The organism is Desulfovibrio sp. ZJ200, from assembly GCF_011039095.1.
In the GTDB taxonomy this organism is placed as follows: Bacteria; Desulfobacterota; Desulfovibrionia; order Desulfovibrionales; family Desulfovibrionaceae; genus Desulfovibrio.
This window is the reverse complement of the sequence record NZ_JAAKEH010000001.1, coordinates 114,489-163,868: the sequence shown is the minus strand read 5'-3', so window position 1 is coordinate 163,868 and position 49,380 is coordinate 114,489. Positions and strand designations below refer to the sequence as shown.

Below are 49,380 nucleotides of genomic sequence, written 5' to 3'. Positions count from 1 at the left end.
TGGTATGCCAGTTGCCGAATTCTTTTGGGAGACGCCGCCACTTGCAGCCATTTTCCGCGACATAGAGGATAGCATTGAGAACCTGGCGATTATCCAGGGAAACATTTCCCCGCTGTCGGGGGAAGCAGTCGGCAATGCGTTCATATTGTTCTTTGGTTATGTTCATGGGGGCGAGTATACCCCATGAATATAATTCGTCAAATAGCGTGAACAGGCCCTAGGCGCTTGACCGAAGCCTGAAAAGCGCCAGAAAAAAAGGTTTGAGAATTTGGGGCCGGTTTGCGGCCCTTTTTTCATGCAACTTGAGAAATGAAAAAGCCCTGACATGTGTCAAAACGAACACAAAAAGCAGGGCTTTTTTACGCCATCACTCCGGCGGTCTGAAAGGGATAATTTTCGCCTTAGCTTTTCGGCTAGGCGTTACTTGCCTTTGTGGCAACGACAGATTCGTTGCCTCCCCCGCTTACCGCTCTAAGTCGTTCTTCCAAGCGGGCTATTTGGGCTTTCAATTCGCCATTTTCCTTGCTCAAGGCTTGTCGCTCTTGTCGTTCCTGGGACAGTTGCCGTTCTAGAATGGCACAGCCATGGCAATTATTGGATGTCTCCGATTGTTGCTCGGTATCCTGCTGCTCCATCCTCGCATTTCCAGAATAAAGAAAATCAATAGAAATTCCTGTCTTATCTGAAACCAAGAAAAACCAGTGTGGCGGGATTTTTTTCTTGGCCTTCGCGCCAGACATGGAGCCTTGGGTTATACCCAGGTAACCGGCTAAAGCTGTATCGGTATCAGCTCCAACAGCTTTTTTCATTCGTTCTAGCTGTTCATCGAAGGGTTGCATAGATTTTTCCTTTTTATGCAACCGACAACGCAACCCACAAAACAAGGGAAATACCCTGTATTTTATGGGACTTATCTTGCAAAAAGAAAAAATCTTTATGCAACTGCTAAAAGCATTGGCTGAAACAGTCTTTGCCTTTAGTTTGGATTTGCGAGCGGTTGAAGTTTCAAGCCTGACAATGCCGACTTTAGCCGCTCCACCTGCTGGAATCAACGTTCACGGCAAGCCTGACTTTGGACACAAGCGGAGGGCACAAATGCGATACCAAGATTTTCTACAGGTCGCGGGAATCAGAGAGAGTAGTCTTTCTGAATCTGATTATCTCCATCTGATTGAACCTGCCATGCAAGACCGGCGCGATCTCTTTCCTACGGATGAGGCGGCCATAGCCTATTACCACAATTTTGGGTTGGATGGATTCTCCGACGACTTCTTTTCCACGCTGGACAACCTCATAGACTGCCTTGACCAGGCCAAGCGGATGACCGGCGTCACCCGGCAGGAATTTCTGAAGCTCGTGGAACTGGCCGTGGACCAAATGTAGAGGCAATCCACTATGTCCCAGCTATCCCTCCTCGGCACCTCTTTTCAACTCACCGGCGTCATGGCGGCCATTCGGGCCGCCATGCGTAACGCGGCGGGCGCGGAGGAAAGCGAGGGACGAAAGATACTTGTTGACCGCCTCAATGATTTGGCGGCGCAGTCCGGCATCCGGCTCACCTCCGGCAATTCTCCCGTTATCAGCAAGGCCACGCTGGACAAGTGGCTTTCCCCTTCCGACTTGAGCCACCCACCGTCAATTCTTGCCTTGCTGGTATTTTGCTCCGTCACAGACTGCGCGGAACCCTTGCGCGTTGCCGCACGGGCTTTGGGTTTTGACCTGATGACGCGGGAAGATCGGATGCTCCGGGATTACGCCCAGGCCATCCTTGACGAAAAAGCGGCGCGGCAGCGCAAGAACAAGCTGGAGAAAGAACTATGAACCGAGCAGCCTGCGGGATTCAGCGCTTCGCGTGCCGGTATATCATCAGATCCATCCTGGATTCTCACGGCGTCAGCATGGCGGAATTGGGGCGGCGGATTGGCGTTACGTCTGAATCAGTTTCCGCAACTGTGAAGGGTAAAAGACATTCCCCAAAGGTATTGGACGCACTCAAGGAGATGGGCGTTCCGGCAGCATATCTGTTTGACCCAAGGCTCAATCGTTGAGGGGGCAAGATATGGTCGTCAAGGAAGCATATACATCTAATACCCTGGCCCCAATGATGGGAATGACAAGACAGGGCATAGACTGGAAAGCAAAAGTCGAAAACTGGCAATCACGTCCTCGCTCCGGACGCGGTGGCGGCAAAGAATGGCTTGCCTCCTCCATGCCGGAAAGTACGCGCCTTGCCATACAGGTAGCCGAGGAAAAGGCCGCTCTGGCTGAATCCGACCCTGCAACAACCCTTCCTGCTCTTTCCGCCACCACGCAAGCCGCCATCATGGATGATTCCCGGCGCAACAAGGCTCTGGCCCGCGCGGACCTTGTGCGCCAGTACCTCTCGTGGCTGCGGCGCTTCGGCTACGGCAAGAAACAGCGGCAGGACTTCATCGCGGCTTACATGGGCGGGGCGTGGCCAAAGCTCCTTGAGGAAGTCGGCAAGGTAAGCTGGCAGACCCTTGAACGCTGGAAAGTGGCGCAGGAGCGGGCGGGCAGCGTCCTTGCCCTGACGGACAAGCGCGGAGTGGCGCACCGGGGCCGGACGTTGCTTACGGAGCGTCACCGCACGGTCATTCTGGGGCATATCCTCAACCCGAACGCTCCCGCCATCAGCCAGTGCGTCAATGAAGTGCAAAAGAAGTTTCAGGCGGAGGGCATCTATATCCCGTCCGAGCCGACAATCCGGCGCTTCGTGAAATCCTATATGCAGACCTGCTTTGATGCATGGACGCTGTTCCGCGAAGGCAAAAAAGCCTGGAACGACAAGTGCGCCATCTCTCTCTTGCGGGACTGGAACCTTGTTTCCGTGGGCGACATTGTTATTGCCGACGGCCATACGCTCAACTTTGAATCCACCAATCCGGCCACGGGCAAGCCCAAGCGGATGACCATCCTGCTTTTCTATGACGGGGCCAGCAACTGCCCGCTTGGCTGGGAAATCATGCCCACCGAGAACACGGCCAGCATTTCCGCCGCCTTCCGGCGAACCTGCATCATGCTGGGGAAGTTCCCCCGCGTTGTGTACATCGACAATGGCCGCGCCTTCCGCGCCCGTTTTTTTGAGGGCTGCCCGGACTTTGAACAGGCGGGCATCTTCGGCCTGTATGAAAGCCTTGGCTGCAAGGTGATCCATGCCTGGCCCTACCACGGTCAGAGCAAGCCCATAGAACGATTCTTCGGGACGATGCACGGGCTTGAAGTATGGATGCCAAGCTATACGGGCTTTGACATTGCCCACAAGCCCGCCCGCATGAAGCGCGGAGAAGAACTCCACCGGCAGCTTTATGAAAAGATGGGCGGACGCCCCCTCACGCTGGAAGAAACGCATTACCAGGTGGCCCGCTGGTTCGCGGAATACGCGGAGCGCCCGCAGTTCCGCACCCACCTTCACGGGCGCAAGCCCGGAGAAGTGTTCATGGCGGGGCGCGGCGACGGCCTCTCGGAAGCTGACATGAACAAGCTGACCGAACTGATGATGCAGAAGAAGATCAGCGTCATCACAAAGGACGGCATCAGGCTCAACGGGCGGCTTTACTGGCATGAAGGGATTTCCCGCCGCCGCCATGAAGTGCTGGTTCGTTATGATGAACATCTGACGCCTGACCATGTGCTTGTTTATGACATGGACGGGAACTTCATCTGCAAGGCGCTGGACAGGGAGCATCATCACATAGCCAGCGGACTGCACCCGGCGGCGGACTATCTGGGAACGTCGGAGCAGCAGGCCGCGTTCAAGGCCGCTCTTGAACTCAAGGGCCGGCAAAAGAACCAGAGCGAAGCCCTCATGCGCGGGATGCTCACGGCAACGGTCATGCCGGAGGTTCGCGCCCATGTCGCCGCCATCCAGAACGCAACGCCGCCGGAAGCCCCGAAGCGGGCGAAAGTCATCCCCCTGACAACTCCCACAGCGGAGGAAAAGGCCGCGTTTGAGGCTGCAAAGGCGCAGGCCAGGGCCGATATGGACGCCGCGCCCGGCTACACGCCGTCCGACCTCAAACGCTGGAAGGATTCACAAGAACGCTACGCCTATCTGTTCAAGGTCAAGTTTGAGCAGGGCGCGGAGCTTGTCCCGGCGGATGCCGCATGGATGGAAGCCTACGAGCAGACACCGGAATATGAGCGTTACGGCAAAGCCCGCTATGAGGGCCTGAAAGCTGTCTATGCCCGGCAATCCGCCCGGATGGCATAACAATATGGAGGAATCACAATGCGGGAAACGATCATTGAAACCGAGGCCATGAGCCGCTTTGACGCGGCGGTGGACGAAGTGACCGGCGCGGACCGGGGGCTTTCCGGCTTTGTGCTTGCCTACGGGCAGGCCGGGCGCGGCAAGAGCGTGGCGGCGGATCGCTATCACTTCCAGCGCGGCGGCGCGTATGTCCGCGTCTGGCAGAACTGGAGCCAGACCAGCTTCTTGCAGCGCCTGCTCTTTGAAGTCCGGGGGAAAAATACGGACATGCCCCGGCACACGGGCAACCGCTGCAAGGAACTGATTGTCCAGGCGCTCGAAGGCAATACCAAGCCGCTGTTCATCGACGAGGCCGACCGTCTGAAAATCGACCGCATAGAAGATTTGCGGGACATTCACGAAATGACCGGCGCGCCTGTCGTCCTTATCGGAGAGGAAGGCATTTTCGGCCTGCTTTCGGAGCGGCGCAGGATATGGAGCCGCGTTGTCCATGAAATTGAGTTCGGCCCCATCAGTCCGGCGGAAGTGGCCCTCTATGCCATGCAGGCCGCCGGGCTGGACGTGCCCCTGGAACTGGCCGGGGAAATTGCCCAGACCACGGAAGGCGACTTCCGGCTTGTCCGCAATATGTGCCTGATTCTGGAAAAGACGGCCAAGGCGCAAGGCTCCTTCAGCGTGGATCGGCAGATGCTGGATACAGCCCGTTCCACCCGCAACTGGCGGCGCAAGTAGGGGGCGGCATGGATACCCGCAAGGAAGTCAGCAAGGAAGCGGTGCGCGCGGCGCTGCAAGCTCTGGGCAAAGGCGGCAAGGAAATCAGCTACCAGCTTGTCTATGAGGCGCTGGGGCTGAAAAGCGAAGCGGAGCAGGCCGTTGTCCGCAGCCGTATTTCCGACATGACACGGCATGGAGAAGTCAAGCGGACGCGCCCCGGCTGTTTCACCTACGATTTCAAGCATCGCCCCCGCGAGGCGAAAAGCTATGAAGCTCTGTGGCGCTTTGTCCGCAAGGCCAAACCGGGCTGGTCCGTATCGGAATGCGCCATGATGACGCGCGTCTCCTACACGCAGGCGCTCCGCTACTGCAACTGGCTGGAGGAAGAAGGCTTCATTGAACGGATGGGCCGGGATGATCGAAACGCTGTTACCTGGCGGGCCACCGTGAAGGCGGACCAGAACCCGGAAACGCCATATCCCCCCATTCGGGCAACAGACCCCTTTGCAAAAGAACGCACGGCAGCGGCGACAATTACCCGCCTGATGCTCTGCGCCGACCCCTACGCCCCTCATACGGCAAGGGGCATTGTGGAGGCGGCCCGCGTCCTGCTGACCCGCTTTGAAAAGCAGGACAACCCCGTCACGGAACTTAGAACAGATTACCTTTGACTTTTTATGAAAGTCAAAGGTGGCATTCAGGCGAAAAACGCGGTTTTCGCCTGAATGTACGCCGCGTTGCGGCGGCTGCCGCTTTCGCGCCAGCAGAGCATTTTCAAAGAGAAAATGCTCTAAGAACGCATAACAGGGAGGAAAGGCCATGTTGAGTGAGGAACTGAAAAGCATCAGTGCGGCCCTGGAACCGCTGCTCGGAAGAGTGAGGGCAGATGACGCCCAGCTTGTCCGCATCTGCCGCCGCAATCTGGCCGCTGCGGCTGAACAGGCGGAACACCTGGAAGCAATCATGGATTGCAATGTGGACGCCGCCATGCGGCTCACAGACAGGCCGCCCCTGGCCCGCGAAATGGGAGGTTACTGATGTCCAGAATCAAGCCTGACCCGCATGTGGTGGAAGACCGCGCCCAGGCCGAGTGCGCCCTGGCGGAGATTGCCGCCCTGGATCGCAAGCTGGACGGCATCTCCGCAGCCATGCAGGAGAGCATCGACACAGCCAAGGCCAGGGCGAGCCAGGAGGCCAACCCCCTGATGGCCCGCCGCAAGGAACTTGCGGACGCTGTGGCGGTATTCGCCAAGCTCAACCGCCAGACGCTGTTTGCCAAGGCGAAAAGCGTTGACCTTGGTTTCGGAACCATCGGCTTCCGGGCCAGCACGCGGATTGTCCAGATTCGCGGCGTGACGGCGGAAATGACCCTGGAACGGCTGCATCAGTACAACCTGGCGGACGGCATCCGCACGAAGGAGGAAATCAACAAGGACGCGGCCCTCGGCTGGCCGGATGAACGGCTGGAACTGGTGGGTATGCGGCGGCAGCAGGTGGACGCTTTCTTTATTGAAATCAAAAAAGACCCACTCCCGCAGGAGGGGGCGGCGTAGCCATGAGGCTGACCAAAAAGGAAAAGGAACTGCTGGGCAGGCAGTATGCGGAAGGACTGTTCTGGGGACACGTCGAAAGCCCGGCGGATATTCCTGCCCTGAAAAAGCGCCGCGACTGGCAGGAGGCTCCGGAATTTGAGCGGCGTAACATCATATCGGAACTGGCGACTATGGCGCGGGACGAACTGTTGAAAGCCGGACACAACAGGGAAACCGTCCTCCGTTTTGTGGGCCAATATATCCGGCACTGGTAGCGGGCATGACAAAGAAGGAATTGATTGACGGCATCATGGAATCCATGCCCAAGGGCGGGCGTGGCGTGGCGAACCGGCTGCATGTGGAAAGTACGCTGGAAGCAACCTGTAATGTGATGGCAGCCGAACTTCTGGGCGGCGGCGAAGTGAGCCTGCCGGGCATCGGCAAACTCAAGACCGTGGCAACCAAAGCCCGCACGGGGCGCAATCCCAGGACGGGCGAACCGCTGGAAATTCCGGCAGGCAAAAAGGTGACTTTTTCACCGTTCAGAGACTTTAAAGAGGCATTGAAACCATAAAGCGAAACCGCCCGCCCACTCCAAGGGCGGCGCGGTCGCCCGGCGGTGGTGCGCAGGGCCTGACGAGCAGCCGAAAAAGAATTATGAGCGCCTATTATAACGAGATTGACCCTTTCGCCGCATCATGGAGGACGCACTGTACTGGTGGCGGATACAGGCCGTTACACGCCTGGCCCAGCCCATTCCGGCTCCGGGCCATTTGCGTTTCTGGACTTTTGATCTGGTGTAAAGGGGGGGCAGCCATGAAAGAAAACCGCACCATGCGGCTTGGCCTGTATCGCAAGATAGAGGTGGCCAGGAAGCAGCTGCCGGAAATGGATGAAGAGGCTTTTCGGAGTCTGCTCCGCTCCGAGTTTGGCGTGGAGAGCCGAAAAGACATGACGGTGCCCCAGCTTTCCCGTCTGGTGCATCACTTCGCACGGCTTGGAGTGGAATACAAGGCTCCCGCGAAAAGCCGCAACAGGCGGGTCACGGCAAACGCCAGGCCGGATTTTATTGAAGTGACCGACTCCATGCCCTATGCGCGGGAAAAGCGGCAGATTCTGGCGATATGGCGCAAGCTGGGCTATTCCATGACCAGCCTTGATACCAGGGTGAAACGGGCATTCGGAGCGCACTGTTTCCTCTGGCTGCATGACGGCGAAAAAATCGGCATCCTGCTTTCCGATTTGCAGCGCCGGGAAAAAAGCTTTGAAAAGCGTCAGATCAGGATGGCGGAGCGTGCCGACTGAAAACCTGAAAGCCGATATCCTGAAGCAGTACGCCTCAGTCCATGCCTTTTGCAAGGCGCATCCGGAGCTGTCGCGCTCTTCGGTCTATCTGGCGCTTTCCGGCAAATACCCCGGCAATTCAGGCAATCAGGCGGCAAGAATCCGTGCTGCCCTGGCCAGCCCACAGGAGATCCCGCCGCAGGCGCTGCCGCAGGTTTCAGCGAGAACGCTTGTCGACACCTTGCAGGAGATTCGCTGCGCCCATTGCCGCCGCCTTGACCGGCGCGAATGCATGGCCTGCCGCGACCAGACAGGACGCGAAGGTGACGAGCTCTTTTTCAGATTATTTGGCAGGATGGCAGACGCGGGGAGTTTGTGACGCGAATAAACGGCTCTGGAGGTGTGCTATGTCCAGAACCAGGATCATGGACATCGTGACTCTGGTCAAAAACGGCTGGCGTCCGTACAATGCGAAACCAGACCAGAAGATTTATGAGGCCCTCGGCTGCGGGCTTGCCCTGAACGGACGTAAGGACAAGCCGTTCTGGTTTGTGCGCGATGATGTTTTCTGCTGCGTGGGGTGCGCCGCGCACTGCACGTTGAAGCGGCCCGCAGGCTTTCCGTTGCCGCTCCCCATCCGCTATCCCCAACTGCCGCCGGAACAGGGGTACTATCTGACGCCGCTTGAAATGCTGGAACGCCATGACCTGTTGAATGCCAAGCAGGCGGCCTATTGCCTCAACGTCAGCGAGCGAACCATCTACAATCTGATCGCCGAAGGAAAGCTGGTGCGCCTGCGGGAAAACCCCGTGCGCGTCCGCGCATCCGAAGTGAAAGCCCTCCGCGAGGACTTTGACGAGTAAAAGTTCTCTGCATACCGCGCCACGTGTCCATGAACCGCAGGCCCATTTCTGATACCCCGGAAATGGGCCTTTTCGCGTCTGGCCCAAACTCCCCGATGGCCGCCGGGATTGGCCCGGCGGCCAGAATTTCAAAAGGAGCGCACCGTGAAGAAGCTGATTTGCAATCCCCGTTTTCTGCTCTCCCTGTTCATGATTTTCGGCCTCTGCCTGCTTCTGGGCATCATCGTTTTTTCGCCGGCGCAAGGGCCGGTCATCGGCTACAAGCTGGCGCTGGTTGTCCTTGCGGCCATTGTCGGCATGGCCTTCGACTACCTCGCCTTTCCCTATGCCTTACCCTCCGGCTATCTGGACAGGGACTGGCGCAAGAACCCGGATGCCACCGGCCCGGACGGCAAGCCGGATTACCCCGTGGCCGAGGGCTGTATCCTGCCGTTTTGCGCGTCCCTTACGCGGCGGGCCGTTATCATCTTTGGCTTTGTTATCGCCGTGGCCGTGGGGCTGTAGCGATGAAAGCGCGTCTTTTTCCGCCATACGGCGTCAGGCTGCGCGTTTTGCCGGGGTCATGGACGCCTGTGTCCACTCCCCCGGCAAAACGCTTACCTTCCTTGTCTGGCGCAAAAATCCGGGCTTTCATCCTGTTGGCCGCGCTTCTTGCCGTTGGCATCGGCGGAGCCGCCCACGCCGCCGAAATCACCATTCCCCGCGCGGCCGCGCAGCACAAGGCAACCCTCACGCGGGCGGCCCGCGCCTATTGGGGGCTTGACGCGCCGGTGTCTGTTTTCGCGGCGCAGGTACATACGGAAAGCTGGTGGAAAAACAACACGGTTTCCCATGCCGGAGCGCAGGGCCTTGCCCAGTTCATGCCCGCGACCGCGCGCTGGTTGCCCGGCGTTATGCCGGAAACGGGCAAGCCCGCGCCCTTCAACCCGGCGTGGAGCCTGCGGGCGCTCTGCGCTTATGACAAGTGGCTCCGGGACAGGGTGCATGGCGCTACCGACTTTGAGGAGATGGCCTTTACCCTCTCCGCCTATAATGGCGGCCTTGGCTGGGTGAATCGGGACAAGGCCAGGGCAAAAAAGCTCGGCGTGGACGACTGGCGCTGGTTTGACCATGTGGAGAACGTCAACGCCGGGCGCTCCGTGGCCGCGTTCCGGGAAAATCGGCAATATCCGCGCCGCATCCTCAAGGAACGCCAGCAGGCATACGTCAAGGCCGGCTGGGGGCCGGGAATTGAGCCATGAACAAGATCCTCGCAATTTTTGCCATCGGCTTTGCGTTGGCGGCTGCGATCCAGTATTTCGCGGCGCAGACGCTGGAACGTTCCCTTGCTGCCGAAGAGGCGGCCCATGCCGTCACGCGGCAGGAACGCGACGACTGGAAGGCGCGGGCACAGGCGGCGACAACGCGGGCGGAAGCCCTGGCGGACAATGCCCGGCGCTGCCTTGAGCGGGAAGCCCAGGCGCAGGCGGACGCCGCCGAGCGGGCGGCCATCATGGACGCGGCCAGGCCAAGGCCCCGGACGGAAACGGAAAAGGCAAGGGTGGTAGACGATGAAACGCGCCATCGCGCTGTGCGGCGTCTTAATCGGCCACTTTAGACGCCGCGCCGGATCGGGCTGTCGCTTGCGTCTGTTTCGGATGACGCCCACCCTCTGGGATGGGCTGGCGCGGTTTTCGCTATGCTCCCGCTGCGCGGCCAGCATCATCCTGATGCTGTGCCTCTGCGGCTGCGGAGCGAGGCGGGCCGCCCCGCCCGTTCTCAACTTGCCTGACTGTCCCGCCCCCGCCGCTCCGGCGCTGCCGTTGCTGAATGCGGCGGAGCCGCTGGAAAGTCCGGCCAACATGGCGGCGCTGATGGAACGTGACGACAGAATGAGAGCGTACATTGACGGCCTGTCTGCGGCGCTCTCCTGCTGGCAGGTAAAGGGAGGAACCAGAGATGGGAGCAACTGAACTGGGCACGGCGCTGGCTGCGGCGCAACCGATGCTGGAAAGTCTGGTGGCGCTTGGCGTTCCGGGCGTTATCTGCATCATTCTGGCGCTGCCCACGCTTGCCATTGTCACGGCGTTTCTGGCGGCTTTCGCCCTGAACAACCGCCATGCCCGGCGCATGGAATCCATGCTGGAAGCCTACCGCCAGGACACCCAGAAGATTCTTGACGACATCGGGGCCAAGCACGGGGAAGTCGTGATTTTTTATCAGAAGAATGTCGCCCTGGTGAAAAGCTATGAGCGCGTGGCCGAAAGCATCGTGCAAATCGCGCAGGGAATGCAGACCATCATAGTGAACAACACCAGGGCCGTTGAACATCTTTCCACCATCATTGAGGCCAGGGGGAATTGAGCATGAGCAGGGCGGAGAACCTGGGGCAGCGCGAGGAACTGCGTATCAGGCGAAAATCCATTGAAGCGGAAATCACAAGTCATTGTGAATCCATCCGGCACAGTCTGCCGCTGACTGCGGAACCCGTGGAGATTGACGCGGAATACATCATGCGCCTGTCCATCCGGCTCAACGAATTGAAGCAGGAACTCAAGGGCGTGGTGCGCAAGATTGAAATCCTGGAACGGGATTTGGGCATCTGATGGGCCGCGAATACCCCACGGACACGCTCTGGCGGGCGCAGGAACTCTATTGCGTTGACCGCTTGAGTTATGCGGCGGTGGCCGAGGCAACCGGCGTTTCGCCCACCACGCTCAAGGCGTGGGGGCAACTCTATAACTGGTCCCGCAAGCGGGCGGAAATCGCGCAGGCGGAGAGCGAGATCCGCGTCAATCTGGTCAAGGGCCGTCAGAAGGCGCTGGAGCAGCTTTTGACGGCGGCGGACGCCAAGGAGGCCGCGCCCATGGCCTTTGCCGTGTCCTCTCTGGAATCCCTGGCCCTCAAGCGGCAGGAGCTGGCCGCCGCCGGCAAGATACCGAGCGCCGCGCCCGTAACGCGCCGCAAGATCGGCAACCGCGCCGAGGCCATTGCCGCCCTGCGCGAAGCCGTGGAACGCAAGCTGGGGCTTGCTCTTGCCGACCCGGATAAAATCTCCACGGCCACGGTGCAGGACGTGAAACGCTGCCTTGAGCTGGTGGCGGAGCTGGAAGCGTCCCTGCCCAAAGAAAACGAGACCGAGGAGAGCAGGCGGCGCGGTCTGTCGCAGAACATGGCCGAGAGCATCTACAAGGCCCTTGGCGTGGCGGAGGAAGCATGAAGCCGGCCGAAGTGCTTTTGCCCTACCAGCAACGCTGGGTGGGCGACAGGAGCCGGGTGCGCGTCTGGGAAAAAAGCCGCCGCATCGGCGCAAGCTACTGCGAGGCGCTCCAGTCCGCGATGGAGGCGGCCAAAAGCCGCGAGGCAGGCGGCCAGGACACCTTTTATCTTTCCTACAACAAGGAGATGACCCAGACCTTCATCCGTGACTGCGCCTTCTGGGCCAAGGTGTTTAACATGGTGGCGGACGATGCGGAAGAAGTTGTGCTGCGGGATGAAGACCGCGACATCACCGTCTACCGCATCCGCTTTGCCTCCGGCTTCAACGTCTGGGGGCTGCCTTCCGAACCCCGCTCCCTGCGTTCCAAGCAGGGCCGCGTCATCCTGGACGAAGCCGCCTTTGTCGATGATCTGCCGGAGCTGATGAAGGCCGCCTTCGCGCTTCTGATGTGGGGCGGCTCGGTGTCCATTCTCTCCACCCACAATGGCGAGGACAATGCGTTCAACGAGCTGATCAAGGATATCCGGGCCGGAAACAAAACGTACAGCCTGCATCGCACCACGCTGGATGATGCCATCGCGGACGGTCTTTTCAAGACCATCTGCAAAAACGGCAGGCCGCCAAAGCCCTGGTCAGCGGAAGCGGAGGCCGCATGGCGGGCCGGCATCATTGCCGACTACGGCGACGGCGCGGACGAGGAGCTTTTCTGCATTCCCAACCGTTCCAGCGGCGCGTATCTCACGGCCGGCATGATTGAAGCGTGCATGGATGACGCGCCGGTCATCACCTGGGCAGAGCCTGCGGCGGACTTTGTGGACTGGCCCTTGCCCATTGCCGAAACCTGGACACGCGGCTGGATTGAGGAAAACCTCGCGCCCCTGCTGGCGGATCTGCCACGCGAGCAAAGCCATTTCTGCGGCGTGGACTTTGGGCGCTCCGGCGACTTGTCCGTGTTCTGGCCGGCCACCGAGCAGCGGGATTTGCGCCTCACGCCGCCCTTTGTTCTGGAATTGCGCAACTGCCCGCACAGGACGCAGCAGCAAATCCTTTTTGCGATTCTGGACAAACTGCCGCGCTTTTCCGGCGTGTCGCTGGATGCTCGCGGCAATGGCTCCGCCCTGGCCGAAGCCTGCCGCCAGCAGTACGGGCCGGGGCTGGTGCGGGAAGTCATGATCTCCGAAGCCTGGTACCGCGAAACCATGCCGCTCCTGAAAGCGGGCATTGAGGACAGGACTCTCATGCTCCCCAAAGACTCCGGCATTCTTTCCGATTTTCGCTCCCTGCGCGTGGTCAAGGGCGTGGCCCGCGTGCCTGAACAGCGCACCAGAGACAAGACGGGCGGCAGACACGGCGACTCCGCCATCGCCTGCGCCATGATGCTGGACGCCCGGAAGGAACTGGGCAGCGTGGAGCCGTGGGAATATGTGGGGATACCGATGGAGGGGATGGATTTCTCAGGCTGGTAAAAATTCCGCATAGTTCGCCCACAATCCCTGCAACGCCTCCGTGTCCCTGTCATACTGCCAGAAAACGGAGGCTTTTTCTATGGCCGATGGTCTCTTCATGCCGGACGGCTCTTTCAGGCCGTTTTCGGCGGCGGAACTTTCAACCGAGCTGGCCACCCGCCAGAACGCGGGCGTGTATTACGCCGAGCTGGAAGGCTGGCTCTCCACGCTCCCGGACCCTGATCCAGTGCTGCGCAAGCGGGGCGACGAGGCCACTGTCCTGCGCGATCTTTCCGCCGATGACCAGGTGGCCACGGCCATGCTTTCCCGCAAAAACCGCGTCCTCAACTGCCCGCATTTCAACCTGCGGGCTGGCGCTGTGGAAGGCGAGGAGCCAACCCCGGAGGCGGAGGCGCTTTTCCGGCGCTTCCGGCAGGATTTGGAGCGCACAAACCAGAGATCGATCATCAGCGCCATGCTGGACGCGCCGTTCTATGGCTATACGCCGCTGGAGCTTGTCTGGCGCTTTTCCGGCGACTGGTGGCACATCGTGGACATCATCGCCCGGCCCTTTCACTGGTTCCGCTTTGACAGCAAAAACCAGCCCGTGTTTGTGGGGGAATATGGCCTCTTCTGTGCCGAGCCGCAGCCGCTCCCGCCCGGCAAATTCGTTTTTGTCGCGCATCACGCCACCTACGACAACCCCTACGGCTTGCGCCTCCTTTCCCGCTGTCTCTGGCCGGTGAGCTTCAAGCGCGGCGGCCTGACGTTCTATGCCCGTTTCGTGGAGCGGCATGGGATGCCCTGGGTTGTGGGAACGGCTCCTGCGCAAGCATCAGATCAGGACAAGCTCAAGATCGCCCGCGACCTTGCCCGCATGGTGCAGGACGCTGTGGCGGTTATCCCTCACGGGGCGGACGTCAAGCTGGAGAGCGCGGGCCAGACGCAGGGTGAAATCCACGAGAAATTTCTGGCCCGGCAGGACAAGGCCATCAGCAAAATCCTCATGGGCCAGACCCTGACGGTGGAGATGGAGGGAAAAAACAGCCAGGCGGCCGCCCAGACGCACCAGGACGTAGCCGAAGGGCTGGCCGATGCCGACAAGGCAATGGTCTGCGACGCCTGGAATGAAATCGCGTGGCTCTATGCCCAGGTCAACGCTGCGCCGGGTGTGCTTGCGCCGCTGGCCGCGTATGAGGAGCCGGATGACCTCAACATGCAGGCTGATCTGGACAAAAAGCTGACAGAAATCGGGGCCGAATTCACCGAGGAGCATTTCACGGAGGTCTATGGCCTGAAGCCCGGCGAATTTCAGGTGCGCGGGCAGACGTCTCCACAGCCGGGGGAAGAAGCCACGGCGGACTTTACCGCGCCAAACCGCCAGCCTCATCTCGCCGAAAAAGCGCAACAAACCTTGGATGCCGCCATTGTCAAAATGCTGCCCAAGGCTCTGCGGGCCAGCAACGCCTTTGTTGGCGAGGTGGAGGCCGCCATCCATCAAGCCAAAAGCTATGACGACCTGCAGGACAGGCTTGTGGAACTGCTGGCGCCGGCCATGACTCCCCGCACACTGGAGAATTTTCTGGCGTGCGCCATGACAGCCGCCGCCGGGCATGGCGCTGCGGCCATAGAAGCGGAAATCGAAGACGATGGCCAAGAAAAAGCCTGACTTCACGCTGGATGATCCTGAAATCATCGCCGAGCCTGTCCAGCCTGACGCGGCCATCAAGTTCTGGCAGGAACGGGCCAAGCTGACATGGGATCAGGCCAAGGGCCTGGCAGACGGCGCGAAGGCGCGGGCGTTTTATGTGACGGGTCTGTATCAGCAGGATTTGGTCAAGCTGGTCAGTGACGGCATCGAGGCCGCGCTGGCCAATGGCGAAACCCTGCCGCAATTCAGGGAGCGCATTCTGGCGGCGATTCAGACCCAGGGCTGGCACGGCCACAGGGTTGAAAACATCTTCCGCACCAACATGCAGAGCGCCTACGCCGCAGGCCGCTACAAGAAGATGCAGGCCGTCAAAAACTCGCGTCCCTACTGGCAGTATATGGCGGTCATGGACAAGCGGGTGCGTCCATCGCATGCAATTCTGCACGGCAAGGTCTACCCGGCTGAGCATGAGTTTTGGGATTCCCACTATCCTCCAAACGGCTTCAGATGCCGCTGCGGTGTGGTCACGCTCTCGGAACGGCAGGTCAAAAAACAGGGGCTGACCGTGGAAAAGGAGATGCCCAAGGCCGACATGTGGACTGATCCGAAGACCAAGATGGAGTATTTCGTCAATTTTCCAGGAGCCGACAGCGGCTTCAGGAACAACCCGTTCAAGGAATGGGCAAAAAACGGCGGTGTGGCGGATTTGCCCGGACTCAAGGATTTTCCCCCGCCAAAGAAAGCGCCTGTCACACAAAAATTGTTGCAGGCCGAAATTTCCGCGCTGGATGAGCAAATCAAAACCACGACAGACAAGGCCGTCAAGGAAGCCTTGGAAGCCAAAAAGGCAGAACAGCAGGCGCTCCTTGAGAAAAAGGCCACCACGGCGCTCAAGAACAAGCTGAATGCGGAAAGCAAAAAGCTCCATGTGAAGCTCAATGCCTTCCCCATCAAGACCTACAGCGGCATCTGGCAGAGCGATATCACCACAGCCGAATGGTCAAAGAAGGCCGCCAGCATCCAGGCCAAAAAGGACTACTACCTTTTCAAACTGGCCACAGGCGGCCTGACCCCGCAGGATGTGACCAAATTTCAGGGTTTTCTCAAAGACCTGGACGAATTCTCCGAGAAGGGCCAGGAATACTACAATCTGCAACAGAGCCTGAAAAACAATCAGGCGTCCTTGTTATCGCTTAAAAAAGGTGGTAAGGTAACTGCCAAAACTGGCAAGACCGCTGACGATCCATACTCACAGGAGCGCAAGGATGCAGCGATTTGGGCCAAAACGCGGAAAGAAGCTGACGCTGTCTTACGACAGAAATGCGGCGAGGTATGGCAGAAGGCCAAGACCGTTGAAAGGAATGCGGCTTACAAATATACTTCAGGATCAGGTTCTTTTAACCGGCCATTACGCGGGCATGACAAAGACTGGGGTAATTTTAAGGGTGTCGGCAAGGTAAACCTGAATAATGAGGGATCAGGAGATGCAATCAAGCATTTGACGAATCTGATAAACAGGTCTAGCTATGATAGGGATATATGGGTGCAGCGCGGTGTCAAGCCTTCTGGAGCGGCGGCATTTCTGGGGATTTCAGAGAAACAGCTGAAGGGCATGTCGCAGGATAAATTATTCGACCTGCTCAAAAAAGACGCGGTTACTGACACGGCGTTTGTTTCTTGCGGAAGTTGCAAGGGAACGGGCTTCCCAGGGGTTATCTTCAATATTTATTGCCCGAAAGGGACAAAAATGCTGTATGCCGAGCCGTTCAGCGCCTACGGATACGGCGCGAAAAAGAACTGGGACGGCATAAGCGGACAGTCTTCTTTCGGCGGAGAACTTGAAACAATTATCCAGCGTGGCACAAAATTCAGAGTCACAAAGGTTGAAAAAAGCTCCAAGGGCATTTTTATAGACATGGAAGTCGTGGAGCAAATTGAGGTTTAGAAAGTGGAAACAGCAAGACCGCGATGGGAAAACGAAGCCTGGACAGCCGTCCATCCAAACCCTGTGGCCTGCCGCACCTGCATGTTCAGGGCAACAGCAGGCGAAGGTTATGTCCTGGACAGGGCGAACACTGATACATGCACGATTTATGAAGATCCCGACCATAAGCCGGACGACGTATACTGGCATGGCGCTGATTGCGAAAATTATGAGCCGGCTGATGACAAGCCTCAATCGCTGCTTTTGGGTGTGGCCGTGGCAGATGCCCTTGGCGTGCCAGTGGAATTCAAGAAACGCGGAACATTCCATGTAACCACAATGCAGGGCTATGGAACCTACAACCAACCGCCTGGAACATGGTCAGACGATACGTCCATGACGCTGGCGTTGGCTGATAACATGGGACCGACAAAAATCTATATAGAAGATCTCGCAAAAAGCTTCATAGCTTGGCGCGATGAGGCGGCCTACACCCCTCATGGCGAAACTTTTGATATCGGCAACGCCACTAACCGCGCCATTGAGCGCATGAAAAAAGGCGTGGAGCCAGCCAAAGCCGGCGGCAAAGAGGAAAAAGACAACGGCAACGGCAGCCTGATGAGAGTTGCGCCGCTCGTCTTTTATTTTTTTGGAAAGGACGCGCAGGAGCGGTATCGGATAACGAAAACTGTCTCCTCCCTTACTCACGCCCATTCCTGGTCTGTGACCGCCTGCTTTATTTATCTGGAAATGCTCAATCTCCTGCAAAAAGGACGCGGCAAGAAGGCGGCCTATGCGGAACTGAAACAGGATTTCGCGCACTACACGTTCCTGGACAAGGACGCCCTGGCTCAATTTGATCGTATTCTAAAAGGAGACATCGCCGCATTGTCTGAAAGCGAAATCAGAAGCACGGGCTTTGTGGTGGATACTCTGGAGGCCGCTTTCTGGTCATTTCTGACCACCAAAAACTATAAAGACGCCGTCCTGCGGGCCGTAAACCTTGGCGAGGATACGGATACCACTGGAGCGGTCACCGGCGCTCTGGCCGCCCTTCATTATGGCCTTAAATCCATCCCGCAGGAGTGGCTGGACACGCTGGTGAAGCGTGAGGAAATCCGCGACATCGCCATCAGGATGCCGAGGTGGGATTTGTTGCCCAGCGTTTAAAATACCCCGCACTGAACGCCTGCTGTCCAGGCAAAGCCCCTGTTTCTGGTTCATAGTAGCCGGAAACAGGGGCTTTTCATTTGGAGGAAACTTTCATGAATACCAACACTGAATTGAACACAACGGAAAGCGCGCAGCATCAGCGCCGGGAATTCACAGCGGATTTCCCCGTCATCCTTGAAGATGTCGCAAAGACGCTCAGGGAGGCCGGATGCGGCCCGGTTGAAATCCGGCTTGCGCTTCTGGCTATGTGCGGGGTTCCTGTTCACCCCGTGAGTCAGGTTTCCCTCCGAACTTTCGGATAATTTCCGTCAGTTCCGCAAGGCAGTTCGGGATATCGGCTGTTGTCGCATTGCCGGAATGAATGTGGTCTGCCACGAGTTGGTATGCAAGCAGAAAAGCAGAATCATACCGGGACAAATCAAGAGAAACTTTTTCAGACATGTTCGTCTCCTGTGAATCCCGAACTGGCCGGGGCTGAAAGTGAATGGACAGGCAACAGCTATCACAGGAGGCGAAATGCCTCAAAGCGCGAAATATGGATGAATCAAACTGGATAGAGATCGCCCGTACCGGAACGTTCACCGACAGTCAGGGCCGCCCGCAGACCTTCACGGATGCTGATCTTGCGGCCATTGCCAGCGCCTACAACCCGCAACAGCGCGATTGTCCGCTTGTCTTTGGCCACCCCAAAACGGACGCGGCCCCGGCTTTCGGCTGGGCGAGCGGCGTCAGGGCCGAAGGCGGAAGATTGCTCGCGCAGTTTGCCCAGGTTCCGGGCGAGGTGAAGGAGCTTGTGGCAAAAGGGCACTACCGCCACGTCAGCATGAGCCTGATGCCGGATCGGAAAACCCTGCGCCATGTGGCGCTTCTGGGCGCTGCCCAGCCGGCCATTGACGGCCTGAAAGCCGTGGAGCTGGCGCAGGGCGCGGATTGTATCACCGTTGATTTTTCAACCAGTCAAGGAGGCAGCATGACAGCGGAAGAATTGCAGCGGCAGGTGGGCCAGCTGCAGGCGCAGGTTGAGGCGCTGAAAACTGAAAACGCGGATCTGAAAAAGAAAGCAGACGCCCACAAGGAAGGCAAGGACAAGGCGGAGGCTGAAAAGGCCGCCGCGCAGGAAAAGGCGGACAAAACCGCCGCCGACTTTGCCGCCTACAAGGGCAAGGTTGAGGGAGAAAAACGCGAGGCCCGCGTTTCCGCCCTGGTGGCCGCCGGCAAGATCACGCCTGCGGAAAAGGCCGGTGTGCTGCAGTTTGCGGCGGCTCTCGCGGCCCAGGGCGGAACGTTCGACTTCGCGGCCCCGGACGGCACGGCCGAGACGATCAGTCTGGAGGAAAAATACCTGCGGGAGCAGGAGGCACGCCCGGCGGATGCGCGGGGCGACGCGATGTTTTCCGCGCCTCCGGCCCACAGCGCGGAAGGCGGCCAGAATATCAACCCCGCCGAACTGACGGCGAAACTGTAGGAGAACATTATGGCCAATGAAGGTTATCTGGGCAAGCACAGCATCGGCGGCGAACGGGCCGCCACCAGCGATCATCAAGTCGTTCTCCATTACCTGCCGCTTTCGGAAGCCGCCCGCGCAAAGGCCATTCCTGTGGGCACCGTTTTGAAGCGTGTAGGGGGCGAAGACGGCGCGGCAGTCTGGGAGCCGCTGCTTTCCAGCGATGAGGCGACTGTCATGCCCGCCGCCGTGGTGGACAGCCCCTGCGATCCCACAGGCGAGTCCGCCGAAACCTCGGCGCTCTGCGTGGTGCATGGCGGGGTGAAGGCGCGGCTTTTGAAGACCGGAGACGACAAGCCCCTGTCGGACATCCAGGCGGCGCTGCTCATGGAGCGCGGCATTTTCGCGGTGTAACAGAAACAATTCCAAGGAGTCGAATCATCATGCTTGCTACGCTTCGCAATCTCTTTGCGCCGCAGGCGGTGGCGCAGTCCCTCAAAACGCTGCCGCCCATCGAATCCACCATCATGGACAGCTATTTCAAAAGCCGGCCCGCGCATCCGCTGCCCATGATCGGCATTACCGATCTCAAGGCCGTGGTGCAGACGGTGCCGGTCGTGCGCCGCGAGGGCGCGCCCATCCCGCTGCTGGAAGAGGAAGTGGAAACCCAGTATTTCGCGCCCATGCCCATCAAGGTGCAGGTGCCGGTTTCGGCTGCCGAATTGAATGACCTGCGCGTCCTCATGGGCAACCAGGCGTCCCTGGAAGCCTGGCGCACCCGCAAGGTGGAGCAGATCCGCCAGACCGCCCACAACACCACGGAGGGGATGTGCGCCGGCGTTCTGACCACCGGCAGACTGTCCTGGCCCGTGCGGCTCCAGGGCGGGCGTTCCGCCGACTACGGCCTGGATTATGGCGCTCCGCTCGTTCACGACCTGAGCACAAAGCTGACCGGCGCGTCCAAACTGTCCGCCGTCTACCGTCTGCTGCGGGACATGCAGCAGAAAATCCGCATGGCCGGCCTAGGCGGCAAGGTGGAGTTCCTCTGCGGCGAGGACGTGGCTGCCGTCTTTCTGGACATGGCGGAAAACTACCGTTCCACAGCGCAAGACGCGCCCATCGGCATCAAGCTGGGCAATGGCGAGGCGCGGATCGGCTCCTACGTCATCCGCTTCATGGACGAAACCTACCCCGCGCCCCTTTCCGGCGAGTGGGTTCCCAAGCTGGACGCCAAAACGCTGATGGCCATTGCCGTGGATGTGCCCGGCACCATCTGGTACTGCGCCATTGATTCCATTTCGGCCAACAATGCCGCTGTTCCCATGCACATCGTGCCCGTAAAGCGCGAGGACGATTCCGGCATCACGCTGATCGGCCAGACCAAGCCCATGCCGGCGCGGCCCTCCCGCAGCGTCTGCAAATGTGTTGCGGTCGCGTGATCCCGGCGCGTCGCGGCGTCAGGCGGCATTTCGCGCTGCGGTCATGTACCAGAAGAGTACACTCCCTTGCGCTCAATGTGCCTTCCTTGCGCCGCATCCGGGCTTACGCGACCGAGCAGGCGCAACATCGCCGCTGTGGCGCAAAAAAACAGCCCGGATGGACAAACATACCTGAAAGCGTTTTAGACTAGTCTAAAACTGGTCTAAAACGCGCACAAAGGCCATACCATGAAACTGTGCCAGGCATCCCATATCACCGACCTTCTCCTGCCCAAATATGTGCAGGCGTGCGAGAAGCTGAATCCCGGCCTCGTGGAGCGGGTTATTGAGGAAGTTTCCGGGGAGGTCGGCGACGCGCTTTCCTACAGATATCCGCAGCCCTGGCCGTATGTGCCGGAGCTGGTGCGGTATATCGCGGCGGCCATTGGAGCCTATCGGGTGATCGGGGCTATCACCTCCCTGATGAAGACCGAGGCCACGAGCGAGAACGAATGGATACCCATCCAGAAGCAATGGAAATACGCCACCGAACTTCTGGAGGACATTGTCCGGGGGCGGCAGAAGCTGCCGCTGGAAGAGACCCATCCGGATCGGGAAGATGCCAGCGTGGCTGTTATCGCCCCTCAAAAACTATTCGACTTGCGGGGTCTGTAAAATGACCGCACGGATGCGGCCAGCCGCGCAGCGGAGCAAGCCGCAACTTGCTTGCGGCGAAGCGAACCTTGAGTGTCGCACAGGACGTGCGACCGAAAGGTATCAGGGGAGGAAACATGGCTAAGGCTGGCGTATCTCTGCGCTGGGGCGGTTTTGACAAGGTTGTCGGCAAGGCGAACGCCAAATGGGGCGACTCAAAAAAGGCGCTCATGGCCAGCGTTGGCGAGGCTCTGGTTTCGAGTACCCTCAAACGCTTTGACGCCGAAGAAAGCCCGGATGGCCAGAAGTGGCAACCATCCAAACGCGCCGCCGCTGAAAGCGGCAAGACGCTGACCGATACTGCCCATCTGCGGAAGTCCATCGACTACGCTGCCACAGGCAGCAAGGTCATGGTGGGCAGCAATGTCGTCTACGCCCGAATTCATCAGATGGGCGGCAAGGCTGGCAAAGGGCACAAGTTGGCCATTCCCGCGCGTCCATACCTCGGCGTTTCCAAAGACGACGCGGAAGAGGTCAAGGCCATTCTTGCCGATTTTCTGGAAGGCACGTTCAAGGCGTGAGTATGCAGGCACTGGTCAAAGAGAGCATAGAAAAAGCGGCCCTGGCCGCCGGTCTGCCGGAAGATCGCGTCATCAATATGGTGGCGAGCGACAACCTCACGCTGGACAGGCCGCGCCTTGAATTGCAGTTCCTGCCGGAAACCTGGCGGCGCACGGGCCGCACCCTGGCTTTTGAAAGAAGCAGGGAGCAGCGCATCCGCAAAAGTGAACTGTATGAGGTGGAGCTTTCTGTGGCGGCCAACATTCTGGCCGACGACGACGCCTGGCTTGCCGATTTCACCTACGCCTTTGTGGCCGCGCTGCCCAATGGCGTCAACGACAAACGCGGCAACTGGGTTCGCATCCGGGCCGAAAAAGCCACCTTCGGCAAAACGCCGGACAACCGCGTGGGCGATGAGGTCATTGAGGTTTTCCACTATATCAATGAGCTTTTTGATTTGACCTTCACCTGGCGCGTCACGGCGGAAGAGGTCGAAGCCCTGATCCCCGCATTCACCATCAACACGTCAATGGAATAGCCCGCATGGACGCGGGCAGCCGCGCAGCGGTATCTGAAAAAGGAGAAATAACATGGCCAAGAAGCCGGAAGAAACTCAAGGCACAACGGACAATCAGGAAAGCCAGGCCCAAACCGGGAGCGGCCTTGATACGGGAGCGAACGCGGCAAAGGCGAATACAACCGCCGCTGCGGCCAATGATAACGCCAAGGCTCCGGAAACCGGCGATGGCGGCGACGGGGGTGCCGCGAGAGGGTCTGAAGAAGCGCCGACCCAACCCGCTCTGGAATCCCTGTCTGTGCTGGCAGACCGCCATCGCGTCACGAGCTGGCAGCAGGCGGCGCTCATGCGCTGCATGGGCTGGGAAAACGGCAAACTGGTCACGGATGACGACTACCGCGCCGCGCTGGTCAGGATCAAAAATCGCCCGATGGGCGGCGGTCGGCTGGCGTAAGGAGGGAATCTATGGGCGATGTTTTTCAGTACCTCATTGACGGTGCCTCCGGCATCGTGACCGGGGGCGTGGACGGCAAAGCTCTGGTGGCGGGCGTCTGCTCCAAGGGGCAGGTCGGCAAGGGCTATCTCATCGGCAAACGGACAGACCTTGAAGCCATGCTCGGCGTTGGCCCTCTGGTCGACCGCGTGCGCGACATGCTGGCAACCGGCGGACAGGAGCCGTTCCTGGTCGCCGTGCCTGTCCAGGGCCAGCCCCGCGGCTACATCTCCTCGCTTTCCCATTCCGGAGGCGGCGCTCCCGCAACATTGTCCGGCTATCCGGCCCGGAACGCGGATGTCAAGGTCAGGGTGGCTACCGCCGGGGCGCTTGCCGCAGCCACCATTGCAATCAGTCTGGACGGCGGCAAAACCTATGGTGAAACCGTGCCTTGCGCCGAACAGAACGTCATCGGCGATACCGGCGTCACCCTGGTTTTTGCGGCTGACGCCGAGCTGGAATCCGGCGCGGTCTATTCCTTTGCCGTGCGCTGCCCCATTGGCCCGGTGTACCGGACGGGCGATGCCGAAAGCCCGCTTGTGGAAGTGCGGGAGGAAAACGGCGGCGCGGTGCTTGCCGGGGCGGAGCTGCTTATCCAGATCGTCAGGGGGGGCGGCCGCAACGAGGGCACCTTCCGGCTTTCCACGGATGGCGGCGACAACTTTGAAAAAGCGCGCACCATTCCCGTTGACGGCACATACCGGCTGCCGGGGCTTGGCGTCATTCTCACTTTTCCTGCGGGAAGCTATGCCGCCGGCACAAGCTACGCCTGCCGTCTGCTGCCGCCCGCGCCGGGCATTGTGGATGTGCTGGACGCCCTGGAAAGCCCCCTGGCCATCCACGATGTGGAATTTGTCTATGTGGTGGGCGAAAGCGACAGCGTGGACTGGCTGGCGGCGCAGGCCAGGGCGGAGGAATTGTGGAATCTGCAGCGCCCCACCTACTTCAAGATGGAAAGCCGCCTGCCGCGCGAGGGCGAGGACATGAGCGACTTCGCGGCCTATCTGCTCTCCGAGCGCCAGGGCATAGCGGCCCGTTTTGTCACCGTCTGCCCCCAGTATGGCGAGCTGGTCGATACGACGGGGCAAGTCAGGCTGCGCAACGCGGCGGGCCTGCAGGCCGGGCGCGTCATGTCCATACCCGTGCAGCGGGCCGCCGGGCGCGTCAAGGACGGCCCCGTGTCCCAGCTTGTTCTGCCGGACGGCTGGGATGCCATCCAGCCGGCGCTGGAAGATTCCGGATTCATCACTGCCCGCAAATATGCCGGCATGGAGGGCACCTATTGGGCCGGCTCGCGCACCCTGGCCGATGAAACCAGCGACTACCGCTGGGAGGAGCCTCTGCGAACGGTTTTCAAGGCGGTGCGCCTTACCCGCGTGGCGGCCCTGAAAAGCCTCAATGACGAGCTTGGCGATCCCCTGCGCGTGAACAACCAGGGCGGTCTGGCCTACCTCAAGGCCAATCTGGAAAACGCCCTGGATGTGATGGTCGGGGCCGGGGAACTGGCAGCCTACAGGATAGACATCCCCGTTGGCCAGGATATCGTCAACAATGGCGTCCAGGTCGACGTGACGCTCATCGGCATTCCCATCATCCGTGAAATCCGCCTCTACAACAAATACGTCTACGCGGGCCGCAGGTTTGATCCGCGCATGACGAATGAGGATCTGTAACATGGCAATCAACGGCAACAAGTATGACTGGGAAAGCATGACCGTCACCGGGCCGCAAGGCGAAATCGCGGCGGTCACGGAGATAAAGTACGAGGATGGGCAGACCATCGAAGGCCGCTACGGACGCGGCTCCGTACCTCTTGGCTATGGCCGTGGCAATTACGAGGCGTCCGGCTCCATGACGCTCGACCGCGATGAATGGGAGAAACTGAAAAAGGAGCTGACGGCTTCCGGCGGCGGCATCTATGACCACGCGCCGTTCACCATCGTGGTGAATTACGGCAATGACGACATGCCAACCGTTACCGACACGCTCAAGAACTGCAAAATTCAGAAGTTCTCCGGCGGCGGCGCAAGCCAGGGCGACACCAATGCCTCGCCCATCACCTGCGAGTTCATCATCCTCTCGCCCATTCTGTGGAACGGCACGCCCGCCAAGCGGGAGCAGAAAAGCCCGTACATGTAGAGGGCTGAACATTCCTTGCACAGAGCGCGCTCTTTACGGGCGCGTTTCTTTTTTTGCGGCTACAAGGGAACAAATCAACCGGCTTTGCCGCAAAAGGAGTTTGTCATGGCCGATGTGAAGCAAAACGAATCCGTTTCCAGCCGCAAATATGTGCCGTTCACCCACAGCTTTGAAGACCCGTGGGCTGGCGAGAGCGCCGACGAGGGCCAGACCGTGAGCCTGACCTTCCGTTTCGCCAAACCCACCAAAATTCAGCTGCAACGCCTGCAGGACAAGGCCGTCAAGAATTCCAGCCAGGCGGCCCGCAACCTTTTGCTGGACATCATCCATGCGGACGACAAGGAGCGTTTCCTGGAAAGTATGGAAGAGTATCCGGGCATTACGGCCAGCTTTGCCTCCGCCATTCTCAAGGGCGTCGGCATTTCGGCTGATCTGGGAAACTAGAGCCGGACGGCTTCGGGCAGGGCGATGCCCTCATCCGCCACTGGCTGCGCTCCGAGCCTGCCGAGACTGTGGAGGAGTGGGAATCCCAGCTTGCCCAGGCCGTCTGGATGGAAAGAAGGTTCTTTGAGGCCATGAGCCGCTGTTTCTGGGGCAAAAAGGAATAATTTAAACAAAATCGCGCCGCGCCAGCAATACTATGGAAGTCTTCAAGATTTTCGCCACCCTCTCCCTGGTGGACATGCTCTCAGGCCCTCTGAGGAAAATCCGGCAGGAAATGCGCGGCGTGGACGAGGCGACAACATCGCTCCACGCCCGCATGGGCCGGCTGGCCCTCGCGATGGGGCCGCTTGCCATTGCCTCCGGGGTCATGCTCGGCGCGTTCGGCAAATGTGTGGCCACCGCCGCCGGTTTTGAAGACCAGATCGCCAAGGTGGGCGCGGTGTCCCGCGCATCCGGCGCGGAGTTGAAAGCCCTTGAAGACAAGGCCAGGGAGCTGGGCGCGACAACCCAGTTTACCGCCGTCCAGGTGGGGCAGGCCGAGCAGTATCTGGCGATGGCCGGTTTCAGTGTGCAGGAAAATCTGGACGCACTCCCCGGCGTCCTCAATCTGGCGGCGGCCACGGCCACGGATTTGGGCCGGGCCGCCGACATTTCCTCCGACATCCTTGGGGCTTTCGGCCTCAAGGCGTCCGAAATGACCCGCGTGGCCGACACGCTTGCGCTGACCTGCGCTCAGGCCAACACCGACATGGAACTGCTGGGCGACACCATGAAGTATGTCGCGCCCATTGCTCGCAAGGCCGGGCTTTCGCTGGAGGAGACGGCGGCAATGGCCGGCCTTTTGGGCGATGTGGGCATCAAGGGATCACAGGCCGGCACAACCATGAAGGCCATGCTGGGCAAACTGGCCGCGCCCAGCAAGGAGGCCGCCACGCTCATGCAGCGCCTTGGCGTCACCACAAAGGACGCGGCGGGCAACTTGCGCAGCCCGATCCAGGTTCTGGGAGAACTGACCGGAAAACTTCAGAAGATGGGTTCCGCCGACCAGATTGAAGCACTGAAAAAAATTGTCGGCGAAGAGGCGATGGCCGGTTTTTCCGAGCTGCTCAACCAGGCCGACGGATCGGGCAAGCTGCTTGAAAAAATCAACAACCTGGTCAATGGGTCCGGCACGGCGGCGGAAATGGCCGCAAAGCAGAACGACACCCTTGCCGGAAGCGTGCGCGGCATGGGCAGCGCCTGGGAATCCCTGCAAATCAGCGTGGGCAAGATATTTCTGCCCATCGTCCGCAAGGTTGTGGACGCCATTACAGGGCTTTTGCGTCTTCTGGACGGCTTTGCCCAAAGCAGGTTCGGCTCCGCCATTCTGAAAATGGCCAGCGCCCTGGCAACCGCCGTTGTGGCCGTCACCGCCTTTGCCGGCGGCATGTGGGCCATTGGCAAGGCCGCTCCACAGGTGGGAAAGTTTTTGCTCACGCTCAAGACTTCTCTGCTTGGCCTTGGCGCTCCCATCTGGGCGCTTATCGCGGCAGCCGGGCTTTTTTACGCGGCCTGGAAAGCGGATTTCGGCGGCATCGCCACTGTTCTGACCCGCTGGTGGAACAACATCAAGCTGGCAGTCAATGGCGTCATCGCCATTTTCAACAACCTCAAGGGCTCCAGTTCAGAAATACGCGGGGAGCTGGCCAGGGACATCAAGGCTGCCGGGCTGGAAGGGCTGGTCACAAGCGTGGCCCGCATCGTTTACCGCGTGAAGGAATACTTCGCCGGGATATGGGACGCCCTGGACTTCGGCCCGGCCCTGCGGATTCTGGAACCGGCCTTCGCGCAACTGGGGGCCGTGCTGGATCATACGGGCAAGTTGCTCTCGCGCCTCTTCGGCTCCCAAAGTCAGGAAGCGGGAAGCGGCGCGCGGCAGTTGGGGGAAGTGGTCGGCGGCGTGCTGACCAAAGCCCTGGAAGTGCTCGCGGGCGCGGCCTCCGTGCTGGTGCAGGGCGTGGACAACCTGATCCGCATCTTTAATTTTCTGCTGGCGATTTTCACCGGGGACGCCCCGGCTGCGGCGGAGGCGTTGCGCTCCGTCTTCGAGGGCGTGGGTGAGCTGTTCGCCCGTGTGGGTGATCTGTTCGGCGTGGGCGACGCCATCCGGGGAGCCTGGGCGGAAGTCATGAACTTTTTGGACGGCATCGACCTGTTCGAGAGCGGGGCCAAGCTGCTGACCACGCTGATCAACGGCATCAAGTCGGCGGCCTCCGGCCTGGTGGATTCGGTCAAGGGCGTTTTCCAGAAGGTGCGCAACCTGCTGCCCTTTTCGGACGCCAGGGAGGGGCCGCTTTCCACCCTCACGCTTTCCGGCACGCGCCTGATGACCACGCTCGGCGAAGGCGTCAATGCCGGATTCCCAAGCCTGATGCAGACCATCTCCGGCAAGTTCCAGACGCTGAAGGACGGCCTTGGCAGCGTGTGGCAGAGCCTCTTTGGCGGAGAGGATGCTCCGGAGTTCAATGCGCCGAAGATGCCAGAACCTCCCGGCATGCCTGGGGATGTCGCGCAAGAGAGGCAGCATGATGCGGCATCGCGGGCCGGGGGGCAGACGCAGCCGTCTTTCACCCTGCACATCGCCAACATCACCTTGCCCAACGTGAAAGACGCCAACGATTTTTATGATCAGCTCAAGTCGGCGGCTATGGAATACGGGGAGAGCATGGCATGAAATTTGGCGCGATCTTTGCGCCCTGCGGCGTCAGGCATCGCTTTTTCTTCGGGTCATGGACAAAAAGAGTCCACTCCCCTCGTAAAAGCTCGCCTTCCTTGCGCGGCATCAAAGTTTGCGCCAAATTGGAGCATTCAATATGAAACTGCTTACCTTTGAAGACGGAATCGTCAGAATCGGCGGCGAGGCGTTGCCGGGCATCCTGGCGGATATCCGCGTCTCCTGCGCTGTTCGCTTTGACGAGCAGTCCGTGGACAAGGCGTCCGGCAAAAAGAAAACGCCGCAGGGCTGGGAAGACAGCGATATTTCCCTTTCCCTCTATCTCACCACGGACGAAAGCGGCACCTGCTACGACAAGCTGGATACGCTGAACGGACTTTTCAAAAAGACGGACGCCAGGGCCAACCCCACCATCTTTACCGTTGCCAGCCGTCATCTTCTGGCGCGGGGCATCCGGCAGGTCGTCTTTTCCAGGCTGGACTCCGCAGAGTCCATGAAAAGCGATGACATCAGGGCCACCCTGTCCTTTGTGGAACACAATCCGCCCATTGTGAAGCAGGAACAGGCCGTGGCCAAACAGCCGACTCCCGGAGAGCTGGCGACGCGGGCCAGGGAGATGGCGACTCAAAAAGGCCGGGAAGCCGCAAAAGCGCCTGAAGAAGTGATAGGAGTGGATCTTGATCGAAGGGCTGAATATCCGCTGCAACGTCGGGCCGCTGGAAATCCTGCGCAGCCCGTTTATTGAGCTGGTGTCGCGCCGCCGCGCCGTGGTCACTCGCGCCCGGATCGTCATTCCCGACCCGGAAGGCGAGGCCCGCGCATCCCTGGCTGTGGGCCAGCCGGTGGCCCTGCGCTTCGGCTATCGCGGCGAGGCCAATTTCTGGCAGGAATGGGAAGGCACGGTGGAGGAGATCGGGCAGCCGGCGGCGGATGCGGAAAACGCCGACGCTATCACCATCCAGGCGATTGGTCTGGAAAAGGCCCTGACCACAACCACGGTCAGGGAATCCTTTTACAGGGAGCCTGCGGCCGCAGTGGCCAGAAGGCTGCTGGCCGCAACCGGCCTGCCCGTGGGCGTGGTGGATGTTCCGGGCGACATTTTGCCCTGGCAGGTTTTTTCCCATGTTTCCGTGGCGCGGGCCATCAAGCAGCTTGCCAACACCCTGACCCGCTCCTTCGGCCATGACATGAGCCGCCATGCCCTGTGGCTGGGCGCAAATGGCCTCACATGGAGCGCCGGGGACGAGCCTGGCGCGGCTTATGCCATCTCCACCTGTGAAAACCTCATCGCCAACACGCCGCCGGAAACCCCGGACGGCATTGGCGTGGCCACCAGCGTTTTGCTCCCCGGCCTCACCCACAGCCGGCTTGTGCATATCACTGACACGCGGCGAGGGCTGGACATCACGGCCCGCGCCCTGGATGTCGTCCATTCTTTGCGCGAGGGCGGCAATTCAACCACCGTTACCTATGGCAAGGATACCGGGTGGGCATGATGGACGAGCGGGAAAGCAAACGTGATTTTATCGACCTTATCCGCAGGATAGTTGAACTGGCCCAGCCGAATTTGCGCTCGTTTTACCGCATGACGCGCAAGGCCAAAATCGTGGGCGTCTACGCCGCTGACGGCCAGTATTTTGCCGATGTGCAACCCCTGCGGAATGATGAGAGCGTGGACGATTCGGAGCCTGTTGTGCCGCGTGTGGCTCTCCCCGTGCTGTGGGGCGGCCCGGATCGGGGCGTGGTCTGCCCGCCGGCAAAGGGCACGCTGTGCGATCTGAGTTTCTATGATGGCGACCCCAACTACCCCTTTATCTCCAATATCCGCTATGGCCTGGGCCAGAACGCGCCGAAAGCCGATTTGAACGAACTGGTCATCCAGCTTGAACCGGGGGTGGAAATTAGGATTGACAAGGAAAAACAGGTGGTGACGCTGACGTCCTCAAACTGGAAAGTCAACGTCGGGGGGAACGCGGAAGTCACGGCTGGCGGGGACGCCACAGTTCAGGCCGGGGGGACGTTGACCCTCAAAGCCCCGGAAATCATCAAGGAAGGCAACGAAACCGCACGCGGAACCGGCGGCGGCCTGGGCACGGTGCATGAGCGGGACCACCGGGAGCATGAAGGGAGTTACAGCTTACGCGGTCCCGCCAACATTACCGGGGCCGTGGTGATAGACGGGCCGCTGACCGTGACCGGCGGCATAAACGGCAAGGTCAATGGCTGTTCGGGGTGCGGCTGATGATGCGAATCAAAAACTTACTGTGGTTCTTCAATCCTTTCGACGGTCGGCAAAGCTCCGGAAAGACCCGCCGCCGTAGACGCCATAACTAGTCGCATTCTATGTGTTTTATTTTCCAGGAGAGCAGTAAGTTCTTCTTTATATTTTTTGCTGATGTTTTTTTCAGATACTCTCTTTATAGATTCAAGAATATCTTTATTCAACCTGAATATATTATCAACGTAGCATGAAAATTTTTCATCGTTCAAATTTTTTTCGGCATAATCATGGGCGAAGTCGTTTCTGATTGTTAAAATATTATTTAATGAATCATAAATTTTTTTTCTCAAAATTCCGACAGAGCGGGCAAGTTTGAGTTTGAAGGAAAAAGAATCTACTCGCTTCAGGTCTATACCGCCGGGGATAATCCTAGCTTCAAGCATGCTTGTCAGGATGTCTTCAATATAGGCAACGCCGATAATGGCAATTTCCCGGTCCGACTTTCCAGAGAGTAAATTAGAACATTCCAGGAAGACTTGACCCGCCCGCTTATCGTCAAAATCATCCATATTTTCCTCGCATATTCCGCGCCCTTTCCGGGCGCTTTTCTTTTGTCCGCGCTAAATTTTCCCCATGAACAACACGACGACCGACCTGTGGGGGCAGGATATCGCCCTTGACGCCAGCGGACAAGCCCGCGTCGCCGCCAGCGGCGAGCTTGTGCTGACGGACGGTGTTGAAACCGGCGTCCAGGACATTGTGTTGCGGATTTTTACCCGGCTGGGCGGCCTGTTCTACGACACGTCCTTTGGGTCTTTGATTCACGACTGGATTCTGGAGGAGTCCACGGCGGCGAACCGGGCGGCCCTGGAAGCGGAAATCATCATGCGCGTGGAGGAAGACCCGCGTGTGGTTGTCGGCTCGGTGCGTTGCTCGGTGACGCGCTGGGATGAAACAAGCATCACGGCGCACGTCTTCTGGCGTTTCATCGACGAGGATACGCCGCTGAACCTGGTTTTGCGGTTCAACAAGCTGACAATGGAACTGGTGGTCGAAGATGTCCAGCCAAGAAATGACAGTTTTGCCGCGTGTTTCCCGAACGATTGAGGACGTCCGGGCCTCGGTCTTCGCCCATGTCGAGAAGGTGCAGGACGAGTTTGCCGCCAAAGGCTGGCTGCCCGCGCGGCTCAACCTCAACAAGGGCGTGGTGCGCGGTCTGCTGGAGATCTACTGCTGGGGCTACTGGCAGATCTACGCGCTCTTGCAGCGCCTGATGCAGCAGGCCGTTCCGGCCACGGCAACCGGCGACTGGCTGGACAGCCACGCCGCAAGCGTCAATCTCTCCCGCCGCCCGGCCACCAAGGCCAGGGGCAATGTGCGCTTTCTGCGCTCCTCCTCCCTTGCGGGCAATGTTGCCATCCCGGCCCGGCGCATTGTCCGCACTCTCCCGGACGGCATTGGCCAGGTGTACCGTTACAGCAGCCTGGCTGATGCCGTCCTGCCCGCCGACGCCGCCTGTGTGGACGTGCCGGTGGAGGCGGAGGACTACGGCGCGAGCGCCAACGCAAGCGCGGGACAGATTTGCGAACTGGTGACGCCGGTGGAAGGCATTGCCGGGGTGACGAATCCGGCGGACTGGCTGACGGAGGAAGGGGCGAACGAGGAGACGGACGCGCAGCTTCGGGAACGCTACGCCCTGCAATGGCAGGCGAACAACGGCTGCACCAAATACGCCTATATGGCCTGGGCCTTGTCCGTGCCGGGCGTGACCAGCGTCAGCATCCTTGACCGGCATCCGCGCGGCCAGGGTACGGTTGACGTTGTTGTCCGGGGCGCGGATGTGCTGCCCACCGAGGCGCTTCTGGAAAAAGTCCGCGCGGCCATAGCGCCCAACGTGCCCATCAACGACGACTGGCTGGTCAAAGGCCCAGCGGCCATTCCCTGCGCCATCAGCGGCGAACTTGAATACACCGGCGGCGATCCCGCCGCCATTGTGGCGCAGGCCGAGGCCCGCATCCGCGCGCTCTTTGCCGAAACCAGCCCGCTTGCGGACGTATCCGCCCTGCAAATCGGGCAGGACATGACCCCTGACCTTTTGACGCACACGGTCATGGCCGTGCCCGGCGTCAAGCGCGTCACCTGGGCAAGCCCGGCGCAGGCAGTCATCAGCGTTCCGGCGGACGGCGTGGCGCGGCTCGAATCCCTGGCGCTTTCCACCACGATGGCGGAGGAAATCTGATGGCTTCCGAGTTCTGGCGCTACTTCCGGGACGTGCTGCGCTGGCCCCTTATCCACACGCCGGGGCCGCTCTCCGCGCTCGTTCGGGGGAAGGCGCACAGCCTGGATGAAACGCGGGACGACATCCTGTATTTCCGCCAGCAATGGTTCCCGGAGCATTGCGAAGATGTTCTGATCCCCGGCTTTGGCACAAGCCGGGGACTGGTGCGCCATGTTCGGGAAAACGCCGCGCAATTCAGGCGGCGCGTCGTCAATGCCTATGCCTGGCACATGCTGGGCGGCAAGGTTCAGGGGCTGCCGCAAATCCTGCGCTTTTACGGTTTTGAAAGCCTGAAGATTGAGAATCTGCGGGACTATCAGCCCTCGCGCTGGGCGGAATTTCAGATCGGCCTCAAGGTTCCCGTAAGCCAGGCGGAGCAGGAAACCCTGCTCAACGATCTGGACGCGCTGATCTGGCTGGTCAACGAGTACAAGCCGGCCCGCTCGGTTCTGGCCAGAATCTACACCGATACCTACAACCTCAACCCGGCGGTCTGGAGCGGGGAAAAGAGCGCCCACGGCTGGAGCCAGGGCTTCTGGTCGCGTTTTTCCGGCGTTGATTATGAAAGCCAGGACAATCCGGGCGTGGTAGTCTCTTTCGGCATGGCCCATCGCTTCCAGTCGGAAGTGTGGAACGTGACCGGAGCCGGGCTGGGCATTGAAAGCTCCACCGGCTTTCTTGCGCCCTATCTTGATCGTCCCGTCTGGAGCCGCTCTTTCTGGAGCGAAGCGTATCCCCGCAACCACGGCTTTACCGTGGGCGAAATTGTCTCCCTGCACTGGTGCGTCCGCACCACGGCATCCTGGCCCTGGCATGGCGGCTGGGATCAAAGACCGTGGCAGAAGTCCGCCACCTGGGATCGCATCCTGCCCAGGTGGAAAATGCGGAAGCGCGAATGGGCCAGGGTGGAGGCGGTTTTCTCCTGGCCCGGTGACAGCAGGGAGCCGGGCGAGCCGGTATCCTTCAACGGCGACGGCACATGGGGCGACATCAACGCCTGCTATGGCCGCCCAACGGCCACCATCTATCAGGGCTCACGCTGGGGAGATGCGTGGGGCGCGAACCCCGGACGGCGGGAGCTGGAAATCCTGGAGAGATGGCGGAACAAAACCATTCTGGCCACACCTCCCGTGAGTCCTCGCGTCCCGGTGTGCGCCGGGGCTTCCCGGCAGACCTGCCGGACAAGCCCGCTACGCGGACGCGGCTGGCAAGGACAGTGGGGAAAACGGCGCTGGCTTGCCGATCTCTGTCCCGTCCGCGTGCAGTCTGTGGCCCGCGCCCAAATGGGCCGGCCAGAATCCCCACAGCCGCGTCTCGCCTCACATGCCGCACTTGCTCTGCCTGCGGCCACGCTCGCGCCGCAGCCCCCGCAGCAGGCCGTTCTCCACATCGCACATGTCCATGCGCAGCCGCTGCATGAAAAGGGCTGGCTCGGTTCCTATGCCAATCGGCGCTGGAGCGACTATCTCACCGAAATTTCAACAAGGAGCGACGCAGAATGAGTCTTGCAACCCTTACCAAAACAGGCCGGGCCGCCATCGCCCTGGCGCTTTCCTCGCGGCCCATCCATCTGGCCTGGGGCAGCGGTGACGCGGCATGGGACGGCGAAGATGCGACATTGCCCAGCCTGGTCAATGCCACCGCGCTCGTCAACGAGCTTGGCCGCAGAACGCCCGCCACCATCGGCTTTGTGGAGCCGGATGATGAGGGCGACATCGTTATCCCCGTGGCCGCCGGCGCGGACGGGGACGTGCAGGAGGCCCGCTACACGTCCGTTGCCGGGCCGAGCCCCTACCTCTACGTCCGCGTCAACTACAATTTCGCGGACGCCAGCAACGCCATCATTCGGGAAATCGGCGTGTTCATGGATACCGAAGTGAAAGAAGGTCTGCCGCCTGGGCAGCGTTATTTCCTGCCTTCCGACATCAAGAGCCCCGGCCTGCTGGTGGCCGCGCAGATTTTCCAGCCGCCCATCAACAGGTCTCCCAGCGTGCGCCAGACCATTGAATTTGTTTTGCCCATTTAGGGGGTACGCCATGCAGACCAACAACGGCAGAAAAATAGACAATTACTGGAACCGCTACGATCCTGCCAAAAGCTACACCGAGCTTCTTTTGCGGGACGGCTACGGCACCCAGGCGTCGGAGATGAACGAGCTGCAAAGCATCTTCGCGGCCCGCCTGAAGTCCCTTGGCGACAGTCTGTACAAGGACGGCGACATCATTTTGGACGCCCAGATCACGGTCAACGCCCGGACCGGGCAGGTCGTGGCCGAAGCCGGTCTTATCTATCTTGCGGGAGCCATCTGGCCGGTAAAGCAGGCAAGCCTTGTCATCCCCACCCGGGGCAGCGTGGCCGTGGGCATCCGGCTGAAAGAGGAGATCGTCTCCGAGCTGGAAGACCCGGCGCTGTACAATCCCGCCATCGGCTCACGCGGCGAGGGCGAACCCGGAGCCTGGCGCAGAAAGGTTGAAGCCGTGTGGACGCATGACGGCGACGCAAGCCTTGGCAACGGTGATTTTTACCCCGTTCATGCCATAGACGACGGCGTGCCCAGGGCCAGGGAAACCCCGCCCAACCTCGATTCCTTTAACCAGGGCATCGCCCGCTATGACCGCGATTCCACGGGCGGCGGAACGTATGTCTGCTCCGGTCTCGTCGTCCGCCAGGCCGAGGACGCCGAAGGCGGCGCACAGATCTACACCGTTTCCGAAGGGCGCTGCCGAGTGAACGGCTTTGGGGTTGAATTGCAGACCTCCCGCCGCGTGTCCTTTGACGCCCGGCCCGATTTGCGTTTTGTGGATACCGAGGTCATCGAGGCTGACGGCAGTCCGCGCCAGCGCATCAACGTGGCGCATCCGCCCATCCACAGCATTGCGGCCCTGCGCGTCACCCTGGAAAAGACGGCGAGCATCGTGCATGGCTCGTATTCCGGCTGTTCGGACGCGCTTCCTGATACCTCCGTCATGAGCATCGTCGAGGTGCGCCAGGGCGACACGGTCTATGAACCGGGCACGGACTACAAGCGCACAGGCGATGCGGTTGACTGGTTTCCGCCCGGCAATGAGCCTGCCCCCGGCTCCACGATTCAGGTCAAATATACCTACCTGGACAAGAGCCTTGAACCGGAAGACCTGGACTATGACGGCTTTTTCGTGTCCGGGGCCGTGGCGGGCAGCGGCATCATGGTCAGCTACAACCAGGCGCTGCCCCGCATCGACCGGCTGTGCCTCTCCTGCGAGGGCGTCTTTTCGTGGGTGCAGGGCGTCCCGGCGGAATACAACGCCAAAAGCCCGGCCGTGCCGGAAACGCTGCTGGCCGTGGCCAGCGTCCGCCAGACATGGAGATCGCCTGACAAGCGGCAGGTGATCAATGACGGCATCCGTGTCTACAGCTTCTCCGATCTGGAGATGCTGAACACCCGTCTGGAATACGCGCTCGGAGAGATTGCCCGGCAGCGTCTTGAGTCGGACGCCGCCACCCGCGAGGCCGGGGCGAAGGTCGGGCTGGCGGTCGATCCGCTTCTGGACGATTCCATGCGTGACCAGGGCATTGAGCAGACGGCGGCGATCGTCAATGGGTTTCTGACCCTGCCCATTACCGCGAGCGCCTATGGCCTTTCGGATGACATCCTGAAGGCCACCGCCCGCAATTTTTCCGTGTCCGTCCTGATTAATCAGCCTCTGCGTACCGGGGCAATGAAGGTCAACCCGTACATGGCATTCGCCATCCTGCCGGGCAGGGCAACGCTCACTCCGGCGGTTGACCGCTGGCTGGAACAGGCGTCCGCCTGGACAAGCCCTGTGACGCGCAGTTTTTACCGCCAGATATACGCGCCAAACCATCCGCAGCATGGCCAGACGGTGCGGGACGTTTCCTGGTCGACCGAAATGGCCGGAACCACGCAGCAGGCCATAAGCCATTTGCGGCAGATTGATGTGGCGTTTACTCTGGAGGGCTTCGGGCCGGGCGAAAACCTCACGGAAATCAGCTTTGACGGCGTGAGCGTCCAGCCCAAGGACGGCCCGCTCACAGCCGATGCCGAGGGCAAGATGGCCGGCGTTTTTACCATCCCGCCCAACATCCCCGCCGGGGCCAAGCTGGTGGAGTTTCGCGGCAATGGTTCCACGGCGCAGGCGACCTTTGTCGGTCAGGGCACGCTGGAGGTCACCACATACCGCTCCGTGCAAACCGTGACCAACACCAATATTGACCCTCTGGCCCAGACGTTCACGCTGGATGCCGCCGCCCAGGTGGCGGGAGCGGATCTGTGGTTTACCGCCAAGGGGCCTGCCGGGGTGCGTGTGCAACTCCGCGAATGCTCAAACGGGCTGCCCACCCGCACGGTTCTGGCCGAGGCCATTGTGCCGCCTGAAAACATTGTCGTTACCGGCGGCGGCCATACGCGCATCCTTTTTGATGCGCCTGTCGCTCTGGCCGCCGGCACGGAATACGCCCTGGTCATTCTTTGCAATGACGCGGACACGGCGCTTGCGGTGGCTGAAATGGGCGAATACGATGCTACCCATCAGCAATGGGTGGCCGCGCAGTCATACGTTGCCGGCGTTCTGCTTTCCTCCTCCAATGCCTCCACCTGGACGGCGCACCAGGCCCGCGATCTGACTTTCCGGCTCCTTGGGGCCGATTTCGCCTCCGGCGTGAACACGCTCACGCTTGGCGCGGCCACCGTCCAGGGCGCGACAGACCTGATCCTGCTTGCCCTGGCTGAAACCCCGTCCTCCCAGAGTCGTGTGGAGTACGAGCTGACACTGCCGGACGGCTCGATCATGACTGTGGCCGAGGATCAGCCGGTGCGCCTCCCCGCCGCGCAGACGGGGCAGATTCAGGTCAAGGCGAAACTCTCCGGCGATGTGACCGCAAGCCCGGTTCTCTGGCCAGGCTCGCAAATTCTGGCCGGCAGTCTGGAATCGGAAGGCACGTATTACGCCCGCAGCGTCAAGGCCACGGGCGCGACAAAGGCCATTCTCATTTATTGTGCGGAAATCCCCTCCGGCGCGTCGGTTGTGCCGGAAATCCAGCTGGACGGCGGCGAGTGGCGGGCCATGACGCCGGAGGCCACCACCCCGCAGGGGAATGGCTATGTGGAGTACACCTTCAGCAAGACGATTGCGCAGGCGGATATGGCGAAGCTGCGCCTTACCCTCAAGGGCACCATCAGCGCCCGGCCCATGCTCTATGACCTGCGCTTTATGACCGTGTAGGAGCCAGACCATGATAGACCGCAAGACAAACTACCTTGAACTGCCGTTGCCGGATGAAAAGAACATGCTGGAGGATGATTGCCCGCGCATCCGCCAGTCTTTGCAAAAACTGGACGCCCACGCCCGAACCACAGACACGGCCCTTGCCGCCTGTCTGACGCAGGCGGACGCCGCCGATGAAGCCATCACGGCCTTGCGGGAACGCGCCACGGCCACGGAACAGGCGCAGGCCATAACAGCGGCCTTGGTGACGGAACAGGGCCAGACGTTGCTCTCCCTTGGCACATCACTTGCCGCAAAGCTGGATGATGCTCCGCCCACTGCGGAGCGGCGCGGCGCCATCCGCGTGGGCGCGGGCCTGCATCTTGTGGAGGGCCGGAACGGCGAGACCGACGTGCTGGCCGTCACTCCCGAACTGGGCGGCAACCTCCAGCTCAACGCCGAGACGCTGATCACCGAGTCCTGTGAATGGGCCGCCCCAGTGACCGGCTGGTACCGCATCCAGATGTGCGGGGGCGGGGCGGGCGGCTATGCTCACACGGCAGGCGGCTCCATGCTTGTGTATTCCAACGCGCCCGGCGGCAGGATCGATACCTTCCGCTGGCTTGAAAAAGATGAAACTGTTTCAGTTGTCATCGGAACCGGCGGCACTCCGGTTACAAACGCGCAGGCGCAGCAGCCGGGTACAACGGCGGCAAATGAAGCCACCCATGGCGGAGACACGCATTTTGTCGACCTTGTTGCCAAAGGCGGGAGTTACACCAAGGCCCCGGACGACCTTGCCCACGGCGAGTGGGTCAACCCTGGGCAGGGCTGGATAACTTCCAGCACCAATAATAATTATGACATCAACGTCCCTTCGGTTTTTTGCCTTCGACAGTATGGATACGGCGGGGGCGGGCGCATCCGCTTTGATAATAACAATTCTTTCACTCCTGGCGGGCAGGGCGTTGTCATCCTTCAATACCACGACCCCGCAAAAGCCGTGAGCCAACAGACCGCACCCGCGCTCTTCTCGGCCCGGCGCATGGCAACACCGCTGGCGGCTGCCAATCCCGTGACCGTCAACCTCTACGACCCGGAAATCGGCCAGGGCTCGGTCTGGCGCGAGGAGGACGCGGAGACGAAGCTGGCCGAGGGGCTGATCTCACAAGAGGCGTGGGAAAAGATTTGCGCGGCAAAGGCGGCGGAAGAGCGCGCGGCATGGCTCGCGGACCCGGAGACCGAGGCCGAGCGCTTTGAGCTGCTGCGCATGGCCTGCGAGGCAAGGTTGACTGCTACAGACAAGCTGACAACCTCAGACTACCCCATAAGTGATGAGGACCGCGCAGCAGTCAACGCCTACCGCAAGGCCATCCGGGAGCTCAACCACCAGCCGGGAGCCCCCTGGGACGGCGGCGGCAAGCTGACCCCGTGGCCGGAAATGCCCACCATCACCAAGGTGACGGCATGATGCCGGGCGCGTCGGCCCAGGAGTGCCCCACCTGCGGGCACCGCCTGCGCCTCGCGCTCATTGGCGCCTCGTGTGGATGTGCCCGCTGTGCGGCCTCATCCGCCAGTAAATAGGCGTTCTTTGCTTCAGGCGTTGCGACGAAGGAAGCTACGGATGAAGACAGCAGTGAGCTACCTCAGCAGCCAGCCAACGCAACCGCTGTCGCCATCCGTGCTTCAGCCGTTGCCGCTTCAGCGGCTTACGGATGAAGACAGCAATTAGTTACTTGACATGCGACACAAAGAAATCGCTGTCGCTATCCGTAAGCGGCGGAGCCGCTAACGGCTACCGCAAGGCTCGCAGACTCGCCAACGGCTGGCGCGACAATCGCAGAGGGCTTTTTTGATGCGGCCCGGCGGATACGCCGCCGGGCTCGCAGTCAGAGATTAGATTTTCCTACAGAAGATGAACGTTTATGGAGTACGACATTTCTAAATATCTTATAGATAATAAATACTTATTGTTGGCGTAGGATTAGAAAAAATAGTTGAATTAAGTATAATATAAAGCCACTAAGGCCAACTGTTAGTCCAAATTTAATAATCGACGATATATAAGAAAGTATTTTTATAGGCATAGCTTTTCCGTCCTGCACAGTCTGGTTACAAAGCATAAGCCGCCATATAGTAAACCTATCCCATAAAGATGGACCCCCATCTAAACTTGTAACCTTCATATATGATATAAAATATTTAAAATGTTTTTCCAATAGGTTTGTTGTTATTTTCTCCGGCGAAAGATGTCGATTTAAGAAAATAAAATCTTCAATACGTGATGTATTTTCAGGTTTAGCCGGATATAATAGGCACGACACATAACCATCGTCATGGCGTTGATATAACATTGTCGTACCACATTCTACGAGTGATCTCCTCACCGTTCTGTCATAGAACCGTTCCCCGTAGAAATATTCAAAAATTGTTTTATCATTTCCACCGTATCTACCCTTTGGTGTAATATAAAATGAATAGTATTTGCTGAACGTAGTACCGTATTTGCTTTCTAAACCTTCGATAACTTCTTTCCCCGTTGCCTGGAATTTGCTAAATTCAGCGTAGCGTTCAGTCCGATTCATATTTTGCACCTTAATTTGCTATATAAGATTGTATCTAAATATTTACCGTTGATTGTTTAAAATTATTAATATCAAAATTCGGGTAGTCCGCCATGCCTCTTTCCACCGCAAATGCCTGAAACTGGTCTTTCAAATTAATTGGTATTTCAATACTGCCCCACTTATAGCTTGAAAGCTGTTTGCATGGGCATATATATAAATTATTGTGTCTTTTCCTCTCGGGTTGATCTTCGGCAAGCGCGTCCGACTCAAGATTGATTGTGATGGTGTAGTTACTGGGGATGAACAATTTTTCAGGCTCTTTCGTCAGGTCGAAGCACCACGCATTGGGATTCGCACATTTTAATGATTTAAAATAGCAGTCAAGCCATCGTATGCTATAAATATGGCCTATCTCCTTCTGCCTTACGAAAAGGTGGGCTGTTTTCCATTCTTGCGTGATATGGCAAATGGAGGCGAGGATGCGGATAGAGTATTCCTTGAGCAGGAAGGCGGCGATATAATAATCTTTGCCCTCGCTGACTCCTTCCGCCTTTTGGCAGAGCGCCCAGACAAAGGGCCACTGAGGGGAACGCGGCGAAACAAAGACGAGGACGGCAAAATAGTCAGGGTTCGTAATGAATTTGGCCGATTCAACAGGCAGCATGGCACGAAAAGGTGGTCAGGTTTTTGGGGCGATTATGACCTCTAACTGAGCTAAATACTAGGGGAAAGCCAAGAAGGCATAACAGGAAAATACGTTATGCTGCCATCAGCCGCAATCCCTAATTCTCATTCTTCGTGACAATTTTTCTTGACAACTAGCTAAAAGCTAGTTTTATACTTTCACCAACAGGAGGTGAAATGCCACGGAAGCAGGTCAATTTCCCTGTTACCGATGAGGAGCATGAGCAAATCAAGCAGCTTGCGAAAAAGGAGCGGCGAAGCGTCAAGCAGCTCGTATTGAGCGCCTTTGACAAGCTCTATCCAAACTGGAACGGGGACAAAAAAGAAAACAGCCCGGAAAAGCGGTAGCGACGCTCGACCGGGCCTAACCAACCACTACGCTGGAGGTAGTGAAAATGGCTGAAAACAGCCTATCTCTAACCACGTCCATCGTCAATGAAAACGACCTGAAATTCGTTGATAACAATGGACAAATCCTCTTTTCCTCGGAAGAAATCGGCCGTCAACTCGGCTACGCCAAGCCCGCCAAATCCGTCAATATCCTCTTCAGCAGAAATCAGAAAGAATTGAGGGGTTACGCAGTTGGCATCAAGGTGATGTCTACTGACGGAAAGCGCTATGAAGTGCGCCATTTCACCGAAGAAGGCGTCTATATCCTCTCCATGCTGGCGAACACGCCCCGCGCGCGGGATTTCCGGGCCATGCTGGCCCGGCTCTTGCGCGAGCTTAGGGAACGCCGCGTGGAGCTCGCCCGCGAGGCCGGCTACCGTCAGGGGCTGGACGAAGGCCAGTCCTTCCCCGTGGTGGAGGCACAGCGCAAGGCCGCGTACCTTGCCGGCTTGCGCGAGGCCGACCGCATCTGGCGGCGCACCAACAGCCCACGGGCGCTTCGGCGCATGGTGGAGCTTCGGCGCATGGGCTGCACCTGGCGGGAAATCGGCAAGACCGTGGGCGCTTCGCCCGAGGCCGCGCGCAAGCGCGTGGAGCGCGCCCGCCAGCGCGGGGGCGTGCTGTGAGCGCCGTGGCCGGGAAGGTGCCCGGCACTGTGGTTGACGGCATCTATGAACTGGAAGAACGCGCGGCCTTCCTCGCCGTGGCCTGCGCCGCCCTGGCGCACAAGCCGGACGCCACCGTGGCCCTGTTGCATGACAAGGCGCTCCGCGGCCTTGAGTGGTGGACGCGGGATATTGAAGAAGGGCTGAACATCCTCCATGACCTGGTGAGCGGGGACAAGTAAGCAGCGCCAGGGGCCGCTCCGCAAGGGGCGGCCCTTCAAATATTCCCCCCTGAAAATTCTTCGCATGGTTCGCGCCCTTTGCGGGCGTGGATTCCTTCTTTCAGGTATTCCTACAGGGCAACCCGAAATCGCGGCGCACATGGCCGCACAACGCATGGAGGATTCAATCATGGAAGACAAGCAGGAAACCGGCCGCAAGTATGTGCCCTTCACCCACGCTTTTGAAGACCCCTGGGCCGGGGAATCCGCGGACGAGGCGCAGGGCGTTTCCCTGACGTTCCGTTTCGCCAAGCCGACCAAAACGCAAATTCAGCGATTGCAGGACAAGGCGGCCAAAAACCCCGCGCAGGCCGCCAAAAACCTCCTTTTTGACGTGATTCATCCCGATGATCGCCAGGCGTTCACGGAGCGTCTGGAGGAGTATCCCGGCATCGCCACATCCTTTGCCTCGGCCATCATCAAGGGCGTGGGCATCAGCGCCGACCTGGGAAACTGACGGAGCCGGACGGCTACGGCCAGGGCGACGCCCTGATCCTGTTCTGGCTGCATTGCGCTCCGGCTGATGGCCTGGAGGACTGGCTGGAACAGGTGCGCCGGGCCGTCTGGATGGAACGCCGCTTCTTTACAGGCATGGCCAACAGCTTCTGGGGCAAGCCCGCGAAGGACTAAACTATGGAGGTCTTTTCCGTATTCGCCACGCTTTCGCTGGTTGACCTTATCTCCGGGCCGCTGAGAAAAATCAAGGCAGCCATGAAAGCGGTGGACGGCGCAAGCCTCGGCCTTGGGGATCGCATGGGCAAGCTGGCCCTCGCAATGGGGCCGGTTGCCTTTGCCTCCGGGGTCATGCTCGGCGCGTTCGGCAAATGCGTAGCAACCGCCGCCGGGTTTGAAGACCAGATCGCCAGGGTCGGCGCTGTCTCCCGCGCTACCGGCCCGGAACTCAAGGCGCTGGAGGCGAAGGCGCGCGAACTGGGCGCTACGACGCAGTTTACGGCCGTCCAGGTGGGCGAGGCGGAACAATATCTCGCAATGGCCGGTTTTTCGGCCAGGCAGAATATAGACGCGCTCCCCGGCGTTCTCAATCTGGTCGCCGCCACCGCCACAGACCTTGGCCGGGCCGCGGACATCTCCTCCGACATCCTCGGCGCTTTCGGCATGGAAGCCGCCGAAATGGGCCGCGCGGCGGACGTGCTGGCCATGACCTGCGCCACGGCCAACACGAATATGGAGCTTCTGGGCGACACCATGAAATACGTCGCCCCTGTGGCCCGAACCGCCGGTCTGTCCATTGAGGAAACCGCCGCAATGGCGGGCCTGCTGGGCAATGTGGGCATCAAGGGCAGCCAGGCCGGCACCACGCTCAAGGCCATGCTCAACAAAATGGCCGCGCCCAGCAAGGAAGCAACGGAGCTTCTGCAAAGGCTGGGCGTGACGCTCCAGGATCAGGCGGGCAACCTCAAAAGCCCGGTGGGCATCCTGGGCGAGCTTGCGGCAAAGCTCCAGGGCATGGGCAGCGCCCAGCAGATAGCGGCCATGAAAACCGTGGTCGGCGAGGAAGCCATTGCCGGTTTCGCGGAGTTGATCAAAAAGGGCGGCACCGGCGCTCTGGTTGAATATATTCAGAAAATCAGGGAATCCGGCGGGGCCTGCGACAAGATGGCCGCGCAGATGAACGATACCCTGGCCGGCTCCATGCGCAGCCTCGGTTCCGCCTGGGAATCCCTGCAAATCACCATCGGCAAGGTCTTTCTGCCCGTTGTCCGCGCCGTGGCGGATGCCCTGACCGGGCTTCTCCGCCTGTTTGACCGGTTCGCGCAGACAAGGGTAGGGGCGGCAGTTCTCAAAATTGCCGGTACGCTGGCAACGGCGGTCATTGCCGTAACCGCCTTTGCCGCCGGAATGTGGGCCGTCACCAGGGCCGCGCCCTTTGTGGGCAAGGTTTTTCTGGGCATCAAGACCGCGCTGCTGGGCCTGGGCGCGCCCGTATGGGCGCTCATCGCCGTTGCCGGGCTGCTCTATGCGGCCTGGAAAACGGATTTTGGCGGCATCGCCACGCTGCTTTCCGGCTGGTGGCAAAAAATCAAGCTGGTTGTGCGCGGTGTCATCGCCATTTTCGACAGCCTCAAGGGCAGCGTGTTCACCATCAGGGGCGAACTGGCGCAGGACATCAGCGCCGCCGGGCTGGAAAATCTGGTCATCAATGTCGCCAAAATCTGCTACCGCATCAAGGAATTTTTCGCCGGGATATGGGATGCCCTGAACTTCGATGGCGTCACCACGGCCCTGGCTCCGGCCATTCTCAAAATCCGTGACCTTTTTGATTCCCTGGGCGAACTGATAGGCAGGGTATTCGGCGGCGAAATGCGGGGCGCGGCGGCGGACGCGCGCGGTTTGGGCGAAATCCTGGGCACCTTTCTTTCCTGGGCGCTGGAGGGCGTGGCCACAGTCATTGCCAACGTGGTGCGCGGCATTGATACCCTGATTGCCATATTCCGTGGCGTTATCGCGCTCCTGACCGGGGACTGGGCAACGGCGGCGGAAATGGGCCGCCGGATATGGGACAATTTCTGCGATTCCCTGATGGCCTTTGCCGACTTTTTCAGGATTGGCGACTGGATACGCGACGCCTGGGCGCAGGCTATGGAATGGCTTTCAGGCATCAACCTGTTTGATTCCGGCCTGCGCCTGATTGACACTCTGAAAGAGGGCATCCTGTCCGCCGCCTCCGGCCTGGTGGATTCCGTCAAGGGCGTCTTCCAGAAGGTGCGCAATCTCCTGCCCTTCTCGGACGCGCGGGAGGGGCCGCTCTCCACCCTTACGCTCTCCGGTTCACGCCTGATGACCACGCTTTCCGAGGGCGTGAACGCCGGTTTTCCCTCCCTCCTGCAAAACATCAGCGGCAAGTTCCAGAGCATCCGGGACGGTCTGGGCAACTGGTGGGGCAGTCTCTGGGGCAATGAGCAGACGCCGGAAATCAGGCCGCAGGCCCCGAAAATCCCGGCCGCCCCCGACATGCCGCAGGAAGTGGCCGAGGCGAAAGAGCGCCAACTGACAGGCAGACGGCAGGACGCGGCCGGGCAGACCTGGACCGTGCATATCGCCAATATCACCTTGCCGAATGTCCAGAACGGCAGGGATTTTTGCAGCGAGCTTGACGCCGCGATATTGGAAAAAACGGGGGCGCTGGCATGAAATCCGGCGCGATCTTTGCGCCCTGCGGCGTCAGGCTTTGCTTTTGCTGCGGGTCATGGACAAAAAGAGTCCACTCCCCACGCAAAAGCGCGCCTTCCTTGCATGGCATCAAAGCTTGCGCCGGATGGGAGCGTTCAGCATGAAGTTGCTTACCTTTGAAGACGGCATTGTCCGCATTGACGGCGAGGTATTGCCGGGCATTCTGGACAGTCTGCGCGTGGGCTGCTCCGTGCGTTTTGACGAACAGAAGGTGGACAAAGCCAGCGGCAAGAAAAAGACCCCGCAGGGCTGGGAGGATGCCGACATCAGCCTTTCGCTCTATCTCACCACAGACGAAACCGGCACTTGTTATGACAAGCTGGGCATCCTGAACGACTACTTCAAAAAGGCGGACGGCAAGGCCAATCCGCAGATTTTCACAGTGACCAACCGACACCTTCTGGCGCGTGGCGTCCGGCGCGTGGTCTTCGCCAAACTGGACAGCGCGGAAAACATGCAGACGGACGAAATCAAGGCATCGCTGGCCTTTGTGGAACACAATCCGCCCATACTCAAGGTTGAACGGGCTGCGGCCAAAACGCCCACGCCCGGCGAACTGAAAGACCAGAGCAACCAGGCCAACAAGGGAAATGATCCGGCCAGGGACGAATCCGGGCCGCAGGCGATCATAGGAGGCAATTTGCAATGATGTGTGCATGGCCGGTATTTGCCCGCATGGATGCGGGCAACCGCGTAGCGGAGCGCCGCAAGCGCCGCGTCACTTGCAAGCGACCCCGAGGGTCGCGCAAGGACGCGCGACCGAGGGGTATCTGTGATTGAAGGGCTGAATATACGCTGCAACGTGGGCCCGGCGCAGATTCTGCGCAGCCCGCTCATTGAGCTTGTGTTCCGGCGCAGCGCGGTTGTCAGCCGGGCCAAAGTCGCCATCCCGGACCCGGAAGGGCAGGTGCGGGCGCGGCTTGCCGTCGGGCAGCCGGTAGCGTTGCGCTTCGGCTATCGCGGCGAGGCCAATTACTGGCAGGAATGGCAAGGCACGATTGAGAATATCGGCCAGCCCGGCGCGGATGCCGAAGACGCGGACGCCCTTACAGTGCAGGCCGTGGGCAGGGAAAAGGCCCTGGTCACAACCACGGTCAGGGAATCGTTCTATCGCGAGCCGGCGGACGCTGTGGCGAAACGGCTCCTGGCCGCAACCGGCCTGCCCGTGGGCAGGGTGGACGTGCCGCAGGATATTTTGCCGTATCAGGTCTTTTCCGGCGTGTCCGTGGCGCGGGCAATCAGGCAGCTTTCCGCCACGCTGGAACGCGCCTTCGGCCATGACATGAGCCGCCATGCCGTATGGCTGGGGGCAAGCGGCCTCACCTGGAGCGCGGGTGACGAACCCGGCCCGGCCTGCGGCATCCGCACCTGCGAAACCCTGATCGCCCACGAGCCGCCGCAGACCCCGGACGGCGTGGGCGTGGTCGTTTCCGTCCTGCAACCGGGCCTGACGCACAGCCGCCTTGTCCATATCACGGACACCCGGCGCGGCCTGGACCTCACAACCCGCGCCCTGGCCGTGGTTCATACCCTCAAGGACGGCGGCAACTCGACAACTGTTACCTACGGCAAGGACCCCGGCTGGTGCTGATATGGAAGACAAAGAGGTCAAGCGCGATCTGTTTGAGACCTTCCGCAAAATGGTGGAACTGGCAATGCCCGATTTGCGCCATTATTACCGCATGACCAGAAAGGCGAAAGTGGTCGGCGTCTATGCTTCTGACGGCCAGTATTTTGCCGACGTGCAACCCCTGCGGAATGATGAAACGGTGGACGAAAACGAGCCTGTCGTGCCGCGCGTGGCTCTGCCCGTGCTGTGGGGCGGCCCGGATCGGGGCGTTGTCTGCCCGCCGCAGGAAGGGACGCTCTGCGACCTGGCCTATTATGACGGCGATCCGAACTATCCCTACATCTCCAATATCCGCTGGGGCATGGGCAAGAACGCGCCCAGGGCGGCCATCAATGAATTTGTCATCCAGCTTGAGAACGGCTGCGAAATCAGAATCGACAAGGAAAAGCAGGTCGTGACCCTCACGCCGGAAAATGTGAAGACCAAGGCGGGCAAGGTCTGGACCGTGGAGGCAAAAGAAGTGCTGGTGCGCGGCGCGGAAAAGGTGACCATCGAAGCCCCGGAGATTTTCCAGAACGGCAACGTCACCACGCGCGGCCAGGGCGGCGGTTCCGGCACGGTGGACGAAACGGCCAACCGCACCCAGCGCGGCAACCTGACCATCAACGGCAATCTGTCCGTCAACGGCAACGTCAACTGCTCCGGCACGTCCACGGCGGCCAGTCGCGCCGGAGCGCCCATCTAGAGCATTTTCTGATTGAAAATATTCATTTTCAATCACTTCGCTGCCATCATTTCGCGTCCAGAACGCGGTCTGGACGCTCATTCGGCGCGGGCGCCAGCTAACGCTGTCGCCAGAGCGTTTCGCTAATTTCATTAGCAAAACGCTCTAAAAGCCGGAGCCCGGCTATTGCGGCACGGTCTGGAGTATTTTGCGCGCAGCCAGCCAGTCGGCCATGCCCAGGCGTATGCGTTGCAGACGGGCGGCCAGGGATTGCAGGTCCCGGGCCGCAGGGCAGCCCGGCGCAAAGCGCATCAACGGTTGCTGGCGGCACACGGCCTCGGGCAGCTTGTTGTCATTGCGCACATGACCCAGCAACACAGGCTCCAGATGCAGAAAATGGCGGCAGGCTCCATCAAGCTTTTCAAAAGAAGCCTGCGCCTCCCCGGGCGAGGCCACCTGGTTGACCAGGACCATAAAATCCCGCATGCCGAAACGGTTATGGAGCACCTTGATCAGGGCATAGCTGTCCGTCAGCGAGGTGGGTTCGGGCGTGATGACCACGATGCGCGCCGCGGCCATGGCCGCGAAGGTCTGCACGGTCTCGGAGATGCCCGCGCCCAGATCCATGAAGATATAGTCGTAGTTGCCGAGCACAGGCTCCAGGCGCTGCAGCAGCAAGTCGCGTATATCCGGGCTCATTTCCGTGAGCTCGGGCACGCCCGAGGCTGCCGGCAGCACGTCAAAGCCCTCAGGTTCCACCGGGTAGAGCACTTCGCTCAACGCCGCCTCGCCCAGGAGGGCGTTCTGCAAATTGCCTTCCGGCGTGATGCCCAGGAGCACGTCCAGGTTGGCCAGGCCCAGATCGCAATCCATGAGCAGGGCCTTGAAGCCCGCCTGGTAAAGCGCGCAGGCCAGATTAAGAGAAACATTGGTTTTGCCGACCCCGCCTTTGCCGCTCAAGACCGCTACGCTCAATGTGCTGTTCAGTGCCATGATTATTCTCCACCGAAAAAAAGAAAACGTTTTTCACTGGAATGCACCAGGGTGGAGCGCTCATTCAGGGGGGTGCTCGTCTCCAGGTGGATATGCACGCCCTGTTGCTGCAGAGCCGTATTCAGGGCCTCATTGGCCTTGCCCAGCAGATCCTTGGCGCACATTGTGGTGTCGTGGGGCAGGCAGGTGATGCCCAGGGCGCAGACGGGCCCTTCCCCGGCCGATATGCCGCCCTGCGGAAACAGGGGCCGGGCCTGCGCCGCAAAGGCCGT

58 protein-coding genes and 1 other RNA gene (1 of these 59 cut by a window edge) are annotated in these 49,380 nt (G+C 60.0%); 51 read left to right on the top strand and 8 right to left on the bottom strand.

Annotated elements, in window-relative coordinates:
* Window positions 1-166: transposase (locus G7Y52_RS00740; RefSeq protein WP_165064542.1), on the bottom strand; the 166-nt coding region annotated here is incomplete at its 3' end.
* 247 nt (window positions 167-413) lie between these two features.
* Window positions 414-839, bottom strand: coding sequence for a helix-turn-helix domain-containing protein (locus G7Y52_RS00735; protein ID WP_165064539.1), 426 nt, complete (start codon window positions 837-839; stop codon window positions 414-416).
* Between the two features lie 64 nt (window positions 840-903).
* Here G7Y52_RS00735 and G7Y52_RS00730 point away from each other — a divergent pair, with 64 nt between their 5' ends.
* The 23 genes from G7Y52_RS00730 to G7Y52_RS00620 all read left to right on the top strand — a co-directional run bounded on the left by G7Y52_RS00730 (window position 904) and on the right by G7Y52_RS00620 (window position 18,013).
* Entirely contained in the window at window positions 904-1,383 is a 480-nt protein-coding gene (locus tag G7Y52_RS00730; protein ID WP_206215153.1) for a hypothetical protein, read from the top strand.
* Window positions 1,384-1,395: 12 nt separating this feature from the next.
* Complete coding sequence (locus tag G7Y52_RS00725) at window positions 1,396-1,821, top strand: hypothetical protein (protein WP_165064533.1); 426 nt, start codon at window positions 1,396-1,398, stop codon at window positions 1,819-1,821.
* A 238-nt stretch (window positions 1,822-2,059) separates the two neighbouring features.
* Window positions 2,060-4,231, top strand: coding sequence for a Mu transposase C-terminal domain-containing protein (locus G7Y52_RS00720; RefSeq protein WP_165064530.1), 2,172 nt, complete (start codon window positions 2,060-2,062; stop codon window positions 4,229-4,231).
* An 18-nt stretch (window positions 4,232-4,249) separates the two neighbouring features.
* A complete protein-coding gene (locus G7Y52_RS00715; RefSeq protein WP_165064528.1) occupies window positions 4,250-4,963 on the top strand; it encodes an ATP-binding protein in 714 nt (237 codons plus the stop codon).
* Between the two features lie 8 nt (window positions 4,964-4,971).
* Complete coding sequence (locus G7Y52_RS00710) at window positions 4,972-5,616, top strand: hypothetical protein (RefSeq protein ID WP_165064525.1); 645 nt, start codon at window positions 4,972-4,974, stop codon at window positions 5,614-5,616.
* 148 nt (window positions 5,617-5,764) lie between these two features.
* Window positions 5,765-5,983 carry a hypothetical protein gene (locus G7Y52_RS00705; protein WP_165064523.1) on the top strand — a complete coding sequence of 73 codons (219 nt, stop codon included), beginning with the start codon at window positions 5,765-5,767 and terminating at the stop codon, window positions 5,981-5,983.
* Window positions 5,983-6,498 carry a host-nuclease inhibitor Gam family protein gene (locus G7Y52_RS00700; RefSeq protein ID WP_165064520.1) on the top strand — a complete coding sequence of 172 codons (516 nt, stop codon included), beginning with the start codon at window positions 5,983-5,985 and terminating at the stop codon, window positions 6,496-6,498. Before G7Y52_RS00705 ends, G7Y52_RS00700 begins: the two co-directional genes overlap by 1 nt.
* A gap of 2 nt (window positions 6,499-6,500) precedes the next feature.
* The gene (locus G7Y52_RS00695) at window positions 6,501-6,752 is read left to right on the top strand and encodes a hypothetical protein (RefSeq protein WP_165064517.1); all 252 of its coding nucleotides are present in this window, start codon (window positions 6,501-6,503) and stop codon (window positions 6,750-6,752) included.
* 5 nt (window positions 6,753-6,757) lie between these two features.
* A complete protein-coding gene (locus G7Y52_RS00690; protein ID WP_165064514.1) occupies window positions 6,758-7,051 on the top strand; it encodes an HU family DNA-binding protein in 294 nt (97 codons plus the stop codon).
* Window positions 7,051-7,127: hammerhead ribozyme type II (locus tag G7Y52_RS00685), an RNA gene on the top strand. Before G7Y52_RS00690 ends, G7Y52_RS00685 begins: the two co-directional genes overlap by 1 nt.
* Before the next feature lie 166 nt (window positions 7,128-7,293).
* A complete protein-coding gene (locus G7Y52_RS00680) occupies window positions 7,294-7,782 on the top strand; it encodes a regulatory protein GemA (RefSeq protein ID WP_165064511.1) in 489 nt (162 codons plus the stop codon).
* The gene (locus G7Y52_RS00675) at window positions 7,772-8,140 is read left to right on the top strand and encodes a hypothetical protein (protein ID WP_165064509.1); all 369 of its coding nucleotides are present in this window, start codon (window positions 7,772-7,774) and stop codon (window positions 8,138-8,140) included. Before G7Y52_RS00680 ends, G7Y52_RS00675 begins: the two co-directional genes overlap by 11 nt.
* 28 nt (window positions 8,141-8,168) lie before the next feature.
* Window positions 8,169-8,624 (top strand): helix-turn-helix domain-containing protein, encoded by a 456-nt coding sequence (locus tag G7Y52_RS00670; protein WP_165064507.1) that lies wholly within the window; start codon window positions 8,169-8,171, stop codon window positions 8,622-8,624.
* Window positions 8,625-8,768: 144 nt separating this feature from the next.
* Window positions 8,769-9,128: a putative holin gene (locus tag G7Y52_RS00665; protein ID WP_165064505.1), complete on the top strand. Its 360-nt coding sequence runs from the start codon at window positions 8,769-8,771 to the stop codon at window positions 9,126-9,128.
* A 131-nt stretch (window positions 9,129-9,259) separates the two neighbouring features.
* Complete coding sequence (locus G7Y52_RS00660) at window positions 9,260-9,865, top strand: transglycosylase SLT domain-containing protein (protein WP_241159545.1); 606 nt, start codon at window positions 9,260-9,262, stop codon at window positions 9,863-9,865.
* On the top strand, window positions 9,862-10,221 hold the full coding sequence (locus tag G7Y52_RS00655; RefSeq protein WP_165064499.1) for a hypothetical protein: 360 nt from the start codon (window positions 9,862-9,864) through the stop codon (window positions 10,219-10,221). Before G7Y52_RS00660 ends, G7Y52_RS00655 begins: the two co-directional genes overlap by 4 nt.
* 341 nt (window positions 10,222-10,562) lie before the next feature.
* Window positions 10,563-10,967, top strand: coding sequence for a transcriptional regulator (locus G7Y52_RS00650; protein ID WP_165064496.1), 405 nt, complete (start codon window positions 10,563-10,565; stop codon window positions 10,965-10,967).
* A 2-nt stretch (window positions 10,968-10,969) separates the two neighbouring features.
* Window positions 10,970-11,209: a hypothetical protein gene (locus tag G7Y52_RS00645; protein WP_165064493.1), complete on the top strand. Its 240-nt coding sequence runs from the start codon at window positions 10,970-10,972 to the stop codon at window positions 11,207-11,209.
* Window positions 11,209-11,823, top strand: a complete 615-nt coding sequence (locus G7Y52_RS00640; RefSeq protein ID WP_165064490.1) for a hypothetical protein — start codon at window positions 11,209-11,211, stop codon at window positions 11,821-11,823. Before G7Y52_RS00645 ends, G7Y52_RS00640 begins: the two co-directional genes overlap by 1 nt.
* The gene (locus G7Y52_RS00635) at window positions 11,820-13,289 is read left to right on the top strand and encodes a hypothetical protein (protein ID WP_165064487.1); all 1,470 of its coding nucleotides are present in this window, start codon (window positions 11,820-11,822) and stop codon (window positions 13,287-13,289) included. Before G7Y52_RS00640 ends, G7Y52_RS00635 begins: the two co-directional genes overlap by 4 nt.
* Window positions 13,290-13,368: 79 nt before the next feature.
* The gene (locus G7Y52_RS00630; RefSeq protein ID WP_165064484.1) at window positions 13,369-14,937 is read left to right on the top strand and encodes a DUF935 family protein; all 1,569 of its coding nucleotides are present in this window, start codon (window positions 13,369-13,371) and stop codon (window positions 14,935-14,937) included.
* A complete protein-coding gene (locus tag G7Y52_RS00625) occupies window positions 14,918-16,864 on the top strand; it encodes a phage minor head protein (protein ID WP_165064480.1) in 1,947 nt (648 codons plus the stop codon). Before G7Y52_RS00630 ends, G7Y52_RS00625 begins: the two co-directional genes overlap by 20 nt.
* A gap of 63 nt (window positions 16,865-16,927) precedes the next feature.
* On the top strand, window positions 16,928-18,013 hold the full coding sequence (locus G7Y52_RS00620) for an ADP-ribosylglycohydrolase family protein (RefSeq protein ID WP_206215151.1): 1,086 nt from the start codon (window positions 16,928-16,930) through the stop codon (window positions 18,011-18,013).
* Between the two features lie 246 nt (window positions 18,014-18,259).
* Here G7Y52_RS00620 and G7Y52_RS00615 read toward each other — a convergent pair whose 3' ends face one another.
* A complete protein-coding gene (locus G7Y52_RS00615; protein ID WP_165064477.1) occupies window positions 18,260-18,457 on the bottom strand; it encodes a hypothetical protein in 198 nt (65 codons plus the stop codon).
* 94 nt (window positions 18,458-18,551) lie between these two features.
* Between G7Y52_RS00615 and G7Y52_RS00610 the strand changes: the two genes are divergently transcribed.
* From G7Y52_RS00610 to G7Y52_RS00545, 14 genes are all read left to right on the top strand, one after another.
* On the top strand, window positions 18,552-19,481 hold the full coding sequence (locus G7Y52_RS00610) for a phage protease (RefSeq protein WP_165064474.1): 930 nt from the start codon (window positions 18,552-18,554) through the stop codon (window positions 19,479-19,481).
* A gap of 9 nt (window positions 19,482-19,490) precedes the next feature.
* Entirely contained in the window at window positions 19,491-19,874 is a 384-nt protein-coding gene (locus G7Y52_RS00605; RefSeq protein WP_165064472.1) for a hypothetical protein, read from the top strand.
* 29 nt (window positions 19,875-19,903) lie between these two features.
* Window positions 19,904-20,899, top strand: coding sequence for a major capsid protein (locus G7Y52_RS00600; protein WP_165064469.1), 996 nt, complete (start codon window positions 19,904-19,906; stop codon window positions 20,897-20,899).
* A 228-nt stretch (window positions 20,900-21,127) separates the two neighbouring features.
* The gene (locus G7Y52_RS00595) at window positions 21,128-21,553 is read left to right on the top strand and encodes a phage protein Gp36 family protein (protein ID WP_165064466.1); all 426 of its coding nucleotides are present in this window, start codon (window positions 21,128-21,130) and stop codon (window positions 21,551-21,553) included.
* A gap of 116 nt (window positions 21,554-21,669) precedes the next feature.
* A complete protein-coding gene (locus G7Y52_RS00590; protein ID WP_165064463.1) occupies window positions 21,670-22,113 on the top strand; it encodes a phage virion morphogenesis protein in 444 nt (147 codons plus the stop codon).
* Between the two features lie 2 nt (window positions 22,114-22,115).
* Window positions 22,116-22,631, top strand: a complete 516-nt coding sequence (locus tag G7Y52_RS00585; protein ID WP_165064460.1) for a translation initiation factor 2 — start codon at window positions 22,116-22,118, stop codon at window positions 22,629-22,631.
* A 52-nt stretch (window positions 22,632-22,683) separates the two neighbouring features.
* On the top strand, window positions 22,684-23,064 hold the full coding sequence (locus G7Y52_RS00580) for a hypothetical protein (protein WP_165064177.1): 381 nt from the start codon (window positions 22,684-22,686) through the stop codon (window positions 23,062-23,064).
* A gap of 11 nt (window positions 23,065-23,075) precedes the next feature.
* Window positions 23,076-24,776: a DUF2586 domain-containing protein gene (locus G7Y52_RS00575; protein WP_165064457.1), complete on the top strand. Its 1,701-nt coding sequence runs from the start codon at window positions 23,076-23,078 to the stop codon at window positions 24,774-24,776.
* Between the two features lies 1 nt (window position 24,777).
* A complete protein-coding gene (locus G7Y52_RS00570; RefSeq protein ID WP_165064454.1) occupies window positions 24,778-25,242 on the top strand; it encodes a hypothetical protein in 465 nt (154 codons plus the stop codon).
* Window positions 25,243-25,347: 105 nt separating this feature from the next.
* Window positions 25,348-25,686 carry a hypothetical protein gene (locus G7Y52_RS00565; RefSeq protein WP_165064451.1) on the top strand — a complete coding sequence of 113 codons (339 nt, stop codon included), beginning with the start codon at window positions 25,348-25,350 and terminating at the stop codon, window positions 25,684-25,686.
* A 196-nt stretch (window positions 25,687-25,882) separates the two neighbouring features.
* The gene (locus tag G7Y52_RS00560; RefSeq protein ID WP_165064448.1) at window positions 25,883-28,399 is read left to right on the top strand and encodes a phage tail tape measure protein; all 2,517 of its coding nucleotides are present in this window, start codon (window positions 25,883-25,885) and stop codon (window positions 28,397-28,399) included.
* A gap of 139 nt (window positions 28,400-28,538) precedes the next feature.
* Window positions 28,539-29,144, top strand: coding sequence for a hypothetical protein (locus G7Y52_RS00555; RefSeq protein ID WP_241159543.1), 606 nt, complete (start codon window positions 28,539-28,541; stop codon window positions 29,142-29,144).
* Window positions 29,077-29,895 (top strand): hypothetical protein, encoded by an 819-nt coding sequence (locus tag G7Y52_RS00550; RefSeq protein ID WP_206215150.1) that lies wholly within the window; start codon window positions 29,077-29,079, stop codon window positions 29,893-29,895. The genes G7Y52_RS00555 and G7Y52_RS00550 overlap by 68 nt, the downstream gene beginning before the upstream one ends.
* Window positions 29,892-30,641, top strand: coding sequence for a baseplate assembly protein (locus G7Y52_RS00545; protein ID WP_241159544.1), 750 nt, complete (start codon window positions 29,892-29,894; stop codon window positions 30,639-30,641). The genes G7Y52_RS00550 and G7Y52_RS00545 overlap by 4 nt, the downstream gene beginning before the upstream one ends.
* A gap of 17 nt (window positions 30,642-30,658) precedes the next feature.
* On the opposite strand, the gene G7Y52_RS00540 is transcribed toward G7Y52_RS00545, so the two are convergent.
* Complete coding sequence (locus tag G7Y52_RS00540; RefSeq protein ID WP_165064445.1) at window positions 30,659-31,189, bottom strand: hypothetical protein; 531 nt, start codon at window positions 31,187-31,189, stop codon at window positions 30,659-30,661.
* 64 nt (window positions 31,190-31,253) lie between these two features.
* Here G7Y52_RS00540 and G7Y52_RS00535 point away from each other — a divergent pair, with 64 nt between their 5' ends.
* The 6 genes from G7Y52_RS00535 to G7Y52_RS00510 are packed head-to-tail and all read left to right on the top strand — an operon-like array spanning window position 31,254 to window position 39,573.
* On the top strand, window positions 31,254-31,727 hold the full coding sequence (locus G7Y52_RS00535) for a baseplate assembly protein (RefSeq protein WP_165064442.1): 474 nt from the start codon (window positions 31,254-31,256) through the stop codon (window positions 31,725-31,727).
* Window positions 31,678-32,859: a baseplate J/gp47 family protein gene (locus G7Y52_RS00530; RefSeq protein ID WP_206215149.1), complete on the top strand. Its 1,182-nt coding sequence runs from the start codon at window positions 31,678-31,680 to the stop codon at window positions 32,857-32,859. Before G7Y52_RS00535 ends, G7Y52_RS00530 begins: the two co-directional genes overlap by 50 nt.
* Window positions 32,859-34,400 (top strand): phage tail protein, encoded by a 1,542-nt coding sequence (locus G7Y52_RS00525; protein WP_165064440.1) that lies wholly within the window; start codon window positions 32,859-32,861, stop codon window positions 34,398-34,400. The genes G7Y52_RS00530 and G7Y52_RS00525 overlap by 1 nt, the downstream gene beginning before the upstream one ends.
* Window positions 34,397-34,924 (top strand): hypothetical protein, encoded by a 528-nt coding sequence (locus G7Y52_RS00520; protein WP_165064437.1) that lies wholly within the window; start codon window positions 34,397-34,399, stop codon window positions 34,922-34,924. Before G7Y52_RS00525 ends, G7Y52_RS00520 begins: the two co-directional genes overlap by 4 nt.
* Before the next feature lie 10 nt (window positions 34,925-34,934).
* On the top strand, window positions 34,935-38,120 hold the full coding sequence (locus G7Y52_RS00515) for a DUF4815 domain-containing protein (protein WP_165064435.1): 3,186 nt from the start codon (window positions 34,935-34,937) through the stop codon (window positions 38,118-38,120).
* Between the two features lie 10 nt (window positions 38,121-38,130).
* A complete protein-coding gene (locus tag G7Y52_RS00510) occupies window positions 38,131-39,573 on the top strand; it encodes a phage tail assembly chaperone (RefSeq protein ID WP_165064432.1) in 1,443 nt (480 codons plus the stop codon).
* Window positions 39,574-40,069: 496 nt separating this feature from the next.
* Here G7Y52_RS00510 and G7Y52_RS00505 read toward each other — a convergent pair whose 3' ends face one another.
* Both G7Y52_RS00505 and G7Y52_RS00500 read right to left on the bottom strand, forming a co-directional pair.
* Window positions 40,070-40,687, bottom strand: coding sequence for a hypothetical protein (locus G7Y52_RS00505; RefSeq protein ID WP_165064429.1), 618 nt, complete (start codon window positions 40,685-40,687; stop codon window positions 40,070-40,072).
* 34 nt (window positions 40,688-40,721) lie between these two features.
* A complete protein-coding gene (locus G7Y52_RS00500) occupies window positions 40,722-41,333 on the bottom strand; it encodes a hypothetical protein (protein ID WP_165064427.1) in 612 nt (203 codons plus the stop codon).
* A 197-nt stretch (window positions 41,334-41,530) separates the two neighbouring features.
* On the opposite strand from G7Y52_RS00500, the gene G7Y52_RS00495 reads away from it, so the two are divergent.
* The 8 genes from G7Y52_RS00495 to G7Y52_RS00460 all read left to right on the top strand — a co-directional run bounded on the left by G7Y52_RS00495 (window position 41,531) and on the right by G7Y52_RS00460 (window position 48,136).
* On the top strand, window positions 41,531-41,701 hold the full coding sequence (locus G7Y52_RS00495; RefSeq protein ID WP_165064424.1) for a hypothetical protein: 171 nt from the start codon (window positions 41,531-41,533) through the stop codon (window positions 41,699-41,701).
* 47 nt (window positions 41,702-41,748) lie between these two features.
* Window positions 41,749-42,369, top strand: coding sequence for a Bro-N domain-containing protein (locus G7Y52_RS00490; RefSeq protein ID WP_165064421.1), 621 nt, complete (start codon window positions 41,749-41,751; stop codon window positions 42,367-42,369).
* Complete coding sequence (locus tag G7Y52_RS00485) at window positions 42,366-42,590, top strand: hypothetical protein (protein WP_165064418.1); 225 nt, start codon at window positions 42,366-42,368, stop codon at window positions 42,588-42,590. The genes G7Y52_RS00490 and G7Y52_RS00485 overlap by 4 nt, the downstream gene beginning before the upstream one ends.
* 139 nt (window positions 42,591-42,729) lie before the next feature.
* A complete protein-coding gene (locus tag G7Y52_RS00480) occupies window positions 42,730-43,086 on the top strand; it encodes a hypothetical protein (protein WP_241159542.1) in 357 nt (118 codons plus the stop codon).
* A gap of 176 nt (window positions 43,087-43,262) precedes the next feature.
* Complete coding sequence (locus tag G7Y52_RS00475) at window positions 43,263-45,782, top strand: phage tail tape measure protein (RefSeq protein ID WP_165064414.1); 2,520 nt, start codon at window positions 43,263-43,265, stop codon at window positions 45,780-45,782.
* Window positions 45,783-45,921: 139 nt separating this feature from the next.
* Window positions 45,922-46,470 (top strand): hypothetical protein, encoded by a 549-nt coding sequence (locus G7Y52_RS00470; protein ID WP_165064412.1) that lies wholly within the window; start codon window positions 45,922-45,924, stop codon window positions 46,468-46,470.
* A gap of 123 nt (window positions 46,471-46,593) precedes the next feature.
* A complete protein-coding gene (locus G7Y52_RS00465; protein WP_165064411.1) occupies window positions 46,594-47,412 on the top strand; it encodes a hypothetical protein in 819 nt (272 codons plus the stop codon).
* 1 nt (window position 47,413) lies between these two features.
* Window positions 47,414-48,136, top strand: coding sequence for a baseplate assembly protein (locus G7Y52_RS00460; RefSeq protein WP_165064409.1), 723 nt, complete (start codon window positions 47,414-47,416; stop codon window positions 48,134-48,136).
* A gap of 162 nt (window positions 48,137-48,298) precedes the next feature.
* On the opposite strand, the gene G7Y52_RS00455 is transcribed toward G7Y52_RS00460, so the two are convergent.
* Together G7Y52_RS00455 and G7Y52_RS00450 are read right to left on the bottom strand one after the other, a co-directional pair.
* Window positions 48,299-49,108, bottom strand: a complete 810-nt coding sequence (locus tag G7Y52_RS00455; RefSeq protein WP_206215148.1) for a MinD/ParA family protein — start codon at window positions 49,106-49,108, stop codon at window positions 48,299-48,301.
* A 2-nt stretch (window positions 49,109-49,110) separates the two neighbouring features.
* On the bottom strand, window positions 49,111-49,380 hold the 3' portion of the coding sequence (locus G7Y52_RS00450) for a GGDEF domain-containing protein (protein WP_165064407.1). The gene runs 573 nt beyond the window's last position; 270 of the gene's 843 nt are visible here — the last part of the coding sequence; the start codon falls outside the window, past its right edge; the stop codon is at window positions 49,111-49,113.

Bases quoted from the DNA above. Each gene is read 5' to 3' on its own strand.
- G7Y52_RS00735 (WP_165064539.1), bottom strand. From the start codon at position 839: ATGCAACCCTTCGATGAACAGCTAGAACGAATGAAAAAAGCTGTTGGA.
- G7Y52_RS00730 (WP_206215153.1), top strand. From the start codon at position 904: ATGGGACTTATCTTGCAAAAAGAAAAAATCTTTATGCAACTGCTAAAA.
- G7Y52_RS00725 (WP_165064533.1), top strand. From the start codon at position 1,396: ATGTCCCAGCTATCCCTCCTCGGCACCTCTTTTCAACTCACCGGCGTC.
- G7Y52_RS00720 (WP_165064530.1), top strand. From the start codon at position 2,060: ATGGTCGTCAAGGAAGCATATACATCTAATACCCTGGCCCCAATGATG.
- G7Y52_RS00715 (WP_165064528.1), top strand. From the start codon at position 4,250: ATGCGGGAAACGATCATTGAAACCGAGGCCATGAGCCGCTTTGACGCG.
- G7Y52_RS00710 (WP_165064525.1), top strand. From the start codon at position 4,972: ATGGATACCCGCAAGGAAGTCAGCAAGGAAGCGGTGCGCGCGGCGCTG.
- G7Y52_RS00705 (WP_165064523.1), top strand. From the start codon at position 5,765: ATGTTGAGTGAGGAACTGAAAAGCATCAGTGCGGCCCTGGAACCGCTG.
- G7Y52_RS00700 (WP_165064520.1), top strand. From the start codon at position 5,983: ATGTCCAGAATCAAGCCTGACCCGCATGTGGTGGAAGACCGCGCCCAG.
- G7Y52_RS00695 (WP_165064517.1), top strand. From the start codon at position 6,501: ATGAGGCTGACCAAAAAGGAAAAGGAACTGCTGGGCAGGCAGTATGCG.
- G7Y52_RS00690 (WP_165064514.1), top strand. From the start codon at position 6,758: ATGACAAAGAAGGAATTGATTGACGGCATCATGGAATCCATGCCCAAG.
- G7Y52_RS00680 (WP_165064511.1), top strand. From the start codon at position 7,294: ATGAAAGAAAACCGCACCATGCGGCTTGGCCTGTATCGCAAGATAGAG.
- G7Y52_RS00670 (WP_165064507.1), top strand. From the start codon at position 8,169: ATGTCCAGAACCAGGATCATGGACATCGTGACTCTGGTCAAAAACGGC.
- G7Y52_RS00655 (WP_165064499.1), top strand. From the start codon at position 9,862: ATGAACAAGATCCTCGCAATTTTTGCCATCGGCTTTGCGTTGGCGGCT.
- G7Y52_RS00650 (WP_165064496.1), top strand. From the start codon at position 10,563: ATGGGAGCAACTGAACTGGGCACGGCGCTGGCTGCGGCGCAACCGATG.
- G7Y52_RS00645 (WP_165064493.1), top strand. From the start codon at position 10,970: ATGAGCAGGGCGGAGAACCTGGGGCAGCGCGAGGAACTGCGTATCAGG.
- G7Y52_RS00640 (WP_165064490.1), top strand. From the start codon at position 11,209: ATGGGCCGCGAATACCCCACGGACACGCTCTGGCGGGCGCAGGAACTC.
- G7Y52_RS00635 (WP_165064487.1), top strand. From the start codon at position 11,820: ATGAAGCCGGCCGAAGTGCTTTTGCCCTACCAGCAACGCTGGGTGGGC.
- G7Y52_RS00630 (WP_165064484.1), top strand. From the start codon at position 13,369: ATGGCCGATGGTCTCTTCATGCCGGACGGCTCTTTCAGGCCGTTTTCG.
- G7Y52_RS00625 (WP_165064480.1), top strand. From the start codon at position 14,918: ATGGCCAAGAAAAAGCCTGACTTCACGCTGGATGATCCTGAAATCATC.
- G7Y52_RS00615 (WP_165064477.1), bottom strand. From the start codon at position 18,457: ATGTCTGAAAAAGTTTCTCTTGATTTGTCCCGGTATGATTCTGCTTTT.
- G7Y52_RS00610 (WP_165064474.1), top strand. From the start codon at position 18,552: ATGGATGAATCAAACTGGATAGAGATCGCCCGTACCGGAACGTTCACC.
- G7Y52_RS00605 (WP_165064472.1), top strand. From the start codon at position 19,491: ATGGCCAATGAAGGTTATCTGGGCAAGCACAGCATCGGCGGCGAACGG.
- G7Y52_RS00600 (WP_165064469.1), top strand. From the start codon at position 19,904: ATGCTTGCTACGCTTCGCAATCTCTTTGCGCCGCAGGCGGTGGCGCAG.
- G7Y52_RS00595 (WP_165064466.1), top strand. From the start codon at position 21,128: ATGAAACTGTGCCAGGCATCCCATATCACCGACCTTCTCCTGCCCAAA.
- G7Y52_RS00590 (WP_165064463.1), top strand. From the start codon at position 21,670: ATGGCTAAGGCTGGCGTATCTCTGCGCTGGGGCGGTTTTGACAAGGTT.
- G7Y52_RS00585 (WP_165064460.1), top strand. From the start codon at position 22,116: ATGCAGGCACTGGTCAAAGAGAGCATAGAAAAAGCGGCCCTGGCCGCC.
- G7Y52_RS00580 (WP_165064177.1), top strand. From the start codon at position 22,684: ATGGCCAAGAAGCCGGAAGAAACTCAAGGCACAACGGACAATCAGGAA.
- G7Y52_RS00575 (WP_165064457.1), top strand. From the start codon at position 23,076: ATGGGCGATGTTTTTCAGTACCTCATTGACGGTGCCTCCGGCATCGTG.
- G7Y52_RS00570 (WP_165064454.1), top strand. From the start codon at position 24,778: ATGGCAATCAACGGCAACAAGTATGACTGGGAAAGCATGACCGTCACC.
- G7Y52_RS00565 (WP_165064451.1), top strand. From the start codon at position 25,348: ATGGCCGATGTGAAGCAAAACGAATCCGTTTCCAGCCGCAAATATGTG.
- G7Y52_RS00560 (WP_165064448.1), top strand. From the start codon at position 25,883: ATGGAAGTCTTCAAGATTTTCGCCACCCTCTCCCTGGTGGACATGCTC.
- G7Y52_RS00555 (WP_241159543.1), top strand. From the start codon at position 28,539: ATGAAACTGCTTACCTTTGAAGACGGAATCGTCAGAATCGGCGGCGAG.
- G7Y52_RS00545 (WP_241159544.1), top strand. From the start codon at position 29,892: ATGATGGACGAGCGGGAAAGCAAACGTGATTTTATCGACCTTATCCGC.
- G7Y52_RS00540 (WP_165064445.1), bottom strand. From the start codon at position 31,189: ATGGATGATTTTGACGATAAGCGGGCGGGTCAAGTCTTCCTGGAATGT.
- G7Y52_RS00535 (WP_165064442.1), top strand. From the start codon at position 31,254: ATGAACAACACGACGACCGACCTGTGGGGGCAGGATATCGCCCTTGAC.
- G7Y52_RS00530 (WP_206215149.1), top strand. From the start codon at position 31,678: ATGTCCAGCCAAGAAATGACAGTTTTGCCGCGTGTTTCCCGAACGATT.
- G7Y52_RS00525 (WP_165064440.1), top strand. From the start codon at position 32,859: ATGGCTTCCGAGTTCTGGCGCTACTTCCGGGACGTGCTGCGCTGGCCC.
- G7Y52_RS00520 (WP_165064437.1), top strand. From the start codon at position 34,397: ATGAGTCTTGCAACCCTTACCAAAACAGGCCGGGCCGCCATCGCCCTG.
- G7Y52_RS00515 (WP_165064435.1), top strand. From the start codon at position 34,935: ATGCAGACCAACAACGGCAGAAAAATAGACAATTACTGGAACCGCTAC.
- G7Y52_RS00510 (WP_165064432.1), top strand. From the start codon at position 38,131: ATGATAGACCGCAAGACAAACTACCTTGAACTGCCGTTGCCGGATGAA.
- G7Y52_RS00505 (WP_165064429.1), bottom strand. From the start codon at position 40,687: ATGAATCGGACTGAACGCTACGCTGAATTTAGCAAATTCCAGGCAACG.
- G7Y52_RS00500 (WP_165064427.1), bottom strand. From the start codon at position 41,333: ATGCTGCCTGTTGAATCGGCCAAATTCATTACGAACCCTGACTATTTT.
- G7Y52_RS00495 (WP_165064424.1), top strand. From the start codon at position 41,531: ATGCCACGGAAGCAGGTCAATTTCCCTGTTACCGATGAGGAGCATGAG.
- G7Y52_RS00490 (WP_165064421.1), top strand. From the start codon at position 41,749: ATGGCTGAAAACAGCCTATCTCTAACCACGTCCATCGTCAATGAAAAC.
- G7Y52_RS00480 (WP_241159542.1), top strand. From the start codon at position 42,730: ATGGCCGCACAACGCATGGAGGATTCAATCATGGAAGACAAGCAGGAA.
- G7Y52_RS00475 (WP_165064414.1), top strand. From the start codon at position 43,263: ATGGAGGTCTTTTCCGTATTCGCCACGCTTTCGCTGGTTGACCTTATC.
- G7Y52_RS00470 (WP_165064412.1), top strand. From the start codon at position 45,922: ATGAAGTTGCTTACCTTTGAAGACGGCATTGTCCGCATTGACGGCGAG.
- G7Y52_RS00460 (WP_165064409.1), top strand. From the start codon at position 47,414: ATGGAAGACAAAGAGGTCAAGCGCGATCTGTTTGAGACCTTCCGCAAA.
- G7Y52_RS00455 (WP_206215148.1), bottom strand. From the start codon at position 49,108: ATGGCACTGAACAGCACATTGAGCGTAGCGGTCTTGAGCGGCAAAGGC.